The organism is Micromonospora sp. C51, assembly GCF_018070435.1.
GTDB lineage: Bacteria > Actinomycetota > Actinomycetes > Mycobacteriales > Micromonosporaceae > Micromonospora > Micromonospora sediminimaris.
This window is the reverse complement of the sequence record NZ_JAGPXQ010000034.1, coordinates 1-55,975: the sequence shown is the minus strand read 5'-3', so window position 1 is coordinate 55,975 and position 55,975 is coordinate 1. Positions and strand designations below refer to the sequence as shown.

The 55,975-nt window shown below is 71.6% G+C and carries 56 protein-coding genes (1 of these 56 cut by a window edge); 24 read left to right on the top strand and 32 right to left on the bottom strand.

Features of this window, described 5'->3' with window-relative positions; genetic code table 11:
* The 10 genes from rph to KBX50_RS25390 form a co-directional block, all read right to left on the bottom strand.
* Positions 1-489, bottom strand: partial view of a ribonuclease PH gene (rph, locus tag KBX50_RS25435; RefSeq protein ID WP_210940203.1) — the 5' portion only. 240 nt of this gene lie to the left of the window's left edge; 489 of the gene's 729 nt are visible here — the first part of the coding sequence; it begins with the start codon at positions 487-489; its stop codon lies beyond the left edge, outside the window.
* 73 nt (positions 490-562) lie between these two features.
* The gene (locus tag KBX50_RS25430) at positions 563-1,678 is read right to left on the bottom strand and encodes a glycosyltransferase (protein WP_210940217.1); all 1,116 of its coding nucleotides are present in this window, start codon (positions 1,676-1,678) and stop codon (positions 563-565) included.
* Between the two features lie 80 nt (positions 1,679-1,758).
* The gene (locus tag KBX50_RS25425; protein WP_210940202.1) at positions 1,759-2,904 is read right to left on the bottom strand and encodes a glycosyltransferase family 1 protein; all 1,146 of its coding nucleotides are present in this window, start codon (positions 2,902-2,904) and stop codon (positions 1,759-1,761) included.
* 89 nt (positions 2,905-2,993) lie between these two features.
* Positions 2,994-3,740, bottom strand: coding sequence for an MBL fold metallo-hydrolase (locus KBX50_RS25420; RefSeq protein ID WP_210940201.1), 747 nt, complete (start codon positions 3,738-3,740; stop codon positions 2,994-2,996).
* Positions 3,741-4,009: 269 nt separating this feature from the next.
* Positions 4,010-4,975 carry a PLP-dependent cysteine synthase family protein gene (locus KBX50_RS25415; RefSeq protein WP_210940200.1) on the bottom strand — a complete coding sequence of 322 codons (966 nt, stop codon included), beginning with the start codon at positions 4,973-4,975 and terminating at the stop codon, positions 4,010-4,012.
* 10 nt (positions 4,976-4,985) lie between these two features.
* The gene (locus tag KBX50_RS25410; RefSeq protein WP_210940199.1) at positions 4,986-5,345 is read right to left on the bottom strand and encodes a MoaD/ThiS family protein; all 360 of its coding nucleotides are present in this window, start codon (positions 5,343-5,345) and stop codon (positions 4,986-4,988) included.
* A gap of 68 nt (positions 5,346-5,413) precedes the next feature.
* Positions 5,414-5,902, bottom strand: coding sequence for a Mov34/MPN/PAD-1 family protein (locus tag KBX50_RS25405; protein ID WP_093401918.1), 489 nt, complete (start codon positions 5,900-5,902; stop codon positions 5,414-5,416).
* A 54-nt stretch (positions 5,903-5,956) separates the two neighbouring features.
* Positions 5,957-6,451: a DUF2017 domain-containing protein gene (locus KBX50_RS25400; RefSeq protein ID WP_210940216.1), complete on the bottom strand. Its 495-nt coding sequence runs from the start codon at positions 6,449-6,451 to the stop codon at positions 5,957-5,959.
* Between the two features lie 2 nt (positions 6,452-6,453).
* Positions 6,454-6,744: an ATP-dependent Clp protease adapter ClpS gene (gene clpS / locus KBX50_RS25395; protein WP_093401920.1), complete on the bottom strand. Its 291-nt coding sequence runs from the start codon at positions 6,742-6,744 to the stop codon at positions 6,454-6,456.
* A 157-nt stretch (positions 6,745-6,901) separates the two neighbouring features.
* On the bottom strand, positions 6,902-8,332 hold the full coding sequence (locus KBX50_RS25390) for a hypothetical protein (protein WP_307871067.1): 1,431 nt from the start codon (positions 8,330-8,332) through the stop codon (positions 6,902-6,904).
* Positions 8,333-8,618: 286 nt separating this feature from the next.
* On the opposite strand from KBX50_RS25390, the gene KBX50_RS25385 reads away from it, so the two are divergent.
* The 4 genes from KBX50_RS25385 (at position 8,619) to KBX50_RS25370 (ending at position 14,497) form a co-directional block, all read left to right on the top strand.
* Entirely contained in the window at positions 8,619-11,294 is a 2,676-nt protein-coding gene (locus KBX50_RS25385; protein ID WP_210940197.1) for a LuxR C-terminal-related transcriptional regulator, read from the top strand.
* A gap of 16 nt (positions 11,295-11,310) precedes the next feature.
* Positions 11,311-12,597: a nicotinate phosphoribosyltransferase gene (locus KBX50_RS25380; RefSeq protein ID WP_210940196.1), complete on the top strand. Its 1,287-nt coding sequence runs from the start codon at positions 11,311-11,313 to the stop codon at positions 12,595-12,597.
* Between the two features lie 14 nt (positions 12,598-12,611).
* Complete coding sequence (locus KBX50_RS25375) at positions 12,612-13,193, top strand: isochorismatase family protein (RefSeq protein ID WP_210940195.1); 582 nt, start codon at positions 12,612-12,614, stop codon at positions 13,191-13,193.
* Positions 13,194-13,264: 71 nt separating this feature from the next.
* Positions 13,265-14,497 (top strand): MFS transporter, encoded by a 1,233-nt coding sequence (locus KBX50_RS25370; RefSeq protein ID WP_210940215.1) that lies wholly within the window; start codon positions 13,265-13,267, stop codon positions 14,495-14,497.
* A 592-nt stretch (positions 14,498-15,089) separates the two neighbouring features.
* On the opposite strand, the gene ctaD is transcribed toward KBX50_RS25370, so the two are convergent.
* The gene (ctaD, locus tag KBX50_RS25365; protein ID WP_210940194.1) at positions 15,090-16,847 is read right to left on the bottom strand and encodes a cytochrome c oxidase subunit I; all 1,758 of its coding nucleotides are present in this window, start codon (positions 16,845-16,847) and stop codon (positions 15,090-15,092) included.
* A gap of 118 nt (positions 16,848-16,965) precedes the next feature.
* Complete coding sequence (locus KBX50_RS25360; protein WP_210940193.1) at positions 16,966-18,072, bottom strand: FAD-dependent monooxygenase; 1,107 nt, start codon at positions 18,070-18,072, stop codon at positions 16,966-16,968.
* A 351-nt stretch (positions 18,073-18,423) separates the two neighbouring features.
* On the opposite strand from KBX50_RS25360, the gene KBX50_RS25355 reads away from it, so the two are divergent.
* Both KBX50_RS25355 and KBX50_RS25350 read left to right on the top strand, forming a co-directional pair.
* On the top strand, positions 18,424-19,548 hold the full coding sequence (locus tag KBX50_RS25355; protein ID WP_210940192.1) for a cellulose binding domain-containing protein: 1,125 nt from the start codon (positions 18,424-18,426) through the stop codon (positions 19,546-19,548).
* Between the two features lie 149 nt (positions 19,549-19,697).
* The gene (locus KBX50_RS25350) at positions 19,698-20,225 is read left to right on the top strand and encodes a GNAT family N-acetyltransferase (protein ID WP_210940191.1); all 528 of its coding nucleotides are present in this window, start codon (positions 19,698-19,700) and stop codon (positions 20,223-20,225) included.
* Positions 20,226-20,257: 32 nt separating this feature from the next.
* Here the strand turns inward: KBX50_RS25350 and KBX50_RS25345 are convergent, their stop codons facing one another.
* A complete protein-coding gene (locus tag KBX50_RS25345) occupies positions 20,258-21,043 on the bottom strand; it encodes an aldo/keto reductase (protein ID WP_210940190.1) in 786 nt (261 codons plus the stop codon).
* 101 nt (positions 21,044-21,144) lie between these two features.
* Here KBX50_RS25345 and KBX50_RS25340 point away from each other — a divergent pair, with 101 nt between their 5' ends.
* The gene (locus KBX50_RS25340; RefSeq protein WP_210940189.1) at positions 21,145-22,191 is read left to right on the top strand and encodes a DNA polymerase ligase N-terminal domain-containing protein; all 1,047 of its coding nucleotides are present in this window, start codon (positions 21,145-21,147) and stop codon (positions 22,189-22,191) included.
* Positions 22,192-22,207: 16 nt separating this feature from the next.
* Positions 22,208-23,401, top strand: coding sequence for a threonine synthase (locus KBX50_RS25335; RefSeq protein WP_210940188.1), 1,194 nt, complete (start codon positions 22,208-22,210; stop codon positions 23,399-23,401).
* A gap of 42 nt (positions 23,402-23,443) precedes the next feature.
* Here KBX50_RS25335 and KBX50_RS25330 read toward each other — a convergent pair whose 3' ends face one another.
* The 4 genes from KBX50_RS25330 to KBX50_RS25315 all read right to left on the bottom strand — a co-directional run bounded on the left by KBX50_RS25330 (position 23,444) and on the right by KBX50_RS25315 (position 27,107).
* Positions 23,444-25,240, bottom strand: a complete 1,797-nt coding sequence (locus KBX50_RS25330) for a glycoside hydrolase family 15 protein (RefSeq protein WP_210940214.1) — start codon at positions 25,238-25,240, stop codon at positions 23,444-23,446.
* A gap of 89 nt (positions 25,241-25,329) precedes the next feature.
* On the bottom strand, positions 25,330-25,734 hold the full coding sequence (locus KBX50_RS25325) for a cupin domain-containing protein (protein WP_170863296.1): 405 nt from the start codon (positions 25,732-25,734) through the stop codon (positions 25,330-25,332).
* Positions 25,735-25,967: 233 nt separating this feature from the next.
* Positions 25,968-26,375, bottom strand: coding sequence for a hypothetical protein (locus KBX50_RS25320; protein ID WP_210940187.1), 408 nt, complete (start codon positions 26,373-26,375; stop codon positions 25,968-25,970).
* 210 nt (positions 26,376-26,585) lie between these two features.
* A complete protein-coding gene (locus KBX50_RS25315; protein WP_210940186.1) occupies positions 26,586-27,107 on the bottom strand; it encodes a septum formation initiator in 522 nt (173 codons plus the stop codon).
* A 103-nt stretch (positions 27,108-27,210) separates the two neighbouring features.
* On the opposite strand from KBX50_RS25315, the gene KBX50_RS25310 reads away from it, so the two are divergent.
* The 3 genes from KBX50_RS25310 to KBX50_RS25300 all read left to right on the top strand — a co-directional run bounded on the left by KBX50_RS25310 (position 27,211) and on the right by KBX50_RS25300 (position 29,833).
* A complete protein-coding gene (locus KBX50_RS25310; protein ID WP_210940185.1) occupies positions 27,211-27,903 on the top strand; it encodes a response regulator transcription factor in 693 nt (230 codons plus the stop codon).
* A complete protein-coding gene (locus tag KBX50_RS25305; RefSeq protein WP_210940184.1) occupies positions 27,900-29,168 on the top strand; it encodes a HAMP domain-containing sensor histidine kinase in 1,269 nt (422 codons plus the stop codon). The genes KBX50_RS25310 and KBX50_RS25305 overlap by 4 nt, the downstream gene beginning before the upstream one ends.
* 134 nt (positions 29,169-29,302) lie before the next feature.
* A complete protein-coding gene (locus KBX50_RS25300; protein WP_210940183.1) occupies positions 29,303-29,833 on the top strand; it encodes a PepSY domain-containing protein in 531 nt (176 codons plus the stop codon).
* Positions 29,834-29,904: 71 nt separating this feature from the next.
* On the opposite strand, the gene KBX50_RS25295 is transcribed toward KBX50_RS25300, so the two are convergent.
* On the bottom strand, positions 29,905-30,792 hold the full coding sequence (locus tag KBX50_RS25295; protein WP_210940182.1) for a sulfotransferase domain-containing protein: 888 nt from the start codon (positions 30,790-30,792) through the stop codon (positions 29,905-29,907).
* A gap of 94 nt (positions 30,793-30,886) precedes the next feature.
* Between KBX50_RS25295 and KBX50_RS25290 the strand changes: the two genes are divergently transcribed.
* Complete coding sequence (locus KBX50_RS25290; RefSeq protein WP_247674400.1) at positions 30,887-31,891, top strand: beta family protein; 1,005 nt, start codon at positions 30,887-30,889, stop codon at positions 31,889-31,891.
* On the opposite strand, the gene KBX50_RS25285 is transcribed toward KBX50_RS25290, so the two are convergent.
* The 6 genes from KBX50_RS25285 to KBX50_RS25260 form a co-directional block, all read right to left on the bottom strand.
* The gene (locus tag KBX50_RS25285) at positions 31,875-32,156 is read right to left on the bottom strand and encodes an adhesin (RefSeq protein WP_093401937.1); all 282 of its coding nucleotides are present in this window, start codon (positions 32,154-32,156) and stop codon (positions 31,875-31,877) included. The two genes, KBX50_RS25290 and KBX50_RS25285, sit on opposite strands and share 17 nt — an antisense overlap.
* Before the next feature lie 193 nt (positions 32,157-32,349).
* Complete coding sequence (locus KBX50_RS25280) at positions 32,350-32,667, bottom strand: hypothetical protein (protein WP_210940180.1); 318 nt, start codon at positions 32,665-32,667, stop codon at positions 32,350-32,352.
* 91 nt (positions 32,668-32,758) lie between these two features.
* Positions 32,759-33,106, bottom strand: coding sequence for a DUF1330 domain-containing protein (locus KBX50_RS25275; RefSeq protein ID WP_210940179.1), 348 nt, complete (start codon positions 33,104-33,106; stop codon positions 32,759-32,761).
* A 26-nt stretch (positions 33,107-33,132) separates the two neighbouring features.
* Positions 33,133-33,570 (bottom strand): nitroreductase family deazaflavin-dependent oxidoreductase, encoded by a 438-nt coding sequence (locus KBX50_RS25270; RefSeq protein ID WP_210940178.1) that lies wholly within the window; start codon positions 33,568-33,570, stop codon positions 33,133-33,135.
* Positions 33,571-33,660: 90 nt separating this feature from the next.
* A complete protein-coding gene (locus KBX50_RS25265) occupies positions 33,661-34,200 on the bottom strand; it encodes a hypothetical protein (RefSeq protein ID WP_210940177.1) in 540 nt (179 codons plus the stop codon).
* Between the two features lie 145 nt (positions 34,201-34,345).
* The gene (locus tag KBX50_RS25260) at positions 34,346-34,942 is read right to left on the bottom strand and encodes a pentapeptide repeat-containing protein (RefSeq protein ID WP_210940176.1); all 597 of its coding nucleotides are present in this window, start codon (positions 34,940-34,942) and stop codon (positions 34,346-34,348) included.
* A 79-nt stretch (positions 34,943-35,021) separates the two neighbouring features.
* Between KBX50_RS25260 and KBX50_RS25255 the strand changes: the two genes are divergently transcribed.
* From KBX50_RS25255 to KBX50_RS25245, 3 genes are all read left to right on the top strand, one after another.
* On the top strand, positions 35,022-36,248 hold the full coding sequence (locus KBX50_RS25255; RefSeq protein WP_247674407.1) for a serine hydrolase domain-containing protein: 1,227 nt from the start codon (positions 35,022-35,024) through the stop codon (positions 36,246-36,248).
* 46 nt (positions 36,249-36,294) lie between these two features.
* Entirely contained in the window at positions 36,295-36,939 is a 645-nt protein-coding gene (locus tag KBX50_RS25250; RefSeq protein ID WP_210940174.1) for an NAD(P)-dependent oxidoreductase, read from the top strand.
* Positions 36,940-37,046: 107 nt separating this feature from the next.
* A complete protein-coding gene (locus KBX50_RS25245) occupies positions 37,047-38,489 on the top strand; it encodes a M20/M25/M40 family metallo-hydrolase (RefSeq protein WP_247674399.1) in 1,443 nt (480 codons plus the stop codon).
* Between the two features lie 40 nt (positions 38,490-38,529).
* On the opposite strand, the gene KBX50_RS25240 is transcribed toward KBX50_RS25245, so the two are convergent.
* Together KBX50_RS25240 and KBX50_RS25235 are read right to left on the bottom strand one after the other, a co-directional pair.
* Positions 38,530-38,994, bottom strand: coding sequence for a PPOX class F420-dependent oxidoreductase (locus KBX50_RS25240; protein WP_093401943.1), 465 nt, complete (start codon positions 38,992-38,994; stop codon positions 38,530-38,532).
* 19 nt (positions 38,995-39,013) lie between these two features.
* Positions 39,014-39,643 carry a DUF6642 family protein gene (locus KBX50_RS25235; RefSeq protein ID WP_210940212.1) on the bottom strand — a complete coding sequence of 210 codons (630 nt, stop codon included), beginning with the start codon at positions 39,641-39,643 and terminating at the stop codon, positions 39,014-39,016.
* A gap of 302 nt (positions 39,644-39,945) precedes the next feature.
* On the opposite strand from KBX50_RS25235, the gene KBX50_RS25230 reads away from it, so the two are divergent.
* A complete protein-coding gene (locus KBX50_RS25230) occupies positions 39,946-40,734 on the top strand; it encodes a D-Ala-D-Ala carboxypeptidase family metallohydrolase (RefSeq protein WP_210940173.1) in 789 nt (262 codons plus the stop codon).
* Positions 40,735-40,825: 91 nt separating this feature from the next.
* Here KBX50_RS25230 and KBX50_RS25225 read toward each other — a convergent pair whose 3' ends face one another.
* From KBX50_RS25225 to KBX50_RS25215, 3 genes are all read right to left on the bottom strand, one after another.
* Positions 40,826-41,359, bottom strand: coding sequence for a hypothetical protein (locus KBX50_RS25225; RefSeq protein ID WP_210940172.1), 534 nt, complete (start codon positions 41,357-41,359; stop codon positions 40,826-40,828).
* Positions 41,360-41,451: 92 nt separating this feature from the next.
* On the bottom strand, positions 41,452-42,132 hold the full coding sequence (locus KBX50_RS25220) for a response regulator transcription factor (RefSeq protein ID WP_210940211.1): 681 nt from the start codon (positions 42,130-42,132) through the stop codon (positions 41,452-41,454).
* Positions 42,129-43,373, bottom strand: coding sequence for a sensor histidine kinase (locus KBX50_RS25215; protein WP_210940171.1), 1,245 nt, complete (start codon positions 43,371-43,373; stop codon positions 42,129-42,131). Before KBX50_RS25215 ends, KBX50_RS25220 begins: the two co-directional genes overlap by 4 nt.
* A gap of 132 nt (positions 43,374-43,505) precedes the next feature.
* Between KBX50_RS25215 and KBX50_RS25210 the strand changes: the two genes are divergently transcribed.
* Genes KBX50_RS25210 through KBX50_RS25200 form a run of 3 tightly spaced genes read left to right on the top strand, consistent with a single transcriptional unit; the run spans position 43,506 to position 45,921 of the window.
* Positions 43,506-44,435, top strand: a complete 930-nt coding sequence (locus tag KBX50_RS25210) for an ABC transporter ATP-binding protein (protein ID WP_210940170.1) — start codon at positions 43,506-43,508, stop codon at positions 44,433-44,435.
* Positions 44,432-45,223, top strand: a complete 792-nt coding sequence (locus KBX50_RS25205) for an ABC transporter permease (RefSeq protein WP_210940169.1) — start codon at positions 44,432-44,434, stop codon at positions 45,221-45,223. Before KBX50_RS25210 ends, KBX50_RS25205 begins: the two co-directional genes overlap by 4 nt.
* Positions 45,220-45,921: a hypothetical protein gene (locus KBX50_RS25200; RefSeq protein WP_210940168.1), complete on the top strand. Its 702-nt coding sequence runs from the start codon at positions 45,220-45,222 to the stop codon at positions 45,919-45,921. The genes KBX50_RS25205 and KBX50_RS25200 overlap by 4 nt, the downstream gene beginning before the upstream one ends.
* 112 nt (positions 45,922-46,033) lie before the next feature.
* On the opposite strand, the gene KBX50_RS25195 is transcribed toward KBX50_RS25200, so the two are convergent.
* Positions 46,034-47,506, bottom strand: coding sequence for a serine hydrolase (locus KBX50_RS25195; protein WP_210940167.1), 1,473 nt, complete (start codon positions 47,504-47,506; stop codon positions 46,034-46,036).
* Between the two features lie 111 nt (positions 47,507-47,617).
* Positions 47,618-48,118, bottom strand: coding sequence for a helix-turn-helix transcriptional regulator (locus KBX50_RS25190; protein WP_247674398.1), 501 nt, complete (start codon positions 48,116-48,118; stop codon positions 47,618-47,620).
* A 100-nt stretch (positions 48,119-48,218) separates the two neighbouring features.
* Here KBX50_RS25190 and KBX50_RS25185 point away from each other — a divergent pair, with 100 nt between their 5' ends.
* Both KBX50_RS25185 and KBX50_RS25180 read left to right on the top strand, forming a co-directional pair.
* Positions 48,219-49,151: a ParA family protein gene (locus KBX50_RS25185; RefSeq protein WP_210940166.1), complete on the top strand. Its 933-nt coding sequence runs from the start codon at positions 48,219-48,221 to the stop codon at positions 49,149-49,151.
* 76 nt (positions 49,152-49,227) lie between these two features.
* Positions 49,228-49,455 (top strand): Rho termination factor N-terminal domain-containing protein, encoded by a 228-nt coding sequence (locus tag KBX50_RS25180; protein WP_210940165.1) that lies wholly within the window; start codon positions 49,228-49,230, stop codon positions 49,453-49,455.
* A gap of 11 nt (positions 49,456-49,466) precedes the next feature.
* Here KBX50_RS25180 and KBX50_RS25175 read toward each other — a convergent pair whose 3' ends face one another.
* Entirely contained in the window at positions 49,467-52,634 is a 3,168-nt protein-coding gene (locus KBX50_RS25175; protein WP_210940164.1) for an NACHT domain-containing NTPase, read from the bottom strand.
* A 195-nt stretch (positions 52,635-52,829) separates the two neighbouring features.
* Between KBX50_RS25175 and KBX50_RS25170 the strand changes: the two genes are divergently transcribed.
* The 3 genes from KBX50_RS25170 to KBX50_RS25160 all read left to right on the top strand — a co-directional run bounded on the left by KBX50_RS25170 (position 52,830) and on the right by KBX50_RS25160 (position 55,962).
* Entirely contained in the window at positions 52,830-53,816 is a 987-nt protein-coding gene (locus tag KBX50_RS25170) for an aldo/keto reductase (RefSeq protein WP_210940163.1), read from the top strand.
* A 275-nt stretch (positions 53,817-54,091) separates the two neighbouring features.
* On the top strand, positions 54,092-55,108 hold the full coding sequence (locus tag KBX50_RS25165; protein ID WP_210940162.1) for an ATP-binding cassette domain-containing protein: 1,017 nt from the start codon (positions 54,092-54,094) through the stop codon (positions 55,106-55,108).
* A complete protein-coding gene (locus KBX50_RS25160) occupies positions 55,105-55,962 on the top strand; it encodes an ABC transporter permease (protein WP_210940161.1) in 858 nt (285 codons plus the stop codon). The genes KBX50_RS25165 and KBX50_RS25160 overlap by 4 nt, the downstream gene beginning before the upstream one ends.
* The last annotated feature ends 13 nt before the right edge of the window (positions 55,963-55,975 follow it).

Below are 55,975 nucleotides of genomic sequence, written 5' to 3'. Positions count from 1 at the left end.
CACCGATCGGTGCATCACCTTCTCCGGATTCCCGGTCAGGGCCTTGCGGGCGGCGAGCCAGTTCACCGCGTCGTGCAGCGCCACGTAGGCGCCGGTGATCGCGGCCGTCCGGGTGCCGCCGTCGGCCTGCAGGACGTCGCAGTCGAGCACGATCGAGTTCTCGCCGAGCGCCTTGAGGTCGATCGCGGCGCGCAGGCTCCGGCCGATCAGCCGGGAGATCTCGTGGGTACGCCCACCGACCCGGCCCTTGACGCTCTCCCGGTCCGACCGGGTGTTGGTGGCCCGGGGCAGCATCGCGTACTCCGCGGTGACCCAGCCCAGCCCGGAACCACGACGCCAGCGCGGCACCCCCTCGGTGACGCTCGCGGTGCAGAGCACCCGGGTGCCGCCGAATTCCACAAGCACCGAGCCTTCGGGATGGGTGCTCCAACCGCGGGTCAGGGTCACCGGTCGAAGTTGGTCGGGTCGCCGCCCGTCAGGTCGCGCCATGCCTGCACCCTATGTGGTGCGCTGATCGAACCCTCCCCGGGTGTCCGTCGTACCCCCGGCCGGCGGCCGGGGATCAGCGATCGACGTCGGCGCCGTGCGCGCGGAGCAACCCGGCCACCGCCGCCGGCCAGCCGAACTGCTCCGCCCGGTCCCGGGCGGCGGCCCGCCGCCCGGCCTCGGGACGCGACAGCAGCTCACCGACGGCCTCGGCGATCCCCGCCGGGGTGCCGTCGGCGGCCAGCCCGCCCGAGCCGATCACCTCGGGCAACGCGCTGGCCGCGTTGACCACCACCGGCGTACCGCAGGCCAGCGCCTCCAGCCCGGCCAGACCGAAGGTCTCCACCGGGCCGGGGGCCAGCACCACGTCGGCGCTGGCCAGCACCGCCGCGAGGGCGCGACGGTCAGGCAGGAAGCCGGTGAAGGTGACCGGCAGGCCGGCCGCGCGCTGCCGCAGCGCCGGTTGGCGTGGGCCGTCGCCGACCATCACCAGCACCGCCGGCACGCCGGCCCGCCGCAGCTGCGTCAACGCATCGACGGCCAGCTCGGGTCGCTTCTCCACGGACAGCCGCGCGCAGTGCACCAGCAGCACCTCGCCCGGGTCCGCGTACCGGTCCCGGACCGCCGGGTCGGCGCGGCCGGGATGGAAGGTGTCCAGATCGACGCCGAGCGGTACCAGGTCGACGTGCGGCACGCCGATGCGGGCGAACTCCTCGGCCGCCCATCGGGTGGTGCAGACGATCCGGTCGTAGCGGCGGGCCGTGTCCGCGTTAAGCCGGTCAGCGAGCCGCCGCCCGAGCGCGGCGGGTACACCCCAGGCACCCAGCAGGCCGGTGAGCGACTCGTGCGAGACCATCACCGACGGCACGCCGTTCGCCCGGGCCCAGTCGCCGGTCCAGCGCAACGTAGAGCGGTCGGACACCTCCAGCCGGTCGGGTGCGAGCGTGGTCAGCAGCCGGGCGAGCCGGCGTCGGGCGGTGAGCAGCCGGTAGCCGCCACTGTGCGGCAGCGGTGGGCCGGCCAGCGTGATCACCCGGCCCCACGGGTGTCGTTTGTCGTCGTCGCGGCGGCCGGGGACCACGAGCACCGGTTCGTGTCCGGCTGCGCGGTAGCCCTCGCCCAGGTGTTGCAGGGCGGTGCGCAGCCCGCCGGAGGTGCCGGTGACGAAGCTGGCCAGCCGGACGATCCGCAGCCTGCCGCCGGTCGTACCCACGACCTGCGTCGCGGTGGCGGTGGTCCGGGACGTGCGGGGGTGGTCCGGGTGGGTGCCGGTCACGACGCCGCCGGCAGATTGACGGCGGGCGTGCTGGCGCGGGCGGCCCGGTAGTGCCCGACCAGTTCGTCGCCGACCGCCGCCCAACTGCGTCCCCGCACCGCGGCCCGGGCGGCGATGCCGTACGCCTGCCGGCGCGCCCCGTCGGCGACCAGCCCGGCCACCGCTTCGGCGATCGCCGTGCCGTCATCGGGTGGCACCAGTACGCCGGTCTCCCCGGGGGTGACCAGATCGAGCGGCCCGCCGCTGGCCGGCGCGACCACCGGCACCCCGCTGGCCAACGCCTCCTGGATGGTCTGGCCGAACGTCTCGTGCGGACCGGTGTGCACGAACAGGTCGAGGCTGGCGTAGAGGCGGGCCAGGGCCTCGCCGTGCTGGACGCCGAGGAACCGCACGTTGGGCAGGTCCCGTTCGAGCTGACGACGGGCCGGGCCGTCACCGGCGACCACGACCCGGACGCCAGGCAGGCGGGCGGTGGCGGCGAGCAGGTCGACCCGCTTCTCCGGGGCGAGTCGCCCGACGTAGCCGACCAGGATCTCCCCGTCGGGCGCGAAGGCCCGGCGCAGGCTCGGGCAGCGCTTGTCCGGGTGGAATCGCTCGGCGTCGACGCCCCGGCCCCACAGCCAGATCCGCTGCACGCCGTGCGCGGCGAGATCCTCGGCCGCCCCGGTGGAGGGGGCGAGGGTGCGGCGGGCCGAATTGTGGATCTCCCGCAGCCGCCGCCAGGCCGCGGCCTCTCCCCAACCGACCCGGTACGCCCGGGCGTAGGCGGCGACGTCGGTCTGGTAGACGGCGACGGTGGGCAGCCCGTGCCGCGCCGCCAGCACCGCCGCCCGGGCCCCGAGAATGAACGGACTGGCCAGGTGGACCACGTCGGGCGCATGCTCCAGCAGCATCCCGGCCAGGCGGTTGTTGGTCGGCACGCCGAGCCGGAAGCCCTGGTAGCGCGGCAACGGCACGCTCGGGATGCGAACCACCGGGTACGGGTACCGGTCGGTGTCGCGGCGCAGCGTCCCCGGCGGGGCGGGTGCGATCACCAACGGCTCATGGCCGCGGGCGACAAGGTGCTCGGCGGCGCGCACGACCGAGTGTGCGACCCCGTTGACGTCGGGCGGGAACGACTCGGTCACGATGGCGATCCGCATGCCTTCACCGTGGTGGTGGCAGCGAAGGTCCAGGAGACGTCCACTTGACCGTCCGGCGAACAGTGCCGCACGAACCCGCGCCCGGCGGGTCAGACCTCGTAGCTGGCGCCGGGACGGACCACTTCCAGCGGCCCGGCGTACGCGGCGGAGGCAGCCGCCACGGTGAGCGCCTCGCTGCCCCAGGCGGGGACCAGATGGGTCAGCAGCAGCCGGCCGACGTTGGCCTTGGCGGCCGCCTCGCCCGCCTCACCGCCGGTGAGATGCAGATCCGGCGGATTGTCGACGCCGTCGAGGTAGCTGGCCTCGCAGAGGAAGACGTCGGCGTTCTGGGCCAGGCGCAGCAGCGCCTCGCAGGGCGCGGTGTCCGAGGAGTAGCAGAGCACCCGGCCACCGTGCTCAAGGCGTACGCCGTAGGTCTCCACCGGATGCAGCACCCGGTCGACCGTGACGGTGAACGGGCCGATCGGGAAGGTGCCGGGTTGCAGCGCGTAGAACTGGTAGACGTCCTCGACGGTGCTGTCCTCCTGCCCGTACGCGGTGGCCAGCCGGTCCGGAGCGCCGGCCGGCGCGTAGACCGGCAACGGCGGGTACGGCCCGTCCGGGGCGTACCGCCGCACCACCACGTAGGTCGCGGCGTCGAGGATGTGGTCGCAGTGCAGGTGGGTCAGGAGGATGGCGTCCGGGGCGTGCAGCCCGGCATAGCGTTGCAGGGTGGACAGTGAGCCCGAGCCGAAGTCGACCAGGAGCCGGAAGTCGTCGGCCTCGATCAGATAAGCCGAGCAGGGGGACTCTGGTCCGGGGAAGCTGCCCGCACAGCCCAGGACGGTCAGTCGCATCGAGTTGTCTCGCTGTCACGGTAGGTAGTGAACGTGCCGGCCGCCGCTCCGGCGGTGATCACTACCGACGCGTACGCCACGCTGCGCAGCCTACGCCCGCGCATGCAAGCGCAAGAATGATCTGCTGGAAGTTGTCATCAACGTGACACCGGTTTCGCCCGTCCGATCGACCACCCGTCACCGAAGTGGTCGGGTCGGGCAGACCGACGCGACGAGGGCCACCGGCAGCGCGCCGGTGGCCCTCGTCACATGTTCGATGGTGCCGCAGGTCAGGCCCAGAGCTGACCGTCCAGCGCCTCCTCCGCGTCGGCGAGCGTCCCGCCGTACGCCCCGGTGCTCAGATACTTCCAGCCGCCGTCACTGACCACGAACGCCACGTCGGCCCGGCGGCCGGCCCGCGCCGCCTCGTGCGCCACGGCAAGCGCCGCGTGCAGGACCGCGCCGGTGGAGAAGCCGACGAACAGCCCCTCGACCTCCACCAGTTGCCGGGTACGCAGCACCGCGTCCCGGGTGCCGACGGAGAAGCGACGGTTCAGCACGGTCGCGTCGTAGAGCTCCGGGACGTACCCCTCGTCGATGTTGCGTAGCCCGTAGACCAGCTCGCCGTAGCGCGGCTCGGCGGCGACGATCTGAATGCCCTCGACCTTCTCGCGCAGGTAGCGCCCGGTGCCCATCAAGGTCCCGGTGGTGCCGAGCCCGGCCACGAAGTGGGTGATGGTCGGCAGGTCGTGCAGCAGCTCGGGCCCGGTCGTCTCGTAGTGCGCCCGGGCGTTGGCCTCGTTGCCGTACTGAAAGAGCATCACCCAGTCGGGGTGCTCGGTGGCGATCTGCTTGGCCGTGGCCACCGCCTGGTTGGAGCCGCCCGCCGCCGGCGAGAAAATGATCTCCGCGCCGTACATCCGCAGCAGCTGCACCCGCTCGGTGGAGACGTTCTCGGGCATCACGCAGACCAGGCGGTACCCCCGCAGCTTGGCCACCATGGCCAGGGAGATGCCGGTGTTGCCGCTGGTCGGCTCAAGGATGGTGTCGCCGGGCCGGAGCCGGCCGGCGGCCTCGGCGGCCCGGACCATGAACAGGGCGGCCCGGTCCTTGATGCTGCCGGTCGGGTTCCGGTCCTCAAGCTTTGCCCAGAGCCGCACCGGCGGTGCGCCCTCGGGCACCGTCGGCGACAGTCGGGGCAGCCCCACCAGCGGTGTCCCGCCGCAGGCGTCCAGCAGGCTGTCGTACCGCGCCATCGCGGCCGCCTCAGCTCGCGGTGACGCGCGTCCGGCCCTCGGCCGGCGCGGCCGCGACGTGCTGCGCCATCGCCGCCGCCGCGGCGAAGCCGAACGCACCACCGGCCACCGCGGGCAGGATGGTCACGCTGTCGCCGTCGTTGAGCTTGGCGTCCAGCGCGCCGAGGAAGCGCACGTCCTCGTCGTTGACGTAGACGTTGACGAAGCGGTGCAGCGCGTCAGCCTCGGTGACCAGCCGGCCACGCAGCCCGGCGTGCCGGGAGTCCAGGTCGGTGAGCAGGTCGTTGAGCGTGTCGCCGCTGCCCTCGACGACCTTCGCGCCGCCGGTGTAGCTGCGCAGGATGGTGGGGATGCGAACCTCGATGGCCATGGTGTCGTACTCCTCGATCGGGTGAACTGCTCGGTGACGGGGAAAGGGCGTGCGGGGGCTGAGGGTGGTCAGCGGCCCGAACACTCGTAGTCGACCGTCGCCGGGCTCTGCCCGAACATGTATGACTGCACGGCGTGCGGATCCACCCCGGCGTCGAGGATCCGCACCGGCTCTTCGGTCACCACGCCATCCACGATGCGGAAGGAGCGGATCTCCTCCGTGTCGGGCTCGCGCGTGGAGACGAGCAGATAGTGCGCGCCGGGCTCGCCGGCGAAGGAGATGTCCGTCCGTGACGGGTACGCCTCGGTGGCGGTGTGCGAGTGGTAGATGACCACCGGTTCCTCGTCCCGGTCGTCCATCTCGCGCCACACGCGCAGGTGCTCCATCGAGTCGAACTCGTAGAAGGTCATCGAACGGGCGGCGTTCTCCATGGGGATGTGCCGGGTCGGCGTGTCACTGCCGACGGGACCGGCGACCACACCGCAGGCCTCGTCGGGGTGATCCCGACGGGCGTGGGCGACGATCGCGTCGACGATCGACCGGTCGATGCTCAGCACGTCGCCAAGGGTAGCGCCCGACTACGGTCAACCGCGAGGCGGTGCCGGTCACAGTCAGTCGATCAAGGCGTTGAGCAGGGACTCCTGGAGATAGCCGAGATATGCGTAGACCGAAAGCTGGAACACTCGGCTGGAACTCGGGTCGTCGGCGACCGCGTCGTCGAGTTCCGCGCCCAGGTCCGTCCCGTCCTTGATCTCCAGCCGTACGCCCATCGCCAGCCGGGCGTCGTTGAGCGCGCGCAACCACGCCTCCGCCGCCTCGGCGTCCAGGCGTACCTCCCCGCCGCTGTCGCCGGGCAGCGCGGCCAGGATCGCGCCGGCCTGGTCGATCTTCGCGGTCTTCAAGTCGCCTTCGGTGTACCGGCGGAACTCCGCAGTGCCCGCCGCGTCCTCCGGGTACGCCTCCGGGAAGAGCCGGCAGACAACTGGGTCGGAGTGGTCGAAACCGTCGGTGAGCAGGCCGACCACCTCGGAGGCGACCTTACGGAGCACCCGCACCTCGTCCACCGCGAAGGTGGCGACGTACCGGTCACCGCGGCGGCGGAACATGCTCACGACCGGTCCACCGTCGCCCAGAGACCGTACGCATGCAGCTGCGAGGCATCGTGCTCCATGCGTTCCCGGGCCCCGCTGGAGACCACCGCCTTGCCCTTGTGGTGCACGTCCAGCATGAGTTGCTCGGCCTTCTCCCGGCTGTACCCGAAAAGCTTCTGGAACACCCAGGTCACGTAGGTCATCAGGTTGACCGGGTCGTCCCACACGATCGTCACCCACGGTCGGTCAGCTGCCGGCACCTCATCGGTGTCCGGGGTCTCGACCGGTGCAACCTGCGGAGCCGCCATGCCCCCCATCGTGCCACCGGATCCGGGGAATCGAGGAACCGGAACGCCGGACCAGCCCGGATCGCCAGCCACGGCCGCGCCTCCGCCCCGACCGGTCCTGTCCCGGACATGCGCGGATGCCCCACCGGCACCGCCGGTGGGGTGCGTGGCGGCCCGGTCAGGCGAGCAGGATGCCGTGTTCGGCAGCATCGGACAGCACCGTGCCGAGCGAGAGACGGACCGCCTCGAACCGACGGGCGACCTCCCGCGAAAGCTCCAACTCGATCTCCCGCAACGCCCGCTGCGCCCAGGCCCGCGCCGCGCTCGGGTCGTTGTTGCCGGGCGAACGCCAGTGCTGCCAGCAGCCTCCCGACAACGCCACGGCCACTGGTGGAAGCAACGCCGTGCGGGGCGGTGCGGGGTAGGCGGACAACATGTCGATCGCCGCCGCACCGGTCAGCGAGGTGACGCCCGCCGCACTGGTGACGAGGAACGCCCGCTCCAGCTCCTGCCCGGTGGGATCGTCCACCAGGCTCCAGCGGACCGCCGTGTCGATGCGCCGACGAATCCCCTGGGGCAACGGCGCGCCGAAGAGCCGACCGGCGGTGTCATCGACGAGTTCGCCGGCATGGTGGTCGCACTGGGCCGTGGCCAGCAGCGACAGCGCCGCCATCTCCCGGTCGAGTAGTTGGGGCAGACCGGCGCAACCGACGCCGAAGACGATCTCCTGCACCAGGCGCAGGTGCATGTTGGCCAGTTCCAGGGCGAGGTGCTGGCGGATGCTTCGGGCGGCGGTGCGGGCCTGCCGGTCGAGCTGCTCCGACCACTCGCCCGGTTCGGTCAGCACCGGCACCCGGCCGCGCTCACCCGGCAACTCGGGCGGCTCCAGACTGCCCCGCCGGAGCTCCTCGCCGGAGGCCCAGTCCACCAGCGCCCGCCGCAGGTCGGCCTCGCCACCGGTGACCATCGGGAACCAGCCGGCATCGGCCAACCCGGGCACGGCGGCGAGCAGCGCGGCCCGGTGTGCCTCGACGGTGACCGTCACCGGGTCGACCACCGAGTCGCCGGACTCCCCCGACCCCCGCACCGCCGCCGTGCCCTCGCCGGCCGCCCAGCCGTCGGCGCCCGGCGTGACCGCGAAGAAGACCCGGACCGGTGTCCCGGCGAGGTCGGACAGCAGAGTCAGCTCGGCGGCCGAGAACGACTGATCCGCCGCGATCACGAACAAAAGTGCGCCGGCCCGGCCCACCGCGTCACGCAGGACGCCGCAACCGGCCGGACCCAGCGTGGCGATGTCCGGCGTGTCGACCAGCACGAAGCGTTTCACCAACGGCTGGGGCAGGCTCAGCTCGACCCGGCGTGGCGGCCTGGCCAGCGCCGGCCCGGCTGCCGGCAGGTCCGGCCGGTACGAGTGCGGCGTACGGTAGCCGGGCACATAGGCGGCCCGGGTGGGCTCGGCGCTGTGCCGTGCCACCAGCCAGCTGCCGTTCGGGACGGCGAGTAGCCCGGAGTCGAGTTCCAGCAGCGTGGCGAGCACACGGGTGCGGCCGGCGTCGGCGGGACCGGCCGCGACCACGGCGACCGGTTCCCGGGCATTGGTGCTGGACACGCCGAGCCGCTCCGGAAAGGGCCGGCGACCATGCGGCCCGGCCGCGTCGTCGGGCGTACCGAGATGGTGGAGCGGGCCCGGCTTCATCAGGGGGCGGCCTCCGAGGCAGGGCGACCGGTGACCCGGCCGCAGTGAGCATCCGGTGTCGACACTCGGATTCCGGAAGAGTAAAGGCGCGAGCGTCGGGATCGGGACAATTGCGATACTCAGCGGTAACTCTACAACTACTCAAGTTCGCCGTCGCGCGCTGCCGTGCGGGCCACAGTTCCGTCGATATGCTGCGCGAATGAGTCGGTGGAGCTTCGTGGGCCGGGCTGAGCAACTCGACCGTCTCCGGATGGCGGTGGCCGGCGTCCGTGGCCGGGGGATCCTCTTCACCGGCAGCGCCGGCATCGGCAAGAGCCGGCTGTTGCACGAGGGTGTCGACGCGCTGCCCGGCGAGAAGTACGCGGTCTGGCGGATCGCGGCCAGCGCCACCACCTCCGCGATGGCCTTCGGTGGACTTGTCCAGGTGCTTCCGGAGCAGCCGCAGGGCCTGTCCCCGGCCGGCATCCTGCGCTGGGCCCTCGACGTGTTGCAGCAGCAGGCCGCCGGCCGGCGGATCGTCCTCGCGGTCGACGACGCACACCTGCTCGATCCACCGTCGGCCGCGCTGGTGCACCTGGTGGCCCGCGCCGAGAACGCCTCGGTGGTCGGCACCCTGCGCGACGGGGAGCAGATCCCGCTGCCGATCCGGGCACTGTGGACGGACGGTCTGGTCGAGCGGGCCGAGCTGGGCCCGATGACGCCGGACGAGACGGCCGCCATGCTCACCGCCATCGTGGGCGGCCAGGTGGACGGCGGCTCCGCCGACCGCCTGGGCCGACTCAGTGCCGGCAATCCGCTGCTGCTGCGCGAGCTGGTGCACGCGGCCACCAACAGCGGCGAACTCGTCGAGAAGTACGGCGTCTGGACCTGGACGGGGCGGCTGGAGCTGGCACCCAGCCTGACCGAGCTGATCGACATCCGGATCGGCCAGCTCACCCCCGGAGTACGGGCGGTGGTCGAGCTGGTCGCGTTCGGCGAGCCGCTCGGCCTGCGGCTGCTGCACCAGGCCGTGGAACAGCACGACGTGGAGTACGCCGAGGAACGCGGACTGATCACCATGGTGGAGTCCGACCGGCGGCTCGACGTCCGCCTGGCGCACCCGCTCTACGGCGAGGTGGTACGCCGGCAGTGCCCGGTGAGCCGGACCCGTCGGTTGCAGGCGCACCTGGCCGACCTGCTGGAGAAGGTCGGCAAACGGCGGCGGGAAGATCTGCTGCGGGTGGCGCGGTGGCGACTGGCCTCCGGCACCGCGCAGGACCCGGCGATGCTGATCGCCGCAGCCGCCGAGGCGTTCGCTCGTTACGACGTACCACTGGCGACCCGGCTGGCCCGCGCGGCGCTCGACGCCGGGGGTGGGTTCGACGCGGCCGAACTGCTCGCGACCATCCTGATGTTCGCCGACCGGCCGGCCGAGGCACTCGGCGTGCTCGACGCCGTCGCCACCGACGCCGGCCAGGAGGAACGACTCAGCCGGTGGCTGACCGTACGCGGCATGGTCAGCTACTGGGGGCTGAGTCAGGCCTCCACCGTGGAGGAGATCGCTGCCGAGGGCACGAAGCTGACCGACGCCGCCGCTCAGGCCCGGGTCCGCGCCTTCGAGGCGATCATGCGGCTGCACCGGCTGGACGCGCCGGCCGCGCTACGGCTCGCGCAGGGCGTGCTGGACCGGCCGGCGGCCAGTGTCGCCGCCCGCGAGCTGGCCCGCTGCACGATCGCACATCTGCAAGCCGTGCAGGGGCAGCTGTGCCGCAGTGCGACCGCGGTGGACCTGGTGCAGGCGAAGGTGGCCAGCTGGCGGGCCGACATGCCGTACCTGCAACTGGCGGTGGAGCTGGCCCGGGGTACCCGACTGGCCCTCTCGGGCGATCTCGCCGGCATCGACGCGCTGGTCGCCGACGAGTTCGCCGACCTCGCCGACGCGGGTGACTTCCGGCTCGGCACCGGCTACCTGGCGATCCTGCGGGCGTACGCGGCACGGCTGCGCGGGCGCAGTGACGCCGCGTTGCAGGCCGCGCTCAGTGCCTGTGCGGTCCTGGCGACCAGCCGGGTGTACGCGGGACTGGCACAGTCGGAACGGGCTCAGGCCGCCGCGCTGCGAGGCGACGCCCGGCAGGCCGTCGAGGCGATGGCCGAAGCCGATCGGCTCCACTCGCCGAGTATGGGTGTGCTGTACCCGTGGCTGGAGCAGGCCCGGGTGGCGACGCTGGCGGCCGGTGGTGACCTGTCCGCGGCGGTGGGCCGGCTGCACGGCCTGGTGGACCGGCTGCGTGCCGATGGCTTCGCCGGACACGAGGCCCTGGTGCTGCACGACCTGGTGCGGCTGGGCCAGGCCGGGGCGCAGACCGGGCCGAGGTGTTCCGACGGCAGCCGCCGTACCGTCGCGCAGCGGTTGACGGAGCTGTCCGAGCAGGTCGACGGGGAGTTGCCGCCACTGCTGGCCCGGCATGCCCGGGCGTGGGCCGACGGCTGGCCGGAGGGATTGCTCAGCGCGGCCGACGGCTTCGCGGAGCGTGGGCTCGACCTGCTGGCCGCCGAGGCCGCGGCCGGGGCCGTGCACCTGCTGCGTCAGCGCCGCTCGCCCGAGGTCGGGCACGCCCGGCAACGGCTCGGCGCGCTGCTCGCCAGGTGTGACATGGTGCACACTCCGGCGCTCCAGGTGGCCACCCCGACGCTTACTGACCGGGAGTGGCAGGTGGCGCGGCTCGCGGCGGTCGGCGGCACCAGCCGCGCCATCGCCGAGCAGCTGTTTCTCTCCGCCCGCACGGTGGAGAACCACCTGCAACGCGTGTACACCAAGCTCGGCGTGAGCAGCCGCGCGGAGCTGAGGGTGGCCCTCGGTACGATCCCGGGGCACGACGGCACGACAGCGATGTGAACCCTACTCTGAGGGGGTGCACTCCTCTCGTCCCGCGCTGCTGACCGACCACTACGAGCTGACCATGGTCAGCGCCGCCCTGCGAGACGGCACGGCTGACCGGCGCTGCGTGTTCGAGGTGTTCAGCCGTCGGCTTCCCGCCGGCCGCCGGTACGGCGTGGTCGCCGGCACCGCACGCCTGGTCGAGCTGATCCGCGAGTTCCGCTTCGACGCGGCCGACATCGAGTTTCTGCGCCGCACCGGCGTGGTGGACGAACCGGGCGCCGAATGGCTGTCCGGGTACCGGTTCACCGGCGAGATCGACGGGTACGCCGAAGGGGAGCTCTTCTTCCCCGGCTCACCGATCCTGACCGTCTCCGGCAGCTTCGCCGAGTGCGTGGTGCTGGAGACGCTGGTGCTGTCGGTGCTCAACCACGACTGCGCGGTGGCTGCCGCCGCGGCGCGGATGGTCACCGCCGCCCGCGGCCGAGCGCTGATCGAGATGGGATCGCGCCGGGCGCACGAGGAGGCGGCGGTCGCGGCAGCCCGGGCGGCCTACCTGGCCGGCTTCCGGTTCACCTCCAACCTGGCCGCCGGCCAGCGGTACGGCATACCCACCGCCGGCACCGCCGCGCACGCCTTCACCCTGCTGCACGACGACGAGCGGGCCGCGTTCGCCTCGCAGGTCGCCACGCTGGGCAAGGACACCACGCTGCTGGTCGACACGTACGACATCAGTCAGGGCATCCGCAACGCGATCGAGGTGGCCGGCCCGGAGCTGCGGGCGGTGCGAATCGACTCCGGGGACCTGGCCGTGATCGCCCAGCAGTCGCGGCAGCTGCTGGACTCGCTCGGCGCCACCGAAACGAAGATCATCGTCTCGGGTGACCTCGACGAGTACGCCATCGCGGCGCTGGCCGCCGAGCCGGTGGACATGTACGGCGCCGGCACCGCCGTGGTGACCGGCTCCGGCGCACCTACCGCCGGGCTGGTCTACAAGCTGGTCGAGGTCGAGGGCCGTCCGGTGGTCAAGCGGTCCGAGCAGAAGGCCACCATCGGCGGACGCAAGGTCGCCGTCCGCCGGCACAAGCCGACCGGCACGGCCACCGAGGAGATCGTCGTACCGCAGGGGGTTCCGGACCATCGCCCCAACGACCGGCTGCTGCAACGCTCGTACGTGGTGGATGGTGAGCCGGTGGCCCTGCCGACGCTCGACGAGTCGCGGGAGCACCTGCGGCAGTGCCTGATCTCGATCCCGTGGGAGGGTCTCAAGCTCTCCGCGGGCGATCCGGCCGTTCCGGTCACCGTGGTACCCGCCGAGTGAGAGGAGTGGAGTCGGTGAGCAACGCGCTGATCATTGTGGACGTGCAGAAGGACTTCTGCGAGGGCGGCTCGCTGGCCGTGGCCGGCGGGGCGGGAGTCGCGGCCGGGATCTCCCGGCTGCTGGCCGCCGAGCCGGACCGCTGGGATCACGTCGTGGCGACGAAGGACTACCACATCGACCCGGGCACGCACTTCGCCGAATCACCGGACTACGTGAGCACCTGGCCCCGGCACTGCGTGGTCGGCACCCCGGGCTCCGAGTTCCACCCGGAACTGGCCACCGACCGGATCGAGGCGATCTTTCACAAGGGTGAGTACGCCGCCGCGTACTCCGGCTTCGAGGGGCACGCCGACGACGGCGAGGGTCTGGCCGAATGGTTGCGGCAGCGTGGCGTGGAGCGGGTGGACGTGGTCGGTATCGCCACCGACCACTGCGTGCGAGCCACCGCCCTGGACGCCGCCCGGGAGGGTTTCGCCACCACCGTGCTGCTGGAGCTGACGGCGGCCGTCGCGCCGGACACCACCGACGTCGCGTTGCGCGCCTTCGACGGGGCCGGGATCACCACATTCGGCGCCCCTGTGATCAAAGCCGCATGAGCCGTTAATTCGTTGGCAACCGTACGACCGCCGGTCGAGGATGTCCGACGGAGGTACGGACCGACGTGAACATGAAGCCTTACCGGGAGGCGCTCGCCCTGCCCGGTCTGCGGTCACTGCTGCTCGTCGCGGTGTTGGCGCGGGTTCCGCTGACCGCCACCGGCGTCACGTTGACGTTCTACGTCGTGCAGGACCTCGGACGCGGATACGGTGCGGCCGGTCTGGTCGGCGCGGCGATCACCGTCGGCGCGGCGGTCGGTGGCCCGCTGCTCGGCCGGCTGGTGGACCGTCGTGGCCTGCGGCCCGTGCTGGTTCTCACCGCCGTGGCCGAGGCCGTCTTCTGGTCGACCGCACCGATGTTGTCGTACTACCTGCTGCTGCCGGCCGCCTTCCTGGCCGGCCTGCTGGCGCTGCCGATCTTCTCGGTGATCCGGCAGTCCATCGCCGCGCTGGTCCCAGCGGAGAAGCGCCGGCCGGCGTACGCGCTGGACTCCATGTCGGTGGAGCTGTCGTTCATGATCGGTCCGGCTCTGGCCACGGTGGGTGTCACCACCATCTCGGCCCGCCTCACGCTCTACCTCGTCGGCGTCGGCATCGTCGCCGCCGGAGTGGTGCTGTGGCTGCTCAACCCGCCGGTGCGCAGCGCCGCCGAAGCGTCGACCGGGCCGCAGCCGCGGGTCGCCCGACGGCAGTGGCTCACCTCGCGGCTGGTGGCCGTGTTCGCGGTCAGCGCCGCAGCGACCCTGGTGCTCGGCGGCACCGACGTGGCGGTCATCGCGGTGCTGCGGGAAAACGGCGACGCCGGCTTCACCGGTGCGGTGCTCTCCGTCTGGGCGGTGGCCTCGCTGCTGGGCGGATTCGCCTACGGCGCGGTCCGTCGCTCGTTCTCGCCGGTGGCACTGATGGGCCTGCTGAGCCTCTGCACCATCCCCGTCGGTCTGGGCGGTTCCCACTGGTGGCTGCTCTGCCTGGCGTTGATCCCGGCGGGGGCGCTCTGCGCACCGACCATCGCGGCCACCTCCGACACCGTCAGTCGGCTCGCCCCGGCCGGCGTCCGTGGTGAGGCGATGGGCCTGCACGGCTCGGCGGTCACCGTCGGCATCGCCGTGGGTGCCCCGCTTGCCGGCGCGGTCATCGACGCCTCGGCCCCGCTGTGGGGGTTCGCGGTCACCGGCGCGATCGGCACCCTGGTCGCCCTCGCGGTGCTGCCGATCGAGCTGCGCCACCGCCGCACGGACAGCGCGGCCACCACTCAGCCCGGCGACGAGCACACCACTACCGCCCTCACCCCGGCCGGCTCCTGACCCATCCCCCGACGCAGCGCGATCCCGTTTCTCGCCCCCGCCCCACCGCGCTGCCCGCCTCCACCGCGCCCCGGCTTCCACTGCGCTGCCCGCCCCACCGTCCCCACCTCGGTCCGGATCGCCGCAGCCGGGACCACCCTCGCCGACCTCGACCCGAACGTTGCGTAACAACCCACGCCACCCACCCCTCACCCCTGCACTCCCTTTGCTCTGCTTCAACCCACGCAATGGATTACGCTCCGTGACGCACCAGCCGACACGCTCTCGCCAGGCCGCCACATTCCAGCAGCTCAGCCGCTACTGCGTGGGTTGAAGCAGAGCAAAGGATGGCAGGGGCGATAGGTCGGGCCCGGCCCGGACATCGCGCAGAGTGACTTTGTGGCCGCGGGACGCTCGTCACCGAAAGTGACGCCCGGTGGTCGTGGTGCGGATGGGGGCCGCGGACCTGACACCAGCCACCAACCACGGCGGCCGGGCAGGCGCGGCGGCCGGGCAGGCGCGGCGGCCGGGCAGGCGCGGCGGGGAGCGGGCAGTACGAGACGGGCGCCGACCCCCGGCATGGGGATCGGCGCCCGGCGTACGAAGCGGTGGGTCAGCGGCGGTCGGTGTCGCTGGCCACGTCCTCGGTGTAGCTGGCACCACCGTCGGATTCGCTGGTCAATGGCTTCGAACCACCCTCGGGCGGGCCGGCGAGGGTCTGTCCGGCAGCCAGCTCGGGGAACTTGTGGTCGAAGGCCGGCCGCTCGGAGCGGATCCGTGGCATCCGGTCGAAGTTGCGCAGCGGCGGCGGCGAGCTGGTCGCCCATTCGAGCGAGTTGCCGTGGCCCCACGGGTCGTCGACCTCGACCACCGGGCCGGCCTTGTACGACTTCCAGCAGTTGTAGAGGAACGGCAGCGTCGAGATACCGGTGATGAACGCGCCGATCGTCGAGATCATGTTCAGCGTGGTGAATCCGTCGTCGGGCAGGTAGTCGGCGTACCGCCGGGGCATGCCCTCGTTGCCCAACCAGTGCTGGATGAGGAACGTGGTGTGGAAACCGATCATCGTGAGCCAGAAGTGAATCTTGGCTAGCCGCTCGTCGAGCATCCGGCCGAACATCTTCGGGAACCAGAAGTAGATCCCGGCGAAGACCGCGAAGACGATCGTGCCGAAGAGCACGTAGTGGAAGTGCGCCACCACGAAGTACGAGTCGTGCAGGTGGAAGTCCAGCGGCGGGGCGGCCAGCAGCACCCCGGTCAGGCCACCGAAGAGGAAGGTGACCAGGAAGCCGATGGAGAACAGCATCGGTGACTCGAAGCTGATCTGCCCCCGCCACAGGGTGCCGATCCAGTTGAAGAACTTCATGCCGGTGGGCACCGCGATCAGGTAGCTCAGGAAGCTGAAGAACGGCAGCAGCACCTGACCGGTGGCGAACATGTGGTGCGCCCAGACGCTCATCGACAGGCCGGCGATGGCGATGGTGGCGGCGACCAGGCCCTTGTAGCCGAAGATCGGCTTGCGGGAGAAGACCGGGATGATCTCGCTGATGATGCCGAAGAACGGCAGCGCGATGATGTAGACCTCGGGGTGGCCGAAGAACCAGAACAGGTGCTGCCACAGCATCGGCCCGCCGGTCTCCGGGCTGTAGACGTGCGCACCCAGCAGCCGGTCGGCGGCCAACGCGAACAGCGCGGCGGCCAGCAGCGGGAAGACCAGGATCACCAGAAGGCTGGTGACCAGCATGTTCCAGGTGAAGATCGGCATCCGGAACATGGTCATGCCCGGTGCGCGCAGGGTCAGGATCGTGGTGATCAGGTTGACCGCGCCGAGGATGGTGCCCAGACCGGAGATGGCCAGACCGACCACCCACATGTTGGCGCCGACACCGGGAGCGTGCTCGCTGGTGCTCAGCGGCGTGTAGGCGGTCCAGCCGAAGTCCGCCGCTCCACCGGGGGTGAGGAAGCCGGCGGTGGCCATGGTGCCGCCGAACAGGTACAGCCAGTAGGCGAAACTGTTCAGCCGCGGGAAGGAGACGTCGGGCGCACCGATCTGGATGGGCACGACGTAGTTGCCGAAGGCGAACACGATGGGCGTCGCGAAGAACAGCAGCATGATCGTGCCGTGCATCGTGAACAACTGGTTGTACTGCTCCGGCGACAGGAACTGCAGCCCGGGCCGGGCCAGCTCGGCCCGCATGATCAGGGCCATCAGGCCACCGATCATGAAGAACACGAACGCGGTGACCATGTACATGATCCCGATCTGCTTCGCGTCCGTGGTCCGCAGCAGCCGCGCGATGGCCGACCCCTTGACCGGCTCCCGGACCGGCCAGGGCCGGGTCACGACCGGCTTGGGTGCGACGGTGGTCACGAGTGGCCTCCGGTTCTGGGTTGTCCCGCTCGGCACGCGCTGACTCGGCGGGCCGTCATCCGCAAGGATGATAGTCCCCGGCAGGTGACAGCACCGCGTGGGGTCGCCCGGGGGTGGATCACAGCGGGCCGAGAAGCAGCCGGTAGTGCTCCCCGAAGATGCGGTCGCCGCGCCCGCGCAGCAGCGGGTCGCGGAGCGCCGGCGGCACGTCGCGGGTGCGGTTGCGGTCCCGGGTCCGGTCCTGCACCCATCGGGTACGCGGTCGGCGGCGGCTCTCGTACGCGGTCAGCGCCGCCTCGACGCTGCCCGCGGCGTGCAGCGACTCGGCGAGCACCACCGCGTCCTCCAGAGCCATCGCGGCCCCCTGGGACAGGGTCGGCGCGGTGGCGTGGGCGGCGTCGCCGACCAGCACCACCCTTCCCCGGAACCAACGCCCGAGCTCGACCTCGTCGGTGGTGGTGGCGTGCACCCCGTCGAGCGCGTCGAGCACCTCCGGCACCGGTCCGCCGTACTCGCCGAAAAGCTCGCGCAGCCGGCCCAGCGGGTCGGCCGGCAGGTCGGTGCCGGCCTCGTCGGCGTAGCAGTGCAACCGGCCGGCGCCGATCGGCACCACGAGGAAGCCGCAGCGCTGCCCGAGCAGGGCGGTCCACTCGTCGACCGGCGGACCGTCCCGTACGACGCCGCGGTAGACCACCTGCCCAGCGGGGCGGGGCGGACCGCCGAGCGCGGCCAGCGCCCGGATCGAGGAACGCGGCCCGTCGGCGCCGATCACCAGGTCGTACTCGGTCCGGGTGCCGTCGACGAAGGTGACGCCGACAGCGGACGGCAGCAGGTCGATGGAGCGTACCTCCGCGCCGTGGCGGACCGCGCCGCCGGCACCGCTGAGTAGCACCCGGTGCAGGTCGGAGCGGGCCAACGCCCGGCACTCGCCGACCTCGGCCCAGAGTGCGTCGAGGTCCACCTCGCACAGCGGGGCACCGGTCGAGTCGAGGAACCGCTGCCGGTGGATGACCTTTCCGTACGGGCGGACCGGGTCGTCGAGGTCCAGCCGGCGCAGCGCGCGGGCCGCGTTGCCGGGAAGGTAGAGCCCGGCGTCGGTGAGGTCGTGCGGCGGCGCCTTGTCGGTGAGGTCCGGCCGAAAGCCCGCCAGGCGCAGCGCCCGGGCCACGGCCAGCCCGGCGATGCCCGCGCCGACGACGAGGATGCGCAGGGGGGAGCCACGCATGGGGGTGTACGCCTCCGGAGGGGTTCGGCACGCGTTGAAGGCAAGAGACTACTCGGCGCAATCGGCACACACCAGAGGCAACCGGCCCACCTCCGACACCCCTCGGCACTCCCGGATCCGCCCGTCGGCGTCGGCCACCAGCCGCCCGGAGTCGGCGGATGCCCGATCGTGGCGTCCGCGACACATGTAGCAATTGACACCAATCACCCGCGCCAGTTGCGCCCATTGTTTCAAGGATGTAAATGTGGCAATGAGCATGGGAGCGCTCCCGTAACTATCGACGGCGCGATCCCGAACGCTCCGTCCGCATCCGTCCCGGCGTCCGGGCGACGCCGCAGCGCTAGGAGCATCATGAGACGTACCTTGCGGGCCATCGTGGCCGTCGGGCTGGCCGCCGCCGGCTCGATCGTCGCCGTGACCCTCGGTGGAGCCGCCTCCGCCGACACCCAGATCTGCGAGCAGTACGGCTCGACCGTGATCCAGAACCGGTACGTGGTGCAGAACAACCGCTGGGGCACCACCGCCCAGCAGTGCATCAACGTCACCAGCAACGGCTTCGAGATCACCACTCAGAACGGCAGCAGCCCGACCAACGGCGCGCCGACCGCGTACCCGTCGGTCTTCCTCGGCTGCCACTACACCAACTGCTCCCCCGGCACCAACCTGCCCATCCAGGTCAGCCAGATCAGCAGCGCGACCAGCAGCATCAACTACCGGTACGTGAGCAACGGCACCTACAACGCCTCGTACGACATCTGGCTCGACCCGTCACCCAAGCGCGACGGCGTGAACCAGATGGAGATCATGATCTGGTTCAACCGGCAGGGCCCGATCCAGCCCATCGGCTCCCCGGTCGGCAACGCCAACATCGACGGGCGCAGCTGGGAGGTCTGGCGGGGCAGCAACGGCTCCAACAACGTCATCTCGTACGTCGCCCCGTCGGCCATCAGCAGCGCGAACCTGAACCTGCTGGCGTTCATCAACGACACCCGCAACCGGGGCGCGATCACCAACTCCTGGTACCTGACCAGCATCCAGGCCGGTTTCGAGCCGTGGCAGGGCGGTGTCGGGCTGGCCGTGACGAATTTCTCGGCCGCAGTGAACGGTGGCGGCAACAACAACCCGCCGCCCACCACCACCCCGCCGCCCTCGGGCAGCGGTGCCTGCGCGGTGAAGTACACGGCCAACTCGTGGAACAACGGCTTCACCGCCGACGTGCAGATCACCAACACCGGCTCCAGCACGATCAACGGCTGGACGCTTGCCTACTCGCTGCCGTCCGGGCAGCAGGTGACCAACTCCTGGAACGCCACGGTGAGCCAGAGCGGCTCCTCGGTGACCGCCCGCAACGTCGGCCACAACGGCACGATCTCGCCCGGCGGCACGGCCAGCTTCGGCTACCAGGGCACGCTCAGCGGGTCCTACTCCAACCCCACCGCCTTCACCCTCAACGGCGCCACCTGCTCCCGCTCCTGACGAACGTCCGCTGGGGGTGCGGCACCCACCGCACCCCCAGCACGGATCAGGCCGTCCGACGTCACCGCCGGTGGCCCCACCCCGGGGTTGCTCCGTGGTGTCACGAACTCGCAGACTTGGGAGCCGCTACGACGGGGGACCGAGCTGACGTGGACGTACGCCTGGAAGGTGACGGGATAGTCCTGCGCCCGTGGTCCGAGCGCGACCTCGGGCAACTGGTCACGCTCTTCGACCATGCCGAGATGGCGTACCGCCTACCGGTGGCGACCCCGTTCGACCTGGCTGCCGCCGAGCGGTACCTGAACACCGCCCGGCGTGCCGAGCAGGCCGGTGACCGGATCTACCTCGCCGTCACCAGCGGCGACGACCTGGCCCGGGGCGAGGTGATGCTCAACCTGGCCGCGGGGACCATCGGCTACGCGATCGGCCCGGCCTATCGCGGTGCACGCCTGGCCAGCCGCGCGCTGCGGCTGCTGACCGGGCACGCCCACCGGGTGCTCGGCCTGCCGACGGTGTATCTGGAGATCGAGGCGGACAACATCGCCAGTGTGGCCGTGGCCCGGTCCGGCGGCTACCGGCCGACCGGCGATGAGCCGGTTTTCGTCGAGGACAAGGGCCGCCGCTACCCGCTGCATCGCTGGGCGCACACCGACCCGGAGCCGCCGGCCGTCACCTGACGACGATCGACGGCCGGCACACCGCAGACGGGTCAGGAGCCGAGGGCGTCGATGTCGCGCATCTCCTCGGCGGTCAGCGAGAAGCCGAAGATGTCCGCGTTGGCGCGGATCCGCTCCGGCGTCACCGACTTGGGGATCGCCACGATCTCGTGGTCGAGGTGCCAGCGCAGCACCACCTGGGCGGGCGAGACGTTGTGTGCCCCGGCGATCCGGGTCAGCACCGGGTCGGACAGGTCGGTGGTCTTGAACGGGCTGTAGCCCTCCAGCACCACCCCACGGTCCCGGTGCTCGGCGTGCCGCTGTCGGTCGTAGAGCCGCGGTCCCCACTTGATCTGGTTGACCGCCGGGTTCTCCTCGGTCGCCTGGATCAGCTCGTCGATCTGGGCGGTACTGAAGTTGCTGACCCCGACCGCCCGGGTCAGCTTCGCGTCGCGGGCGGCGAGCATCTCCCGCCAGACCGGGATCAGGTCACCGGGGTTGCTCGGCGGCCAGTGGACCAGCCACAGGTCGACGTGGTCGACGCCGAGGGCGCGCAGGCTCTCCTCGATCGTCTCCCGTTCCCGGCCGACCCGCTCCGGTGGCAACTTGGTGGTGATGAAGACGTCCTCCCGGCGCAGCCCGCTCTCCCGGATCGCGCGGCCGACCTCCTCCTCGTTGCCGTACATGGTGGCGGTGTCGATGTGCCGGTAGCCGGCGTCGAGCGCGGCGAGGACGGCCTTGTAGCCCTCTTCGCCGGTCGCCTGCCAGGTGCCGAAGCCGAGCAGCGGTATCCGGACGTCACCGGGGAGAACTGCGGTGGGGTGGTCACTGTGGTTCATGTCGACCGTTCTACCCCCGATGACGCTCGGCATGCCCGAGATCGGGCGCGTCGAATCCCGCCGCCGGGCGCGTCGGCGCGATTTGCCGGAGAATGCGGGACGTGGCTGACCGGCTGGAGGAGTACCGGCGCAAGCGGGACGCCGCGCGTACCCCCGAGCCGGTCCCGGCCGAGCGTCCCCGGCGGTCCCGGGCCGGCGACCGCGCCCGGTTCGTCATCCAGCAGCACCACGCCCGCAGCCTGCACTGGGATCTGCGGCTGGAGCGCGACGGAGTGCTCGTCTCCTGGGCGGTGCCGCGTGGGCTGCCCCGTGATCAGGGGCGCAACCACCTCGCCGTGCACACCGAGGACCATCCCATGGAGTATCTCGACTTCTCCGGCGAGATCCCGGCCGGCGAGTACGGCGGCGGCCGGATGCTCATCCACGACCGGGGCACCTACCGCTGCGAGAAGTGGCAGGACCGCGAGGTGGTGGTCGAGCTGCAAGGGAAGCGGACCAGCGGACGGTACGTGCTCTTCGCCACCGGCGGACGCGACGGCCGGGACTGGATGGTGCGCCGCACCGACCCGCCACCGCCGGGCTGGAGCGCCATGCCCGACCTGGTCGCGCCGATGCGTCCCACGCCCGCCGGCCGGCTCCCCACCGATCAGGACGCCTGGGGGTACGAGCTGCGCTGGGACGGGATACGCGCGGTGGCGTACGTCTCCGGCGGACGGCTGCGGCTGCTCTCCGAAGCCGGTGAGGAGATCACCGGTGGATATCCGTGGCTGCGGCCGATGGCCGAGGCGCTGGCACCGACCGAGGTCGTGCTGGACGGCGTCCTGGTCCGCATCGATCGCGCCGGGAAGGTCCGGCCGGCGCGGGGTGGGCGCAGCACCGTCGATGCCCAGTACCTGCTTGTCGATCTGCTGTGGTTGGAGGGGGTGAGCAGCCTGGAGTTGCCGTACCCGCAGCGTCGGGAGTTGCTCGACTCGCTGGCGTTGGCCGGGCCGCACTGGCAGACTCCGCCCTGGTTTCCCGGCGCCGGTGCCGAAACCATGCGTGCGGCGCGTGAACAGGGCCTGCCCGGGGTGGTGGCGAAGCGGCTGGACTCCGCCTACGAGCCGGGTCGCCGCAGCCGCGCGTGGCGCAGCGTGGACGCGAGCTGAGACGGCGAGGAGCGGCGTGTATCTGACCCACCTCGAATGCCCGCGCTGCGGCCGGGAACACGACGCTGGCGTACCGCAGAACCTCTGCGAATGCGGCTCACCGCTGCTGGCGCGCTACGACCTCGCGGCGGCCGGGCGGGTGATCGAGCCGGAGCGGTTCGGGTTGCGCGCGGCCGATCTGTGGCGTTACCGGGAGCTGCTGCCGGTGGCCGACCCGCGGCACGTCACCACCCTCGGCGAGGGATGGACGCCGATGCTGCGCGCGCCGGCGTACGGCGCGGACATCGGCGTCGACGACCTGCTGGTCAAGGACGAGGGGTTGACGCCGACCGGCTCGTTCAAGGCGCGTGGTGCCGCTGTCGGCGTGAGTCGGGCCCGGGAGCTGGGCATCCGGCGGATCGCCATGCCGACCAACGGCAACGCGGGCGCGGCGTGGGCCACCTACGCGACCCGGGCGGGGCTGGGCGCCACCATCGTGATGCCACTGTCCGCACCGAGCATCTGTCGTCGGGAGTGCGTGGCCGCCGGTGCCGACCTGCGCCTGATCGACGGCCTGATCGGCGACGCCGGGCGCCAGGTGGCCGCGCTGGTCGCGGCCGCCGAGGGCACCGTCTTCGACGCCGGCACGCTGCGCGAGCCGTACCGCCTCGAAGGCAAGAAGACGATGGGGTACGAGATCGTCGAGCAGCTGGGCTGGCAGGTGCCCGACGTCATCATCTATCCGACCGGCGGTGGCGTGGGGCTGATCGGCATCCACAAGGCTCTCGGCGAGCTGCGGGAGTTGGGCTGGGTCGAGGACAAGCTGCCCCGTCTGGTGGCGGTGCAGGCCACCGGCTGCGCGCCGATCGTGCGGGCGTTCGCCGCCGGGGACGACCGGGCACAACCGTGGGAGGACGCCCACACGGTGGCGTTCGGCATCACCGTTCCGGCGCCGTTGGGCGACGAGTTGATTCTCGCCGCGCTGCGCGCCACCGCCGGCACCGCGATCGCGGTGGACGACACCGAGATCCTGACCGACCTGCGGGACTTCGCCGCCCGGGAGGGCCTGCTGCTCTGCCCCGAGGGGGCCGCCTGCCTGACGGCCGCGCGTCGGTTGCGGGCCGGCGGCTGGATCCGGGCGGGTGAACGCGTGGTCGTGCTGAACACCGGTGCTGGCGTGAAGTATCCGGAGACGATCGACGTGTCCGGCGTACCGGTGCTGCCCCGTTGACGTGTGGTGGCGCCCCGCCGTCGAGGCGGGACGTCGCGGACGTCATTCGGCGGTGGGATCGGTCAGCCGCCACGCGGCGTTGACCTGACCGATGTGGGACAGCGCCTGCGGCGTGTTGCCCAGGTGCGCCCCGGTGGCCGGATCGATCTGCTCGCTGAACAGCCCCACGTCGTTGGCGTACCCGGTGACCTGCTCGAACAGCCGGGCGGCCCGTTCCCGTTCGCCCGCCAGCACCAGGCACTCCACCAGCCAGAACGAGCAGAGCACGAATCCGGCCGGGTCGTCCTCCCAGCGGTGGATCAATCCGTTGTCCCCGCCGAGTTCCCGCTCGACCGCTTCGATGGTGGCCCACATCCGTGGGTCGGTGGCCGGCAGGAACCCCACCACCGGCAGGTACAGGGCTGCCGCGTCCAGGTCCGGCGACCCGAAGGCAGTAGTGAAGACACCCCGGCGCTCGTCGAAACCGTCGCGGAGGATGGTGGCCCGGATCTCGTCCCGGATGCCGGCCCAGCGCCGCACGTCCGCCTGCTCCCCCAACTGCGGGGCCAGCCGCACCGCCCGGTCCATCGCCACCCAGCAGAGCACCTTGGACGACAGGTAGTGCCGCTCCCGGTCGCGCGGTTCCCAGATGCCCCGGTCGGGCAGTCGCCAGGTGGTCGCCACCTGCTCGGTGAGGCCGAGCACCATGTCGCGCAGCTCGGCGGGGAGTTGCTCGCCGAGGTAGTCGTGCATCCGCCACACCGCCGAGATGACCTCACCCGGCACGTCGAGCTGCCGCTGCCGCCAGGCGTCGTTGCCGGCGCGTACCGGTCCGTTTCCGGCGTAGCCGAGCAGGTGGGGACAGACATGCTCGGAAACGTCGCGTTCCCCTTCGAGCCCGAACAGCACGGGCACCGGATCGGAACCGATCCGGCCGATCGAGCGGGCGGCCCATTCGAACAGGCGGGACGACTCGGTCGGGCAGGCCGCCACCCACAGCGCCCGCATCGTCATGGCGAAGTCCCGCAGCCAGCAGAAGCGGTAGTCGTAGTTGCGGTCGGTGCCGAACTGTTCCGGCAGCGAGGTGGTCGACGCCGCGGCGACCGCGCCGCTGCGGGCGTATGTGAGGCCGGTGAGGACCGTTGCGCTGTGCCGCACCACCTCGGCATAGCACCCCTCGTACCGGTGGCTCTCGCGGAACGCCTCCCAGGCCAGCACCGTGTCCGTCAGGGTGGAGATCGGGTCCAGCCGGGCCGGTGGTTCGCCGTACGCCGACGCGTAGGCCAGATCGAAACCGAGCGCCTGCCCCGCGTCGACGGTGAACGTCTGCCGCACCCGGTCCTGTTCGACGCGTAGGGGCAGCCCGGTACTGCGCAGCACCAACGCCACCGGCCCGGCCACGGCCGTGACCGAGCCGTCCGGCAACTCCCTCAGGTACGGGGTGAGCAGGCCGTACTCCGGTCGCGGGCGGTAGTCCAAGGTCATCGGCACTCGGCCGGACAGTCCCTCGACGACGCGCAGCAGCACGGCCGGGGAGCGCATGCCGAACTCGTGGGCGCGGGCGCCCACCTCGGCGGCGAGGGCGTCGGTGACGGCCACGCTGCCCTCCGCGGTGTGGTGCACGGTGCGCAGCACCAGCGTGTCCGGCTGGTACGAGCGCTGCACCCGGTGCCCGGACTGTCCTGCGGCCACCGGTGCCAGTTGCCAGTGACCGCCGTTCGGGTCGAGCAGCCGACCGAAGACCGACGGCGAGTCGAACCGGTTCGGGCACCACCAGTCGATCGAGCCGGCCCGGCTGACCAACGCGCCCGAGCGGCAGTCGGAGAGGTACCCGTAGTCGGAGATCGCCGGCTGCTCCATGCGGGTCGGCGTACCCGGGATTCCGGGCCTCATCACCACGCCTCGCCGGTCTCGGCCGCCCAGGGCGAAGACCGGCGAGGGCGGAGAAATCAGGAGGTGGGCGGTTCGTCCTTCCCAGCGGCCTCGGCGGCGTCGGCCTCCTCCTTGGTGCGGTGTACGGCCTGGTCGGCGTGCTCCGGCGGCCCGTAGACGGTGTAGAGCACCAGCGGGTTGGGCCCGGTGTTGACGAAGTTGTGGCGGGTGCCGGCCGGTACGACCACCAGGTCGCCCTGTACCACCTCGCGCTTCTCCCCGGCCACTCGCGCCTCACCGGTGCCGCTGACGAAGGTCAGGATCTGGTCGATGTCCTCATGGACCTCCTCACCGATCTCGCCGCCCGGCGGGATCGTCATGATCACCAATTGGGTGTGGTTCCCGGTCCACAGCACCCGCCGGAAGTCCGGGCTCTTCTCGGCGACGGTAGCGATAGTGAAGTGCTCCATGCCCCGACACATACCCCATTGCGGACCGGTCCACGCCGCGGTTCGCAAATGGTGGAATTGACCACCGCCCGGCGGTTTGGACCGGCACAGATCGGGGATCGACACCAGCGACCGGTGCGACCGGTCATGCCAGGTCCCCGCTGACGTACCGCCGTACGGCTGCGGCGGTGGGAGACGGCCGAGCGCGGCGCGGTTTCGACCCTCGGGTCAACGGCGCCGCGCGCTCGTGTGCGGCTGGCGCTTGCTCAGGAGAGCACGGCCAGGTGGAAGGGACGGTCGGCGGCCGACCCGACACCGTCGAAGGTGGTCACGAAGACGGCGTTCGGGATGCCGGTACGACCCGCGACCGCGATCTGTCCGGCCGGAGCAAGGCCGGTGCTCCCCGGCAGTCCGACGGTGCCGACCATGCTGGCACCGGTCACGTCCTGGTCGAAGACCACCTGGTACATCCCGGTCCGCAACCGGTTGGCCGCCGCCGCGCCCAGCCCTCGGACCAGGTGACCGTCGGCGTTGACCACGGCGAAGAGGACTCTCGCGGTCGATGGCATGCCGCCGCCGGCGCAGGTGGTGTGTTCGGCCTCGGCGTGGGCCGTGGCCTCGTCCCCCGGCACCGGCTGCGGTGCACCTCTGCTCCTGGCTCGCGCGCTGGACATCGGACTCCTTCCCCGACCCGGCCGAGCGGCCCTGGCGTGTTGAGTTGGTTGCGATACCTAAAGGGGGATCAGCGCCGATCAGCCCCCTTTGCGCCTCGAACGTATGTCGCGTTCCCTGTCGGCAGCCAGGCGAATGACTGTCCGATACGAGACATTGGGCCTGTTGATCATGCTACTGACCTGCGGTGATACCTGAGACGTGTGCGCGGCTCAGTCGTCGTCGAGGTCGACGGTGGGCACCCCACCCGCGCATCGAACGGACAGCTCGTACTCGCCGCTCGGCCCGACGAACGTGACGTCCGCGTCGTCGTCCGGGCCACGATCGACGTCGTCGACCCGGTAACCCGGTCGCGCGCTCCAGGAAACCAGGTAGACCCCGCCCGGCACGCACTCGGCAACCGCGCTGCCGCCCACCGTGGAGAAGCCGCGCCGGTTGCCCGGCACCGTGCTCGGGTCGCCCGGCGACACCGGGCCCGATGGCGACCCGTCCGGGCCGACGCCGGTCGGCCCGTTGCCGGGTGCCGGGGTACCGGTCGGCGCGCCGCCGGAGGATCCGGTGCCGGCCGGGACCGGCTCGGCGAGCGCGCGGGCGATCTCCTCCTGGCTGCGTACCCCACCGGGCGTACCGGTGAGGCTCTCCCCCACCAACCGGATCGCGGCGATCCCGACCAGTGTGGCAACGACCGCGGTGGCCAGCCAACCGGCCACGGCGAGGAAGGTTCGACGGCCCATCACCCGACTATCCCCGATCAACGGTTGGGGCTACCTTCGGGCAACGCTAAGGGACGGTTAACGAAGCCGGCCGACGCGGATCGCCGGGGATACCCTGCCTGCTGTGGCCCGCCTGCTGCTGATCGAGGACGACCTGACCATCCGTGCCCCGCTTGTGCGGGCGCTGCGCGAGCGGGGACACGCCGTGGCCGCCGCCTCGACCGCGATGACCGGGCTGCGCGACGCCCTCGACGACCGCCCCGATCTGGTCGTACTCGACCTCGGGCTGCCCGACCTGGACGGCCGCGAGCTGCTGCGGATGCTGCGGGCCGTCAGCGTCGTCCCGGTCATCGTGGCCACCGCCCGCGACGACGAACGGGAGATCGTCCAGGTGCTCGACGCGGGGGCCGACGACTACGTGGTCAAACCGTTCACCGCCGCCCAGCTCGACGCGCGGGTACGCGCGGTGCTACGTCGCGGATCAGGTGGACCGACGGAGGATCCGACGGTGGTGGTCGGTGGGCTGCGCATCGACCCCCGCTCCCGGCAGGTCAGCCTCGACGGCGCGCCGGTCGAGCTGACCCCGCGCGAGTTCGACCTGTTGCGGCATCTGGCCACCCGGGTCGGTGAGGTGGTGACCAAGCGGGAGCTGCTGACCGAGGTGTGGCAGATCCCGTACGGCGGTGCGGACAAGACCGTTGACGTGCACCTGTCCTGGCTGCGCCGCAAGCTCGGCGAGAGTGCCCAGCAGCCGCGCTACCTGCACACGGTACGCGGAGTCGGGGTGCGGCTGGTCGCTCCGGAGGTCGGCGGGTGAGGGCGCGCCTGGCGCTGCTGGTGGCCGCGGTCAGCGTCCTCATCGTGATCGCTTTCCTGGTGCCGCTGGCGTTGCTGCTGCGCACCGCCGCCGAGGACCGGGCCACGGTACGGGCCACCGCCGACGCGCAGAGCCTCGCTCCGGTGGTGGGCGCCGCCGACGCGGAGACCGTACGGCTGACCGTCGAGCAGCTCGCCGCCGAATCGGCCCGGCCGGTCAGCGTGTTCCTGCCGGACGGCACGGTGCTCGGCTCGAACGCCACCCGTACCCCGGCGGTGGAGTTGGCCGAGCGCGGGCAGAGCCTCACCGCCGAGACGGCCGATGGCCGGGAGGTGGTCATCGCGGTGCAGGGCCGCACGGACGGCACCACCGTGATCCGCACCGTGGTGCCGCGTGCGGAGATGACCGTCGGCGTGGGTCGTGCCTGGCTGGTGCTGGCCCTGCTCGGAGCGCTGCTGGTGCTGATCGCCCTGGCCGTCGCCGACCGGCTGGCCCGCACGCTGGTCCGCCCGATCAGCGAGCTGTCGGAGGTCTCGCACCGGTTGGCCAACGCCGAGCTGGACGCGCGGGTGAGCCCGTCGGGACCGGTCGAGTTGCGCGAGGTGGGTGGCGCCCTCAACCACCTCGCCGGCCGGATCCAGGAGTTGCTGGTGCACGAGCGGGAACAGGTGGCCGACCTGTCGCACCGGCTGCGTACGCCGCTGACCGCCCTGCGGCTGGAGGCCGAGTCACTGCGCGACCCGCAGGACGCCGCCCGGGTGATCGACGCGGTGGACGGCCTTGAGCGGGCGGTCACCGGTCTGATCCGGCAGGCCCGCTGGCGTACCCCCACTGATGGCGCGGTGGTCGCCGACGCCGCGACCACCGTGGCGGACCGGGTCGCCTTCTGGTCGGTGCTGGCGGAGGAGACCGGCCGCGCGGTCGACCTCGACCTGACACCCGGCCCGGTTCCGGTCGCCGTCGCGGCCGACGAGCTGGCCGCCGCGCTGGACGCCCTGCTCGGCAACGTCTTCGCGCACACCCCGGACGGCACCCCCTTCGCCGTCCGGCTCCGCGTCGTCGGCGACCAGGTGGTCCTGACGGTCGCCGACGAAGGCCCCGGCATCACGGCCGACCTGGTACACCGAGGAGCGAGCCAGGCCGGCTCGACCGGACTCGGGCTCGACATCGCCCGCCGGGCGGCCCAGGCCAGCGGCGGCCGACTGACCCTGGGCGAGCGCACCGGCGGCGGCGCAGAGGTGAAGCTCTGGCTCGGCCGCGCGTAACCCGCCGCGCCCGACCTGGCCCCACCCCCGCCCGTGAGCAGATCCGGTCTTAACCGGGGCTTAGGGTTTGGACAGCGCGCTGCTATCGCGGCACGGCCGATCCTCGATGCAACAACCGAGGAGAGGTGTAGACGATGAAGCGCAACCCCCTGATCCTGGCGTCGGTCGGCGGCGCGGCGGCGGTGCTCGCAGTGGCCGGGGTGTTCCTCGGCGTCGCGGCGGCGGACGACGGTCCGGCACGGCAGACGACCCTGACCGCCGCGACCGGCGCCCCGACGACCGCGGCTGTCCCCGCCGACCCCACCGGCCCCGCGACCGCCGACCCGAGCGGCACCACCACGACCGATCCGAGCAGCGCCGCACCCAGCGCTCCGGCGCAGACCCAGTCGGCGACCGAGGGTGATGCGGTGAGTCGGGAGCGGGCCGGTGAGATCGCTCTGGCACAGGCCGGTGGTGGACAGATCACCGAGACCGACCGGGACGAGGAGAACGGCCGGGCCGTCTGGGAGGTCGAGATCGTCAACGGCGGCACCGAGCACGAGATCGACGTCGACCGGCAGTCCGGTGAGGTCGTCAAGGCCGAGCAGGAGCCGGTGGACGACGATGACGACCGGGACGACGACGATGACGATGACGACGATGACGACGACCGGGACGACGACTGACCCGATCAGCGGGCCGGAGACGGCTCGGTCAGCGCCCCGGAGCGGCACCCGCCGCTCCGGGGCGCCGGCGGCTACGCCTCGGCACGATGCAGCCAGGCCAGCAGGTCCGGCGGCGCCAGGGTGGCGACCCGGGCGCGGTAGTGGGCGCGGGCCGTTGCGTCCAGCAGTTCGTTGCCCTGACCGGACCGACCACTGCGGAAGAAGGCGTTGCGTTCCCTCAGCACTCCGGCGGCGTCGGGCGCGAGCCGGTCGGCGCGGGCCCGCATCCGGTCGAAGGTGGCCGCCGCCACCAGGTGCGGTCCGGGAGGTTCGAGGTCCAGGCGTTCGGCCAGGTGCCGCATCTGCCCGGTCAGGTCGGCCCGAAGGTCGTCGTAGTGGACGAGGTGCACGTTCGGCTGGTGCCGGCGGGCCCAGGCGTCGCGTAGATGCCACATGACACCCGGCAACGAATCCAGTTCAGCGCGTGGATCCGGATTCGCGTCGATCCAGCGTACGAGCGCCTGCTCGACCGACGGGCGAGGGCTCTCCGACTCCGGTGTCGCGGGCTGACCGGTCAGCTCGGCGAGCCGGGCGCGATCCAGATTGGCACTCTGGTGGTGCAGCGAGACCGCCGCGTCGAGCGGATGGCGGGCCACCACCACGTAGTGCACCCGGGGATCAATCGGTACCCCGTCCAGCGGGGTGTGGGTCTTGATGAAGCGGCGGTGCCGCTGGGCGGCCAGCCGCGCGTAAACCCGCTCCTTCGGCTCGACCAGCCAGTCGAGCCAGGGTGACAGCTCGGTCAGCGGGGCCGGCAGTTCCGGCGTACGCAACACCAGCAGGGCGCAGATCATCTGCATCCAGGTCGTCCCGCTCTTGGAGCGGGTGCTGATCACGATGTCCCCGGGGCGGAAGGGGAAGCCCTGCCAGCGGGCGCTGTCCTCGTCGGCGGACCGGTACCGGGTCGGTGCGTCAGACACCACGCGAGGATAGTCAGGCAGTTGACACCTGTCCGGCGATTTCCCGCTGCTCCGCTCTGGGTGGTGGGTAATCGTCTGGCTACATTGAATTATGATGCCCGCCCCCGGAGGACGGGCGGAGGAGCCGGTCTACCGTCCTGTCCTCACCGCACGGCGCGGGGAGTTGGAGGCGCTCGGCCACCTCGACGACGCCCTCGCCCCGATGCTCAGCCCGATCCTGCAACTGTCCGAAGTCGACAAAACCGTCATCGACCCGCTGACCCGACTGCCACCCGGGCTGCTTCCCGCCGTCGATATCGGCGCCCTACCCGACACCACGGCCTCCGCGTTGGCCCGCCGGGGCGTACCGCTGGTGCCGGTGATCGGCCTGACGGACGGTGAGCGGCGGTTGGCGGCGCTCGGTGCCATGTCCCGCGCGCAGACCCGACGGGGCGTGGTACGCCTGCGGCTACGGCAGGACCGGGCCGGTCCCGACGCCACCACCACGGCCGTGGAGCGGATCGGAAGACACGCACGGCTGGCCCCTGAGCAGTGTGATCTGGTGCTCGACTGTGGTGACGTGTGCTGCCCGGCCGACGTCCGGCTGGCCGAGCCCCGGGTCCGGCGGATGCTGGACTGGGCCCGCCGACACGCCTGGCGTTCGGTGAGCGTGGTGGCCGGTGGCATGCCGCCGGCCCTGTCCCGACTGCCCATCGACGAGCCGGTACGGGTGGATCGCTGGGACTGGCTGCTCTGGCAGCGACTGGCCGACCTGGGGGTGACCTTCGGCGACTACGGCGTGACCTCGGCCGCGGCCCAGCCGGCCGTCGACCGGCACCTGACGGTCCCCTACACCGGCGACGGCGCCTGGTTGATCCACCGCTGGTCGCGCCGCCGTGGGCAGGGCGACCAGCGGATCGCCGACCTGTGTCGCACGCTGGTGTCGGGCCCGCACTGGCCGGCCACGGGCGCGAGCTTCTCCTGGGGCGATCAGGAAATCGCCCGCCGAGCGAGGCGGGGTGCCGGGGCCGGCTCGGCCACCAACTGGATGGCGTGGAGCACCTCACACCATCTGGCCCACGTACTGAACGCGCTGGCCCGAGCTACTCCTTCTCGGTGAACCCGAACTGCACGACACCCTCGTCGTCAACGGTCGCGTCGACCGAGGCATCACCGAGCAGGTCGGCCGCATCGGAATCCAGGAAGATCCGGGCACCCTGGTTGTCGACCACGTGGTCGCCCTCGATCGGCGCGGGCACCAACTCGACGGTGAGCGAGCCGGCGGTGGTGTCCGCGGCGATGCGTACGCCGCCGCCCTCGGAGACGTCCTGCTGCGCGGCGAGATCACGGATCACCAGGACGGCATTGTCGGTCATCGTGAGCATGGTGGGACTCCTCGTGGGTTTCTGGGCTCCCAGGCGGTGCCACCCACCGCCACATCGGGGCAGCTCAAGGCCCCTCCAGACCCCAACGGTGCCCGCTGTCGAGGCGTCCGTCAAATAGAGCGATGTCAGCGCGACACAAGGCATGACGGCCCGCTGGACGGGTATCCGAGCAGGTTACGCCGCCTCGCGTCGGTCAGGCCGGAGGCCGGGACGGCAGCGGGGCAGCGGGATCCCCGCGCTCGATCAACGCGGCGATGTCGGCGTCGTGCAGACCGCGTAGCGCGAGCACCCGGGTGCCCCACCGATGCAATCGGCACGGGTGCGGGCTGGCGTCGTTGCGGCAGACCGTGCCGCCCGACCAGCTTCGTGGCGCGTGCACCACGACAGCCCGCACGGCGAACTGGGCATCCTCGGCGGTCACGTACGGCGGCAGCGGGATCTCCCGCAGCCCCACCCCGGACCGCTCACCGGTGGGCGGAGCGGGACGGACGGTACTGCTGCTGCTGTTCATCGGCCTGGCCTCCACACAGGACGGTCGAACACGGACAGCAGGACGTTACGACCCGGTGGACCCGGAGTGACGGACAAACTGTCCCGTGGGCTCAGCCGGTCGTCGCCTGCGCCCGCAGCGCCGCCGCGGTCCGGCCGGGGTCATAGCCCGGTCCCACCCCGTCGAAGATGATCGCCGAGGCGTCGATGTGACGCGTACGCAGCGGCAGGATCTCCTGGTAGGCCGGCGAGTCGTACCAGGCGTGAGCCTGCTGCCGGTCGGGAAACTCGAGGATGACCACGCTGCCCGGCCACTCTCCCTCGCGTACGTCCACCTCCGGGCCGTGCACCACGAACCGGCCGCCGTAAGGCTCCAGCGTGGCCTGGATCCGCTCCAGGTAGGTCAGAATATCCTCGTTGACCTGCGGGTTCCGCAGGTGTGCCAACGCGAAAGCGGGCATCGTTCGTCCTCCCCGGGGTCGTCTCGTCAGTCGCGTTCAAGCAGTACCACCGGGATGTCCCGGTCGGTCTTCGCCTGGTAGTCGTCGTAGGCCGGCCAGATGGCGGTCATCACCGGCCACAGCCGCGCCTTCTCCTCCGCCGTGGCCACCCGCGCCCGGGCCGTGAACCGGTCAGCGCCGACCTGCACCTCGACCTGCGGCTCGGCCAGCAGGTTGAGATACCACGCCGGGTGCTGCGGGGCTCCACCCTGGGAGGCGACCACCGCGTACGCGTCGCCGGACCGGCCGTAGATCAGCGCGGTGCGCCGCAGTGCGCCACTGCGCCGGCCACGAGTGGTCAGCAGCAGCGTGAAGACGCCCGGCCGCCACTCGTGACCGTCGGCGCCATCGGTCTCGACGTAGCGGTTGATGTGCTCGGCCACCCAGTTCGTGGGGCTGTCCAGCACCCCTTCGCCCGTGGTCATCCTGTCCTCCCGGTCGTGTGGGACGGTCGCCGACCAGGCTACTGCCGAAGCGGGCCGCCGGCCGGGCAACGACCGGCCGGCGGCCCGCTCTCAACCAAGCGCTGCGGTGAGCCGGGCGATCTGTGCTGCCTCCGTGAGCGTGCTGCCCTGACCGCGGACGTACCGCACAGTGCAGAAGAGCGTCACCCGGTAGCCGCCGACGATTGCCGCGACGGTGGTGCCATCGCAGTCCGGGCCGCCGGAGAGCCGCATCGTCACGAGTTCCCGGGCCTCGGCTGCCGCGTCCGTGAGGTTGCTGCCGAAGCTGTTGGTGTACGACCCCGGGCAGTAGATCGACACGTCGAACCCGCCCACCAGGGAGTCGATGAGCGAGCCCCGGCAGCTCACGCCGTAGGTGAGGTAGAGCTGGTACAGACGCAACGCCTCCAGGTTCGCGTCGGTCAGCGTACGGCCGAAGCCATGGATGTATCCCGCCTCGTCACAGCGGAGAGTGACCCGATAGCCCCCCACGATCGCCTGTGACGACGAGGTCGAGCAACTGGCTGCCGCCGCAGCCGGCCCCACCGGTACCACCACCGCGACCACGGTCAGCACTGCCGCGACGAGCGCGGCCTGAACGGTACGGATCATCGGACGCCAATCCTCCATGAGTCGGGGTCGATGTACGGACGGCCAGGCGATACCGGCTGTCTCACCCATTAGAGGCGTCGAAAGCCGAGACACCGAGACTGATTCGCATAGACGACAGAGAATTCATGTCTTCGCCACGACGGCTTCAGCCCCGGACATCGAAGCCCAGGGCCTGGGCCAGCGTCGCCGCCTGCATCACGTCGATGACCGCCCCGACGCGGTGCACCACCGTCGGATCCAACCCGGCCAGGTCACTGCCGCGCAGGTCCGCACCGGAGAGCCGGGCGCCGCGCCACTGCACGTCGGACAGGTCGCACCCGGTCAGCGACGCGCCCGTCAGGTCGGCCCCGGACAGGTCGGTCTCCCGCATCCGTACGCCGCTGAACCGCGTGCCGCGCAGATCGCCGCCGGCGAGGGTGAGGAACGACCAGTCACCTCCGGTCACCGTCAACGGCCGCAGGTCACAGCGGTCGAAGGTGCTGCCCAGCAGCTTGCAGCCGGTGAACTCCGCCTCGAAGAGGTTGCACCGGATGAAGACGCACCGGGTGAAGGCCGAGTCGGCGTGCCGGGAGACGTTGAACGTCACGTCGCCGAAGGTGCAGCCCTCGAAGACCGCGCCCCGACTGGTCGCCTCGGTGAGATCCACCCGGTGGAAGGTGCAGTTGACGAAGTGCCGGTCGGTCAGCTCCTCGGCGTACCAGTCCTCGTCGTGGAAGGTGACGTCCTCGGTCGGCTCCGGCATGTCCCGCAGGCTAACCAGTGACCCCGACAACATGCCTTCCCCGCCCCGCGTACCGGCCGGTAGGTTCGCTGGGGTGAGCATGGCACCCAGCATCGAGCCGGAGCAGGTCGGATTCGACCCGACGCGGCTGGCCCGGATCGACGAACACTTCGCCAGCTACGTCGACGCCGGCCGGCTCGCCGGCTGGCAGGCGGTGGTCACCCGGCGCGGCGAGATCGCGCACAGCTCGACGTACGGGCTGCGGGACCGCGAGGCGGGCACGCCGGTGCAGCCGGACACCCTCTGGCGGATCTACTCGATGACCAAGCCGATCACCTCGGTCGCGGCGATGATGCTCTGGGAGGAGGGCCGCTTCGAGCTGACCGACGAGATCGGGCGCTGGCTGCCCGAGTTCGCCGACATGCGGGTCTACTCCAAGGGCTCGACGCTCAAGCCGTACACCGTGCCGGCGATCGAGCCGATCCGGATCTGGCACCTGCTCACCCACACCGCCGGGTTGACCTACGGCTTCATGCAGACGTCGGTGGTCGACGGGTTGTACCGGGCCGCCGGCTACGACCTCTACCCACCGGCCGAGGTCGACCTGGCCGACGCCTGCCGGGTCTTCGGTGAGCTGCCGTTGCTGTTCCAGCCCGGTACCGCCTGGGGCTACTCGGTCGCCACCGACGTGCTCGGCCGGCTGATCGAGGTGGTCTCCGGGCAGAGCCTGGACACCTTCCTGACCGAACGGATCCTGCGTCCGCTGGGCATGGGCGACACCCGCTGGCACGTCGACGGCGCCGACGCCGACCGGCTGGCCGCCCTGTACGTGCCGGATCCGGCGTCCGGTCGCGCGGTGCGGCACGACGCGCTGGGCGCGCTGGCGTACGAGAAGCCGGTGCTGCTCTCCGGCGGCGGTGGGCTGATCTCGTCGGCCGCCGACTACCACCGCTTCACCCAACTGCTGCTGCGCGGCGGCGAGCTGGACGGCACGCGTCTGCTCGGCCCCCGGACGGTGCGCTTCATGGCTCGCAACCACCTGCCCGGCGGGCAGGACCTCGGCACGCTGTCCACCGGCGGGTTCGCCGAGACCAACCTGGACGGCATCGGGTTCGGTCTCGGCTTCGCGGTCGTCGACGACCCGGTGCCGAGCCGGGTGCCGAGCAGCGTCGGCGAGTACTACTGGGGCGGCGTGGCCAGCACCGCGTTCTGGGTCGACCCGGTCGAGGAGATCACCGCCATGTTCTTCACCCAGCTGATGCCGTCGAGCACCTGGCCCATCCGGCCGCAGCTACGCCAGCTGGTCTACTCGGCGCTCGTCGACTGAGCCGTTCCGCCGACACCCACCCGACCGAATCCCTAGCCTGGGAGGCGTGGTCAACATCGTCGTGTTCGGTGCGGCCGGCACCGCGGGCTCCCGGATCGTCAGGGAGGCGTTCAACCGAGGTCACCGGGTGGTGGCTGCGGTACGCCGCCCGGAGGCGGACGCGTCGTACCTGCCGGCCGGGGTTCGGGTCGTCACCGGTGACGCGACAAGTGAGCGCAGTGTGCGGGAGTTGGCGCCGGAGGCGGACGCGCTGGTGGTGGCGATCGGCGGCGGCGACCGTACGCTCTGGCCCGACGCGGCGCGGACCCTGCTCGCCGCGTTACGCGGAATGCCGGCGGCACCTCGGGTGATCCACATCGGCGGCGGCGCCACCCTGCTCAACCCGGCGGGTAACCGGCTGCTGGACGACCCGGACTTTCCCGACGAGTACCGCGACTCCGCGTTGGGGCAGGCGGAGGCCCTGGACCTGTACCGCTCCTCGGCCGACGGGGTGACCTGGACGTACGTCAGCCCGCCACCGCTGGAGTTCCACCCGGGCGAGCGGACCGGCCGGTACCGCACCGGCACCGACCAGCCGGTGACCGACGCGCAGGGACGCAGCGTGCTCAGCTACGAGGACCTGGCGGTCGCGGTGGTCGACGAGATCGAGAACCGGCGCTTCCGGAACATGCGCTTCACCGCCGGGTACTGATCTCTGATCTTGAGCGACGGCAGCCCGACGGATAGATTCGAGTCTCTGTGACCCGCACGTCACACCCCTGACGCGCGGGTCGGACCTCGAATCAGGAGGACGCCGTCTTGGCCTCGCTCGACGACACCGTGACAACCCCGCACGAATCGTCCCGCACCACCGGATCAGGTTCGCTCAACCGGCGACGGATGTTGACCGTCGCCCTCGGTGGCGCCGCCGCCGTGACGCTGCCCGCCCCTGCCTGGGCCGCCACCGACCGGCGTCCGGGCGCGCACCGGCCCCCGACCCTCACCCCCCACGACCGGATCGTCGCCGCGCAACTGTCGGCGAAGCGCGCCCTGCAACACCTGAAGGTGCTCTCCGAGGACATCGGCCCTCGCATCGGCGGCACCGACTCGGAGCGCCGGGCGGCGCACTACATCGCCGGCCAGCTCGACCGGCTGCGCTACGACACCACGCTGCAGCCCTTCCCGGTCGCCGACAAGTTCCTCGCCCAGCTCAGCTCGCCGGCGGGGCTGCCTCGGGACCTGAACTGGCAGGTCGGCGCGAGCGGACAGGCCGCGTTGGACACCAGGGTGACCGCGCCCGTGGTCGATGTCGGCGCGGGTACGCCCGGCGACTACCCGGCCGACGTCAGTGGCCGGATCGTACTTGTGGACTATGTCGCGGCCCAGCGCGAACAGCTCGCCGCCACCGCCGTGGCGGCCGGGGCGGCAGCCGTGGTCTTCCTGCCGGCCGACCTGGTGGCACCCCGTCGCGCGTCGGCGTTCTCTCCCACCCTGCCCGGCTCCGCCGCCGCGCCGCTGCCGATCCCGGTCGTCGGGGTGGCGCAGGCGCAGAAGCACCGGCTACGTGCGTTGCTGGCCGCCGGGCCGCTCACCCTGACCGTCGCCACCACCGCACACCGAGGGTTGACCTCGCACAATGTGTTGGGTGAGCGACGCGGCCGGGCCGGCCGCAACGGTCCGGTCGTGATGGTCAGCGCCCACTACGACTCGGTCATCGGCGCGCCGGGCGCCAACGACGACGGCTCGGGCACCGTGCTCTGCCTGGAACTGGCCCGGGTGTTGAAGGCGGTGCCGATCAACGCCACGGTGCGGTTCGCCCTGTGGGGCTCGGAGGAGCAGGGGTTGATCGGTTCGCGCTACTACGTGGCTCAACTGCCGCAGCCCGAGCGGGACCGGATCCTCGCCGTGTACCAGAACGACATGGTCGCCACCAGCTGGGACCCGGCGACCCGGTACTGGCTGTTGTCGTTCACCGGCGAGAGCAACCGAGCCACCGACGAGGTCTCCGCCGCCGCCCGGCGGCTCGGCTACGAGCCGCGGATCTCGCCGGTGACCCAGCGCGGCGCCAGCGACCACCAGTCGTTCCAGGAGGTCGGCATCGCCAGCGCGAACTTCTCCTGGCGTGGCGAGGAGTCACCGGCGTTGCTGGAGCCGCCGTACCACAGCCCCGAGGACACCATCGCCAAGAACATCAGCCTGGAACGGCTCCAGGTGTCGATGGAACTGATCGGCTGCGCCGCGTACGCGACGGCTCGGCGCTGAACCCGGGCGGGGCGCGGCACTTCGCCGCGCCCCGCGCGGGTCAGTCGGCCAGTCGGGCCGGAAAGCCGCCGGTCGCCACCGGCCCCCACCCGGTGATGGTGATCCTGATCAGCGACTTGCCCTGCCGCCGCATCGCCGCCCGGTACTCGTCCCAGTCCGGATGCTCGCCGGAGATGCTGCGGAAGTACTCCACCAGCGGTTCGAGGGCTTCGGGCAGGTCCAGCACCTCGGCGGTGCCGTCGACCTGCACCCACGGGCCGTTCCAGTCGTCGGAGAGCACACAGGCCGACACGCGGGGGTCGCGGCGGACGTTGGCGACCTTCGCGCGCTCCGGATAGCTGGAGATCACCAGCCGGCCCTCGGTGTCCAACCCGGCGGCGACCGGCGAGGACTGCGGCCGGCCGTCGGCGCGGGTGGTCATCAGCACCACCCGGTGCCGGGGGCGGAGAAACTCGACAAGTTCGTCCCGGTCGACCCGGGTGTTACGAGCGATCATGCGTGCCATCGCTCGTTTCTACCAGCACTCAGGCGTGCTGACCGGCGGACGGCTGGCTGGGTACGCGGGGGCGCAGCGACGGTCGCCAGGCCCGGCCGTTGGCGTAGATGATCCGGAAGCCCAGGTACGAGGCGAGCGGTGCCCAGTGCGCCGAGCCCATCCGCAGCTCGGCGGCGTTGTGCCGGCGGCCGTTGGCGAGCACGTCGAGCAGGACGGTCTCGAACGCCGCTGACTCGACCCAGTCGACCTCGCGGGTGAAGCCGCAGATCAATGCGGCGCCGGTGACGGCGAGAAAGTCCCGCAGCACCGGCTCGGGGGCGCGCAGCACCGAACAGCTGCCGAAGTAGAGACGGCGCCCCTCGCAGCGTCCGGCCATCAGGTCGGCCACCTCGGTGAGTTCGACCGAGTGCCAGTCGGTGAGGCACAACCGGTTGGGTTCGCCGTGCATGGCGAAGAAGCCGAGCCGATGGTCGGCGTACTGCTTCAGCAGCCAGCGGTCAATGAAGTAGAACAGCTCGTCCCGGGTGGCCGCGTCCTTGTGAATGAAGCGGACCTTGCCCAGCCGTTCGAGCAGTTCCAGGGTGGGCAGCACGGACCCGCGCTCGTTGAGATCCCGGTGCCACTGGCCCTCGACGCAGAAGATGCCACCACGCGCCACGCCCACCTCCCCGTCCTCGCCGGCGCTGACGTTACCGGGCCGGCCGGCCCGGAGAACATCACCCTCCGTGTCATCGGTTGCGGCATTCCGCACTGAAATGGCTTCTCTACCGCCCCTCAGTACCGATTGCCGGATTCACAAATGGGCCCAATTCCCAGCCAATGCCCAGGTACGACGAATTGCGAGGACAATTCTCGTTTATCCCCTCCAATCGGCTGCTCCGGTGCGAGGGTGGATCCACGGGACAGCCCGGTCGAAGTCCCGGAGGCCATCCCATTCACTCTCCTATCGGGAGGACTTCTGTGCGCGTACACACCTTGAAACGGGCAGTCGTCGCCCTCGCCCTGGCCCTGCCGGGCGCCGCGATCGCCTCGGTGGTCGCCGCGCCAGCGGCCCATGCCGACGGTTGCTACACCTGGGACCGCAACCTCTACCAGGGGCGCTCCGGCAGCGACGTGCGTGAGCTGCAACTACGGATAGCCGGTTGGGCCGGCAACAACAACGTCGTGGAGCTGGACGGACGGTTCGGTCCCAAGACCGCCGCCGCGGTTCGCCGCTTCCAGTCCGCGTACGGCCTCCGGGTCGACGGGATCGCCGGCCCGGAAACCTTCCGGAAGCTGTACCAGCTCCAGGACAACAACTGCACGCCCCGGCACTTCGCCTACCGCGAGATGGACGACGGCTGCGGCGGCAGCGGATGGGACGGCGGCCCGCTGAGCACCACCCAGACGCAGCAGAACGCGCTGCGCACCATGTGGAAGCTGGAGGCGCTGCGCAAGAGCCTCGGCGACCAACCGCTGATCGTCACCAGCGGGTTCCGCAGCCGCACCTGCAACAACCGGGTGGGCGGGGCGTCGGACAGCCAGCACCTCTACGGCAACGCCGCCGACCTCATCTCGAACGACAGGTCGCTGTGCCAGATCGCCCGCCAGGCCCGCAACCACGGCTTCAGCGGCATCATCGGGCCCGGCGTCTCCGGCCACAACACCCACGTCCACGTGGACTCGCGGCGGGAGAACAACCGGGACCGCAGCGCGAACAACACCTACTGGGCGGCGCCCAACTGCGGAATCCCCGCCGGGAACCGCTGATCGCAGGATGCATCGCGACGCCGGCCCGGGCGCGGGCGGGGAATGACCCCGCGCTCCGGGCCGGCGTCGTACCGCCGGCAGGCGAGCCCGCTCAGCTCGCCCGCGGCCAGCGCGGCGCGGTGGCGGGGGGTGCCACCGGCCGGCCGGAGCCGGGCGCCCGCACACCGGTACGCCCAACCGGCGCGGTCACCCGGGGCGCCGGGCCACGCGCCGGGTATCCGGCGGCGCGGTCGGGCCGCCCGGGATGCCCGGCGGCCCGCGGCGGGTAACCGGCGGCCCGGTCGGTGCCCGCCGGACGCGCGGCGGGGGTACGTCCCGCCGACGGCCCGTTGATCAGGAACGGGAACGGCACGTGCACGAACGGATTGCCGTGCCGGATGAGGGCGTCGAGCTGTCGCTCGTTGAGCCCGTGGTTCAGCAGTACCTGCCGACCCCAACGATGCAGCCGGCAGGGGAACCGGGCACCATCGTTGCGGCACAGCGCCCCGGACGGCCACTCCTCGGCCGCGTGCACGACCACCGCCCGGACGGCCAGCCGGACGTCCTCGGGGGTCAACGGCGTCGGGACCGGCAACTCGCCCAGAATCTGATCGATGGGATCCGTCGACTGCTCATCAACTCGCACGGCAGACCTCCCGCAGCTCCGGTAGCGGTGCGCTTGAGCACCGCACCTCGGGCAGTGGTACGGCCACCGAGGCGGGATGGTTCAAACCGTTCTCAGACCAGCCCGGCGTCGTGTACGAGCAGGGCCACCTGCACCCGGTTGTTGAGTCCGAGGCGGGTCAGCAGCCGGGAGACGTACGCCTTGACGGTGGCCACGCTCATGAACAGCTCGGCGGCGATCTCGGCGTTGGTGCGCCCCCGGCCAAGCGCCACGGCAACGGCGCGTTCCCGCTCGGTCAGGCCCCCGATCAGCCGCGCGGCCCGGTCCCGCCGGGGGTCTGCCGCCGGTCCGGCCGTGACGTGCTCGATGAGGGTCCGGGTGACCGTCGGCGACAGGGTCGCCTCGCCGGCCGCCACCCGGCGCACCGCCCGCACGATTTCCACCGGTGGCGTGTCCTTCAGCAGGAACCCGCCGGCACCGGCCCGCAGCGCCCGCAGCACGTGCTCGTCGGCGTCGAACGTGGTGAGCACGAGCACCTCCGGCGGGTGGGGCAGCCCGCGCAGCGTCTCGGTGGCGGCCAGCCCGTCCAGCCGGGGCATCCGGATGTCCATCAGCACCACGTCCGGCCGGCACGCGGCGACGGCCCGGACGACCTCGCTTCCGTCGGCCGCCTCGCCGACCACCTTCAGGTCGGGCGTACCGCCGAGGATCATCGACAGACCGGCACGTACCAGCGCGTCATCGTCCACGATCAGGATCCGCACCGGGCGGTCCTCGCCCGCCGGGTCGGTCATGCCGCCGGCCACGGCAACCACGCGGCCAACCGGAAGTCACCCTGGTCGTCGCAGCCGTGCTCCAACCTCCCACCGGCGAGACTGACCCGCTCGGCGATGCCGACCAGGCCGGTGCCGGTGCCGGGGATGGTCGTCCCGGGCAACTCACCCACCGGCCTGCGGTTACGGATCTCCACGCGCAGCCCGTCACCTGGCGCTCCGTTGAGGCCGACGGTGACGGCGGCGCCGTGGGCGTGCTTGCGGGCGTTGGTGAGCCCCTCCTGCACGATGCGGTAGACGCTGCGCCCCACGGCCACCGGCAGCCGGTCCGGCGCGGAGACCCGATCCCGCAGGTCGACGCGGGTTCCGGCGGCCCGGGACTCGGCGATCAGGGCGGGTAGATCGTCGAGAGTCGGTTGGGGGCGTTCCGGGTCGTCGGGCAGCGAGGTCTCGGCCCGCAGCACGCCGATCACCTCGCGCAGGTCCTGAAGGGCGGCGTGCGCGCTGTCCCGGATCACCCCGGCCGCCCGGGCCACCTCCGGGGCGGGCGCGTCGGGGCGGAACTCCAACGCCCCGGCGTGCAGGCTGAGCAGTGAGATGCGGTGGGCGAGCACGTCGTGCATCTCCCGGGCGATGCGGGTGCGCTCCAACTGCCGCGCCTGGGCGACCCGCAGCTGCTGCTCGGCCTCGGCCCGCTCGGCGCGCTCCCGCAACGACAGCACCAGTTGCCGGCGCGCCCGCACGAACATCCCCCAGGCCAGCACCAGCAGGGTGATCACCACGCCCCAGATGGTGTCTATCCAGTACGGGCTGCCGGGATTGGGACGCAGCAGGGCGAAGAAGAAGTTGGTGACGAGCCCGGCTCCGGTGACGGCCAGGGCGACCGCCGTCCGACGGTGCACCACCACCGTGAAGTAGATGATCAATAAAGCGATGCCGCTGGCGATGGAGAACATCGCCAGCGGCAGCGTCGCCAGGGCCAGCCCCACCGGCCAGCGGCGCCGCCACCAGAGCGCCGCCGTGCAGAGCTGGCCGACGAGGGCGTCGGCCGCGATCATCCAGTCGTGGGGCAGCCGGTCGGCGAAGGTCGGGTTCGGGGAGGCGGCGTCGAAGGTGGCCAGCACCACCCAGGCCAGGGAGACCAGGAACGCGAGGCTGTCGACCAGCCAGTCGCGGGGAGTCCGCCGCGGTCGGCGGCCCGCCCCAGGGTCCAGCGCCCCGGGCAGCAGACCCGGGTGATCGAGTACGACGGCGCTGGTCACAGGCGCAATGGTAGGCAGCCGGTCGGGCACCGGACCAGCTACCAAAGTCGAGACCTGAGCATCGACCTTGGTCTGCGCGGGGCAGACCGATGGCCGCTGCGGATGGCCGGCCGGCTCGGACAGGCTCGCCGCATGATCGCCGTACATCAGCTCACCAAACGTTACGGGCGGCACACCGCCGTCGAGGACGTGTCGTTCCACTGCGAACCGGGCACGGTCACCGGTTTCCTGGGCCCCAACGGGGCCGGAAAGTCCACCACCATGCGCATGATCTGCGGGCTCACCCCGCCGACCGCCGGCACCGCCACCGTCGACGGTCGGCCGTACCGGCAGCTGCCCAACCCGGGTCGTACGGTCGGGGTGCTGCTGGACGCCTCCGCCCAGCACGCCGGGCGGACCGGCCGGGAGGCACTGGCCGTGGCGGCGTCGACGATGGGCGTCGACCGACGCCGGGTCGGCGAGCTGCTCGACCGGGTGGGGCTGGGCTCGACGGCGGCCCGACGCCGGGTGCGGGCGTACTCGCTGGGTATGCGTCAGCGACTCGGCCTCGCGCACGCCTTGCTGGGCGACCCCCGGGTGCTCGTCCTGGACGAGCCGGCCAACGGCCTGGACCCGGAGGGCATCTTCTGGATGCGCGGCCTGCTGCGCGACTTCGCCGACCGGGGCGGCACCGTGCTGCTCTCCTCTCACCTGCTGCGCGAGGTGGAGGCGGTCGCGGACCGGCTGGTGGTTATCGGGGGCGGCCGGATCGTGGCCCAGGGTGACAAGGACGAGCTGCTGGCCGGCGACGGCGCGGTCGTGCGGGCCCGCGACGGTGCGGCCTTGCGGGCCGCAATGGACCGGGCCGGCCTGACGGTCAGTGAGGGCTCCGAAGGGCTGCTGGTCGGCGCCGACACCGAGGCCGTCGGGCAGGTCGCCCTGGCCGCCGGGGTGGCCCTCACCGAGCTGCGTCCGGCCGGCGGCGGTCTGGAGCAGTTGTTCCTCACCCTGACCGCCACCGCACCCGGCCCGGTCGTGCCCGCCGCCACCATCGCCGAACCGACCGGGGAGGTCGTCAGATGACCACCGTCACCACCGCGCCCGAGACCGCCGCCGCGGCTCACCGCCGGGCCGAGCACCGACCGTCGCTGGCCCGGCTGACCGTCGTGGAGCTGCGCAAACTCGTCGACACCCGGGCAGGTCGCTGGCTGCTGATCACCATCGGCCTGGTCAGCGCCGTCATCGTCACCCTCCAACTGGTGTACGCGCCGGACGACGAGCAGACCTTCGCCAACTTCTTCACCCCGTCGCTGGTGCCGGTGGGCTTCCTGCTGCCGGTGCTGGGCATCCTGTCGATCACCAGTGAGTGGTCCCAGCGCACCGCGTTGACCACCTTCGCGCTGGTGCCCCGGCGGGAACGGGTGATCGCGGCGAAGCTCGTCGCGGTGGTGCTGGCCGCGCTGGCGTCGGTGCTGACCAGTCTCGCGGTGGCCGCCGTCGGCACGCTTGTCTCATCGGCAGCCGGCGGTGCGGGAAGCTGGCAGTTCGACCGGATGCTGCTCGTGCACGCCGCCGTGTTCCAGGTCGCCACCGCGCTGATCGGGGCCGGCTTCGGTCTGCTGTTGCTGCACAGCCCGCTGGCCATCGTGGTCTACCTGGTGCTGCCGATCGTGTGGTCCGTCCTGGGCGAGCTGGTCCGGCCGCTGCACCGCGTCGCGGGTTGGCTGGACACCAACCTGACGATGGAGCCGCTGTTCACCGCCGAGGTGACCGCTGGACAATGGCAACGACTCGCGGTGTCGCTGTTGGTGTGGCTGGTCGTGCCGCTGGTCGCCGGGCTGGTCCGGACCATGCGGCGGGAGGTTACGTGAGGGCGTACGGGACACCGACCGTGGTCAGCGGTGGCATCACCGAACTGATCGTGCTCTGGGGCGGCATCCCGCTGGTCGGGGGCGTGCTCGGTGGGTTGCTGGTGGCCGGGGCGGGTTGGGTGGCCGACCTGCCCTGGGCTCCGGTGCAGGGCCTGTTCCGGGCGGTCGACGGCCTGCCCGACCAGTACGCACTACCCGGTGGGGTGGGTGTCGGCGTCCTGGTCGGGCTGGTGATCGCCGCCATCGGCACCGCCGAGCGGGTACGGGTGAGCGTGTCCGGCACCGGGGTGCGGTTGCGTCAGGGCAGCTCCGAGCGGGAGATCGACAGGCGGGACACCCGGGCGGTCTACCTGGACGGCAAGAACCTGGTGCTGCTCGACGCGGACGACGCCGAGCTGGCCCGGCAGTCGAGTGACCTGCCGGCCAAGCAACTGGCCGAAGCCTTCCGGGAGCACGGCTGGCCGTGGGCGGAGGCGGATCCGCACCGCGAGGCGTACCGGCTCTGGGTGCCTGACCTGCCCGGCCTGCCGGCGGGCGCGGATGCGCTGCTGCGGGCCCGCCGGGAGGCGCTGGAACACGATCGGGGCGGCGAGGCCAAGGAGATGCGCGCCGAACTGTCCCGCTACGGCGTGGTGGTCCGCGACGACGGAAAACGGCAGCACTTCCGGCTGACCCGCTCGGCCCGGCCGCCCGCCTGACCCGACGCCGGTGTCGATGCCGGCTCACCAGGCCGTCGGCGGCGAGGCCGAGCGGCCGGCACCGGCCAGGCGGTTCGGCGGCGAGGCCGAGCGGCCGGCACCGGCCAGGCGGTCAGGCGAGCAGGGCGGCGGTCAGTGCCGTGGAGACGCCCTGTGCGCCGGCCGGCGCCACCACCCGCAGCCAGGGCCGGGGTGCGCCGTTGACCGGCAGGTGTCGCCAGCGGTACGCGACCAGGGCCAGCCCGGCGCCGGAGGCCGCCAGACCGAATGGCCAGAGCCAGCCGGGCACGGTCGACCAGTCACCGAGTTGGTGACCCAGAGCCGGGTAGACCAGCGCCCAGACGGCGCCCGACAGCACGGTCAGCCGGTCCGACGCGGTGCGCAGCGCGGTGCCGAGCAGCGACAGCCCACCGATGAAGGTGAACAGCAGCCCGATCCCGACTCCGATCCAGGTGGGCCGGGCCGGCGAGGCGGTGCCGGCCTCCTCGCGGGGAACACCGAGCAGCCGCAGCCCGACGGGCTCGACTCCCATGTCCGTGTTGCCGAGCACCACCACACCCCGGCCGGTGGCCCGGTCGAAGCCGACGTACGAGGAGAAGCCACTGGTGGCACCGTTGTGCCAGGTGATTTCGCGGTCGCCGTAGCGGGTGGTGAGCCAGCCGTACCCGATGCGGGTGCGGTCGGTGTCGTCGAAGCGCGGGTCGCGGGCGTCGACGCCGGGTGCGGTGCCGGCGGCGGTGGCCGCGACGAGTCGCGCGAGATCCTCCACCGTGGACCAGTAACCCAGGCCGGCGGGGGCGTATCCGGTGCCGATCCACGGATCCGGGGTGCGACCACTGCTGATAGTGCCCTCCGCGCGCTCGGCGGGCAGCGCATCCGAGCCGGTGACCTGGATGGTCGCCGTCATGCCCAGCGGGGTCAGCAGTTCCCGGTCGAGCAGCTCGGGATAGCCGAGGCCGGCGTCGGCCGCGAGAGCCTGGCCGAGCACCGCCATGCCGAGATTGGAGTAGCTGACCTCGCCCCGGCCGTCGCCGGGTGTCTGGTTGTTCGCCGCGGCGCGGACCCGGTCGACGTCCTGGCCGGCGTACGGGTTGCCGGCCGCGTAGTTGGCCCAGATCGTACGAACCCAGTCGCTGACCGAGCTGAGCACGATCCGGGGCAGCCCGGAGCGGTGGCTGGCCAGTTCGGCCAGGGTCACCTCCCGGGCGGCACCGGTGATCGCCGGCCAGGTCGCGCCGAGGGTGTCGTCGGGGCGTACCGCGCCCGCGCCGGCCTGGTGGGCCAGCAGCATGCCGGTGAGCACCTTGGGCACCGATCCGATCTCGAACGGGGTGTCCGACTCGACCGGGTTGCCGTCGCGGTCGCGGTCGCCGAGGCCGGCGGTGCGGATCTGACCGTCGTCGATCAGGGCGACGGCGAGCCCACGGTAGCCGCCGGGGTCGTCCACGGCGGCCCGGGTGGCGGCGGCGAGGTCGGCGTCGCCGGTGGTCTGTGCGGCCAGCCGGGGCTCCCGGGGCATGACGCCGAGCCCGACCAGGCCGGCGACCACCCCGGCGACGAGAACGATGACGGGCGTCTTGTGCATGACGTGCTCCTTTCCGTTCCGGCGGAGCCGGGGGTGGGGCCGTGCTGGCGCCTCGATCCGGCTGAGTGATGGCCCGCTGCGGTCCGCGGGCGGGTGGTGGCGGAGGTGCGGTCAACGACCGGCGGCGGTCAGGATGGCCAGCAACGGCACCACCCGCTCGGCGGGGATGGCGTACCGGCCCCGGCCGGCGCTGCGCAGCCAGCCGGCGGCGGTGAGCTGGCGCAGGTGGTGGTGCAGCTGGCCGGTGGTGCCGAGATCTTCGATCCCGGCCAGCTCGGCGGTGCCCTGTCGGCCGCCGAGGATCTCCCGCAACAGGCGCAGGCGTACCGGGTGGGCCAGGGCGGACAGGACGGCCGGCAGGTCGGCCCAGTCGTCGGCCAGCAGGTCCTCGACGCCGCGGCCGTACTGCCAGTCGTAGTGCTGCCCGCCGAGACGGACGGTGCCGGTGTAGAGCACGGCGCCGGCGTTGTCGGCGGGCAGTCGCTGCTTGAGCCCGTCGAGCGCCCAGAAGACCCCCTCCGGCGGCGTCGGGCGGTCCGCGCCGTCGAGCCGCTCCACCAGACCGGCGACCTGTGCCTCCAGCGCCGCCAACCGCTCCTCCACACTCGCCATAATTCGATAGTACGAACTTACGTAGTTACGTGCAAACCGAGGATGATCGACTTTCCGCCGGACGGCCCGCTACCGTCAGTCGTCTTGGGGAGGTACGTCGATGTACGTCGTGTCCGTGATCAACTACAAGGGTGGGGTCGGCAAGACCACGGTGACCGCCAACCTCGGTGCCGAACTGGCCAACCGGGGGATGAAGGTGCTGCTCATCGACCTCGATCCGCAGGCAAGTCTGACCTTCGGCTTCTACGACCCGGACGACTGGCGGGAGCGGCTGCGGGACAGCCGGACCGTGAAGCGGTGGTACGACGGCCTGCGCGAGGGCAGCCCGTCGGTCACCCTCGGTGAACTTGTGGTCTCGCCCGGCCCGGCGAACGCCCGGCTCACCGGCGCCGGCCGGCTCGACCTGATCGCGTCGCATCTGCAACTGGTGGACATCGACCTGGCCCTGGCCCGCAGCGTCGCCGGTGGCGAGGAGTACGACGCCGAACTGTTCCGGGTCCGTGGCTCCCTCGCCGAAGGGTTGCTCGCCGACGGGCTCGACCCGTACGACATGGTGCTGATCGACTGTCCGCCGAACTTCAACGTGGTCACCCAGTCGGCCATCATCGCCAGCGACCACCTGGTCATCCCGGCCCGGGCCGATTACCTGTCCACCCTCGGCATCGACTACCTGCACGGCAATGTGCGGGAACTGGTCGAGCAGTACAACGCCGACGCCCGCCGGTTCGCGACCGTACGCCGACACCAGAAGGTCGCCCCCGGCGTGGCCGGCGTGGTCTTCACGATGATCCAGCTGCTGTCGCAGCAGCCCATCGCCACCCACCAGAGCTACATGGACCAGGTCCGCAACCTGGGACTGCCGGTCTTCCCCACCGCCCTGCGGGAGAACGTCACCCTCTACGCGACGAACACCCCGCGCGGCGTGCCGGTGGTGCTGCGCGACCGCGTCACGGTCCCCGCCGTACGCGACGAACTGCGCCGCCTGGCCACCGAGTTCCTCGACCATCTCCAGCCGGACCGGCAACCGGCATGAGCGAGCGCCAGCGAGCGAATCATCAACTCTGCGCCTTGGTGCCTCATGGCGGTCCGCAGCGCAGCGGAGGGCCGGCATGAGCAACCGGGGCGTGACCGACGCCATCGAGCGGTTGGCGACGATGACCAGTCGTGCCGACGGCACCGCGTACCTCTCCCCCTGGCCGCTCCGCGACCTGCGCGACCTGGCCACGGAGCTGGGATTGCGCGGCGTCGGCGGGCTACGCAAGGCGGACCTGGTCGAGCGGCTGGTCGAGCACACCATCGGCTACCGCCTCACCTCCACCGCGCTGCGCCGCCGCTGACCCGGGACGACTCAGCCGCCGGTCCTCACCGCCTGCCGCGCTCGACCGCTGCCACCGGTGGCCTGACGGCCGATCACGGTCTGTTCGGCGGTACGGGCAGTCGGTGCCCGGTCGAGCAGGGCCCGGTACGGGTTGCGCAACGCCCGTTCCCGAAGGCGGGTCCAGCGGACGAGTACGACGATCGCGCCGACCAGCGCCACACCCGACACGACCGTGTAGATGACGCCGAGCCAACCCACCACGGTGGCGAACGCTACGGGCGCTCCCGCGGCTGCCAGCCCTGTCCCGCTGATCATGAGCACGAGTACGGGTATCCACAACAGGTCGTTGTCGGTCGACATGATCAATCCGGCCACGAAGGACACCGCCAGAGCCACCGTGCAGAGCACCACGACCGCTGCCGCGCCCTCCGGCCCCCATACCCACCAGCCGATCACCGTGCCGAACGAGCGGGTGATAGCGATGCCGACCAGGGTCGCGCCGGCCAGCACCCCGAGCGTCACGGCGACGTTGCGCAGGAAGGTCAGGATCGTGGGTGCCTCCGGCCGCTCGTTGAGCGTCCGCCAGTCCCGTAGGTCGGCGTCGAGGTCGGTGCTGTTCCACAGTCGACCGGCCAGCTCCGTCAGCACCGGTGTGGGCAGGCTGGTCAGCAGCGCCGCCCGCCAGCCGGACATCCGATGCCCCAGCGCCCGCACCGCGATGTCACGTGCCGCCTCGGGCTCCCGCCGGGCCACCAGGTCGAGCATGTCGCGGATCTCGTACGTGCCGAAGGCACCGGAGAGCAGCCGTTCGTAGCTGTGCGCTGTACGGCTCAGCTCCTCGGTCAGCTCCTTGGGCACCTTGCCGGCGTCGAACGCACCGCCCAGCGCGACGAGGCTGATCGCGAGTCGCACGTCCACGGCGCCGAGGTCGCTTGGTGGGTCGTCGGTCGAGTCGAGGATCAGCCAGCCGAGGCGGCCCATCGTCCGGGCCATCGGGGTTCCCGGCTCGAAGGGGGCCCACAGCCAGTCGTGCCACTCCGCCCCCGGTACCCGTCCCGATCGCCGGTCGGTCCGCCTGGTCGCCTCGGCGGCCACTGACGCGGCCTCCGCCGCTGTGGGGTCGAAGGTTCGCAGTTCGTTCGCCACGTCCGGCGCGCCGATCAGGACGGCCAGCCGCCACGCCGCGCGTACGGCGACCTTCCGGTTACTCGCCCACAACTGTTCCGCCAAAGCCACGGCGGCGGCGGGAGTGCCGACGGCGGCCAGGTCGTCGACGGCGGCCACCGAGCCGGCACCGGCCCGGGCCGCGAGGGTCGGGATGGCCAGCTCACCGGTGGCCCGCAACGCGGCACGGGCTGCCGGTACCCGTACCGCCATCTCGCTGAGCAACTCGATCGCCTCGCGGCGGCGGGACTCCGCGAGCACCACCACGGCGTCCTCGGCCACCTGGCCGCCGGAGCGCGCCTGCTGCGCCAGGCTGTCGAACAGCCGCTGACCGAACGGTCCCGGATTGCCGGCCACCGCGCCGAGCGCCGCCAGCACCAGATGCTTGTCGGCGACCGGGGTGCCGAGCAGCCGAACATGGCTGTCCACGATGGTCGAGGCGAGGCTCTCGTCGATCTGCCGGGCCTCGGCGACGCACTCCAGGGCGAGCAGCCTGTCCCGGTCGTCACCGGCGAAGATCTGCCGGACCACGCCGGAGGCGTCGCGGTTGGCCCCGGCGCACCAGAGCTTCACCGTCTCCCGCCACCGGCCCGGGTTCTCCCGGTAGAGCCCGAGCAGCCGCTCGGGATCGTCCGCGAGTTCCACCGCCGCCAGGTACTCCTGCAAGGTCAGGTGGGCGAACTCGTAGAGCAGGTTGTTGTCGTCGATGCGGATCAACAGCCCGCTGCGCTCCACGATCTCGTCGACCATGGGCGGCAGGTGCTCCTCGGCCAGGCGGAACCGGGGCAGGATGCGGGCGAGTTCGGCGTACACCTCCGCCTCGCCGATCACCCGGCGGTCGGTGCCCTGGGACCGGCCACCCTGCGCGGCCAGCGCGATCGCCCGTAACGCCATGAGCTTGTGGCCGGCCTGGTAGCGGGCCAGGTTGCGGTGCCGACCGAGATCCCGGTCCCGGCGGAGCAGGTGCTCGACGGCCTGTTGGTAGAACTCCGCCCGCGAGTTGGTCAACATCGGGCCGGCACCGGCGTCTGCCTCGTACAACGTGCTGATCATCGTGAGCATGAGCGGGCTGCGGGCCAACCTCATCACCGTCGGGCTGGACCGCAGTTCCGCCAACAGTTGCTCCACGATGTGCCGGGGAGCGGCCACCGGCTCGTCGCGCTCCCGTCCGCCCGCGTGCTGCCCCGCGCCCCGTCGTCGGGTGAACCAGAGCCGCAGGAAGCGCCGGATCCCGGCGTCGTCGAAGCCGGCCACCCGGATCTCCCGGTCGAAGACCGGCCGCAGGTCACCGTCGTACACCGCGTCGCGGCAGGTGACCACGACCTGTGTCGTCGGATGGCGCTCGGCGAACTCCTTGATGTCCTCGACGACCGCGCCGCGCCGCTCGGTGACCACCTCGTCGAGCCCATCGAGGAACACACAGAGCCGGCCACTTACCAACGCCACCTCGACGACCTGCTCCGCGTCGGCGACGAGCGGACGGGCGCGGCGATGCCGGCGGCGGCTCCCCGGTTCGTCATCGAGCCGGCCGAGGGCCTCCGCGATCAGTTGCCGGATCGTGCGTCCGTCCCGATTGGACCGGGCCAGCTCCACCAGCACCGGTACCCGCTCGAACCGTTCGGGCTCCGCGGCCCACCGCACCATCGAGTGTCGCAGCAGCATCGACTTGCCCGCCCCCGCCGCACCGAGGATCACGGTCCGTCGGCGGCCCTGGACGTCGCGGTAGACGTCAACCCGCCGGCCGTCCTGTTCGTACTCCAATGGCACGTACACCTCGTCCAGCGTGACCGAGACGTCGCGGAGGAAGCCGAGTTCCATCCGGTTGTAGGTGCGGGCGACCCAGGCGCGGTAGCGCTGCCACTCGTCCGCCCGGATGCCGCGTCGCCGGCCGGCAATCAATCCCCAGAGCCGCGCCAGCAGGGATCTGATCCAGTCGGCGAAGAACTGCTGCACCACCCCGACGAGCACGGCCACCAGGAAGAGGCCCAGTGCCGCGTACTCCAAACCGAAGGGCAGGTCCGGCAGCTGTGGCACGGGACGGCTCCTCTACTCAGTGACATCGGGCAGGAACACACCGTATGGGTGGGGCTGGCGGTGCGCACCGGACTCAGGTGCCACCGTCGATGGACCTTCGGCCAAGCGGACAGGGTCAAGGGGTTGACCTCGAGTGCGCTCGAAGACGCAGGCTGGTGCCGCGTCCACCGGTTCGGGCGCACGAAAGGAGTTCCCATGCGGTACCGCACGATCGGCAGCGACAGGCGTACCCGACGCGAGGTCAGCGTGCTCAGCCTCGGGGCGATGCTGTTCGGCACGAAGACCGACGAAGCCACCGCCTACGCGATCCTCGACCGGTTCGTCGAGGCCGGCGGCACCTTCATCGACACATCGGACAACTACGCGTTCTGGATGACCGGCGGGCAGGGTGGTGAGAGCGAGGAGCTGCTCGGTCGGTGGCGGCGCAGCCGGGGCATCGGCGACGAGATCGTCATCGCCACGAAGCTCGGTGCCCGGCCGCTGGCCCCCGGCACCAGCTACCTGGACAACCCGGAAGGGTTGTCGGCCAAGGTGATCCGGGAGTCCGCCGAGCGCAGCCGGGAACGTCTCGGCATGGACCGGCTGGACCTGCTCTACGCCCACATCGAGGACCACAAGGTGCCGCTGCGGGAGACCGTGGAGGGCTTCGCCGAGCTGGTCGCGGAGGGCACCGTGGGGCTGCTCGGCGCGAGCAACCACCGCACCTGGCGGGTGGAGCGAGCCCGAGCACTGGCCGCGGCGGCCGGTCTGCCCGGGTACGAGGTGCTCCAGTACCACCGCAGCTACCTGCCGGCTCGGCTGGACGGGCCGACCGACCTCGACCCCGACGGCAACGTGGGCGCCGTCGGGGGCGAGCTGCTCAGCTACCTGCGGGCCGAGCCCGGTATGACCCTGGTCTCGTACGGGTCGCTGCTGTGGGGCGCCTACGTCCGCGACGACAAGCCGTTGGGGCCGGAGTACGACCTGCCGAGCGCGCCGGTGCGGCTGGCCGCGCTGCGTGAGGTGGCGGAGCAGACCGGCGCGACGGTCAACCAGGTGGTGCTGGCCTGGCTGATCGACGGCGAGATCCCCACCATCCCGCTGGTGGGAGTCTCCTCGGTGGCGCAGTTGGACGAGAGCCTCGCCGCCGTGGACCTGGAACTGACGCCCGAGCAACGACACCGGCTCGACACCGCCTGGTAACGGGGGCCGGCAGCGCGACGGGTCGCACTGCCGGTGGGTGGTACGCGTACCGGTGCCCTGGGCGTCGAGACGGCCGCCGCTAGATCTGATCTAGCGGCGGCCGTTCGCTGTCTCGCGCCTGTGGGGTGAGCCGACCACTCCCGGCGGCCGGCGTCGTTGTAGCTGGCGGGCGGCCACGGAACGGAGCATTCTGTCGTACCCGTGGGGTGTGGTGGGTCGCCGGGTCGCGGCGGCCCGGCTCATCGGCGTGACGAATGGAAGGAAACTTCGCAATCATGAGTAGACGCACCACCGGCCTCGCCATCGAGGCCGAGGGTCTGACCCGGTCGTTCGGCGAGACCCGAGCGCTCGCCGGCATCGACCTTCAGGTTCCGGCCGGCGCCGTGTACGGGCTGCTCGGTCCGAACGGGGCCGGCAAGACCACCGCCGTACGCGTGCTGGCCACCCTGTTACGCCCGGACGGCGGGCAGGCCCGGGTGTTCGGTCACGACGTGGTCGCCGAGGCCGACGCGGTACGTGCCCGGGTCAGCCTGACCGGCCAGTACGCCTCGGTGGACGAGGACCTGACCGGCACGGAGAATCTCATCCTGTTGGGCCGGCTGCTCGGCCTGCCCAAGTCCGCCGCCCGGCAGCGGGCGGAGCAGTTGCTTACCGCGTTCGGGTTGACCGAGGCGGCCGGACGGCAGGTGAAGAAGTACTCGGGCGGCATGCGGCGACGCATCGACATCGCGGCGAGCATCCTCAACACCCCCGATCTGCTCTTCCTCGACGAGCCGACGACCGGGTTGGATCCCCGCAGCCGTAACCAGGTGTGGGAGATCGTCCGGGCGGTGGTCGCGCACGGCACGACCGTGCTGCTGACCACGCAGTACCTCGACGAGGCCGACAAATTGGCCAGCCGGATCGCGGTGGTCGACCACGGCCGGGTGATCGCGGAGGGCACCCCGGGCGAGTTGAAGTCATCGGTCGGTTCCGGCACGGTCCACCTGCGGCTGCGCAACGCCGACCAGCGCCCCGAGGCCGAACGGCTGTTGCAGGCGACGCTGAGCGTGCCGGTCCAGTTGGAGGCCGACCCGGTGGCGATCACCGCCCGCGTCGGCGGTGACGGCAGCGAACTGGACGCCAGCTCGCAGGCCGCCCGGGCACTGGGCGAGTTGTCCCGGGCCGGGATCGTGGTCGACGACTTCTCCCTCGGCCAGCCGAGCCTGGACGAGGTCTTCCTGGCCCTGACCGACCACCCCGCCGTGCCGGCCACCGACGAGCGGGACGACGAGCTGGAGGCAGCCCGATGAGCAGCGACACCGCCACCTCGACCGGCCGGGCGCCGACCGTCTTCGTACCCTCCTCCGAGGCGCTCGCGACGGTCCTCGCGCCGGGCGCGCGACCGCCCCGGCCGAGCCCGCTGTCGGCGTCGCTCACCTTCAGCTGGCGCGCCCTGCTGAAGATCAAGCACGTGCCGGAGCAACTGTTCGACGTGACCGCGTTCCCGATCATCATGGTGCTGATGTTCACGTACCTGTTCGGTGGCGCGCTCGCCGACAGCCCGCGTGACTACCTGCAGTTCTTCCTGCCGGGCATCATGGTGACAAGCGTCGTGATGATCACCATGTACACCGGTGTCGGGTTGAACACCGACATCGAGAAGGGTGTCTTCGACCGGTTCCGGACACTGCCGGTCTGGCGACCGGCCGCGCTGGTCGGCATGATCGTCGGCGACGTGCTGCGCTACGTCCTCGCCGCGCTGGTGATCCTCGGCGTCGGGTTGGTGCTCGGCTTCCGCCCCGACGGTGGCGTACTCGGCGTCCTCGCCGGGATCGGCCTGCTGGTGGTCTTCTCCTTCGCGTTCTCCTGGGTGTGGACGTTCTTCGGGCTGATCCTGCGCAGCGAGAAGTCGGTGATGGGGGTCAGCATGATGGTGCTGTTCCCGCTGACGTTCCTGAGCAACGTCTTCGTCGACCCGTCCACCATGCCCGGTTGGCTCCAGGCGTTCGTCAAGGCCAACCCGATCACGCACCTGGTCTCGTCGGTACGCGCGGCCATGGCCGGCACCACGGACGCCTCGGCGATGATGTGGATCGTCCTCTGGAGCGCCGCCTTCATCGCGGTCTTCGGCACCCTGACCATGCACCGCTACAACCGCCGCTAACCCACCCCAACCC

Bases quoted from the DNA above. Each gene is read 5' to 3' on its own strand.
- KBX50_RS25425 (WP_210940202.1), bottom strand. From the start codon at position 2,904: ATGCGGATCGCCATCGTGACCGAGTCGTTCCCGCCCGACGTCAACGGG.
- KBX50_RS25420 (WP_210940201.1), bottom strand. From the start codon at position 3,740: ATGCGACTGACCGTCCTGGGCTGTGCGGGCAGCTTCCCCGGACCAGAG.
- KBX50_RS25415 (WP_210940200.1), bottom strand. From the start codon at position 4,975: ATGGCGCGGTACGACAGCCTGCTGGACGCCTGCGGCGGGACACCGCTG.
- KBX50_RS25410 (WP_210940199.1), bottom strand. From the start codon at position 5,345: ATGGCCATCGAGGTTCGCATCCCCACCATCCTGCGCAGCTACACCGGC.
- KBX50_RS25400 (WP_210940216.1), bottom strand. From the start codon at position 6,451: ATGTTCCGCCGCCGCGGTGACCGGTACGTCGCCACCTTCGCGGTGGAC.
- clpS (WP_093401920.1), bottom strand. From the start codon at position 6,744: ATGGCGGCTCCGCAGGTTGCACCGGTCGAGACCCCGGACACCGATGAG.
- KBX50_RS25385 (WP_210940197.1), top strand. From the start codon at position 8,619: ATGAGTCGGTGGAGCTTCGTGGGCCGGGCTGAGCAACTCGACCGTCTC.
- KBX50_RS25370 (WP_210940215.1), top strand. From the start codon at position 13,265: ATGAAGCCTTACCGGGAGGCGCTCGCCCTGCCCGGTCTGCGGTCACTG.
- KBX50_RS25360 (WP_210940193.1), bottom strand. From the start codon at position 18,072: ATGCGTGGCTCCCCCCTGCGCATCCTCGTCGTCGGCGCGGGCATCGCC.
- KBX50_RS25355 (WP_210940192.1), top strand. From the start codon at position 18,424: ATGAGACGTACCTTGCGGGCCATCGTGGCCGTCGGGCTGGCCGCCGCC.
- KBX50_RS25345 (WP_210940190.1), bottom strand. From the start codon at position 21,043: ATGAACCACAGTGACCACCCCACCGCAGTTCTCCCCGGTGACGTCCGG.
- KBX50_RS25330 (WP_210940214.1), bottom strand. From the start codon at position 25,240: ATGGAGCAGCCGGCGATCTCCGACTACGGGTACCTCTCCGACTGCCGC.
- KBX50_RS25325 (WP_170863296.1), bottom strand. From the start codon at position 25,734: ATGTGTCGGGGCATGGAGCACTTCACTATCGCTACCGTCGCCGAGAAG.
- KBX50_RS25320 (WP_210940187.1), bottom strand. From the start codon at position 26,375: ATGTCCAGCGCGCGAGCCAGGAGCAGAGGTGCACCGCAGCCGGTGCCG.
- KBX50_RS25315 (WP_210940186.1), bottom strand. From the start codon at position 27,107: ATGGGCCGTCGAACCTTCCTCGCCGTGGCCGGTTGGCTGGCCACCGCG.
- KBX50_RS25300 (WP_210940183.1), top strand. From the start codon at position 29,303: ATGAAGCGCAACCCCCTGATCCTGGCGTCGGTCGGCGGCGCGGCGGCG.
- KBX50_RS25290 (WP_247674400.1), top strand. From the start codon at position 30,887: ATGCCCGCCCCCGGAGGACGGGCGGAGGAGCCGGTCTACCGTCCTGTC.
- KBX50_RS25285 (WP_093401937.1), bottom strand. From the start codon at position 32,156: ATGCTCACGATGACCGACAATGCCGTCCTGGTGATCCGTGATCTCGCC.
- KBX50_RS25280 (WP_210940180.1), bottom strand. From the start codon at position 32,667: ATGAACAGCAGCAGCAGTACCGTCCGTCCCGCTCCGCCCACCGGTGAG.
- KBX50_RS25275 (WP_210940179.1), bottom strand. From the start codon at position 33,106: ATGCCCGCTTTCGCGTTGGCACACCTGCGGAACCCGCAGGTCAACGAG.
- KBX50_RS25270 (WP_210940178.1), bottom strand. From the start codon at position 33,570: ATGACCACGGGCGAAGGGGTGCTGGACAGCCCCACGAACTGGGTGGCC.
- KBX50_RS25265 (WP_210940177.1), bottom strand. From the start codon at position 34,200: ATGATCCGTACCGTTCAGGCCGCGCTCGTCGCGGCAGTGCTGACCGTG.
- KBX50_RS25260 (WP_210940176.1), bottom strand. From the start codon at position 34,942: ATGCCGGAGCCGACCGAGGACGTCACCTTCCACGACGAGGACTGGTAC.
- KBX50_RS25255 (WP_247674407.1), top strand. From the start codon at position 35,022: ATGGCACCCAGCATCGAGCCGGAGCAGGTCGGATTCGACCCGACGCGG.
- KBX50_RS25240 (WP_093401943.1), bottom strand. From the start codon at position 38,994: ATGGCACGCATGATCGCTCGTAACACCCGGGTCGACCGGGACGAACTT.
- KBX50_RS25220 (WP_210940211.1), bottom strand. From the start codon at position 42,132: ATGACCGACCCGGCGGGCGAGGACCGCCCGGTGCGGATCCTGATCGTG.
- KBX50_RS25210 (WP_210940170.1), top strand. From the start codon at position 43,506: ATGATCGCCGTACATCAGCTCACCAAACGTTACGGGCGGCACACCGCC.
- KBX50_RS25205 (WP_210940169.1), top strand. From the start codon at position 44,432: ATGACCACCGTCACCACCGCGCCCGAGACCGCCGCCGCGGCTCACCGC.
- KBX50_RS25195 (WP_210940167.1), bottom strand. From the start codon at position 47,506: ATGCACAAGACGCCCGTCATCGTTCTCGTCGCCGGGGTGGTCGCCGGC.
- KBX50_RS25190 (WP_247674398.1), bottom strand. From the start codon at position 48,118: ATGGCGAGTGTGGAGGAGCGGTTGGCGGCGCTGGAGGCACAGGTCGCC.
- KBX50_RS25185 (WP_210940166.1), top strand. From the start codon at position 48,219: ATGTACGTCGTGTCCGTGATCAACTACAAGGGTGGGGTCGGCAAGACC.
- KBX50_RS25180 (WP_210940165.1), top strand. From the start codon at position 49,228: ATGAGCAACCGGGGCGTGACCGACGCCATCGAGCGGTTGGCGACGATG.
- KBX50_RS25170 (WP_210940163.1), top strand. From the start codon at position 52,830: ATGCGGTACCGCACGATCGGCAGCGACAGGCGTACCCGACGCGAGGTC.
- KBX50_RS25165 (WP_210940162.1), top strand. From the start codon at position 54,092: ATGAGTAGACGCACCACCGGCCTCGCCATCGAGGCCGAGGGTCTGACC.
- KBX50_RS25160 (WP_210940161.1), top strand. From the start codon at position 55,105: ATGAGCAGCGACACCGCCACCTCGACCGGCCGGGCGCCGACCGTCTTC.